Raw genomic sequence first — 57,671 nt, forward strand, 5'->3', positions numbered from 1 at the left:
CCCCCCCCCCCCCCCCGCCGGGGAGGCTCTGCCTCCCCGGACCCCTCCGAGGGTATTTGGGTCAAGATGAAGGAAAGAAAGGCGCTCGTTCCTTCATCTTGAAGAAAATACCGCGGAGGTTCGGAGGCAGAGCCTCCGACGGCGCGAGGCGTCAGCCGAGCGCCGGCCGTCTGAGCGAAGCGAAGGCGGAACCCAGTGGGACCACTCAGCCACTGATGCGGCAAAGCATGAACTTGGCGCCCTGCCCCTTCGCCGTCACGAAGCGCGTCTCGCCGTGTTCGCGGTAGCGCAAGGTGTCGCCGGGGGCCAGGTAATGTGCCTCGCCGTCTACCACTGCATGCATGTAGCCTGTCAACATGACGAGGTGGTGTTCCTGGCCCGGGACGTCCGGGGCCTCCTGCACCCAATGCGTGCCCGGCGTGATCTTGCATTCCACGACCTCGCCCGCCAGCGCCGGGGCGGCAGGTGATACGATCCGGCGGGAAAGACCGGTTTCGCCGTCGCGCCAGAGCGGCTGGTCGTCGCGTTTCACCTGTGCGGCAAAGCCGTCTTCCATCATCGACATCAAGCGTGAGAGGGTCATCTCGTGAGCGGCAGCGAGACGGTAGAGGACATCGGCCGAGGGGCTGACCTCGGCGTTTTCGAGGCGCGACAGGGCCGCGCGCGACACCCCGCTGGCCGAGGCCAGCTGGTCCAATGTCCAACCGCGGGCCGCGCGCAGGGCAGACAGCCGCGCGGCCAGGCGAACCGTCAGTTCGCTCTTCATCGTTTATCCCCCCGGGAATCTATCCCGCAAGCGAGACTAGACAGGATTCGCTGGTGAAAGCAACCGCTTCACCCGGAAGGGCGCATGGCGATTCGTCTGATATGGCTGGCGTGGCTGTTGCATCGGAAGCGGTGCGGCCTCGTTCCGGGTGGTGCGATTTTTCTTCGAAAAATCAGGACGCTCCGCAGTCCGAAAGGCGCCATCGAAATTTGCGGTTCACCTGAACGGATGAGGTATGTACCCTTTCGAATGTATAGAAGTGACCATTTTAGGTTCTTGGGGGGACACCATGAATTTCTCGCGCTTTGGCCGCCTTGGCGGGCAGTCCGATTCTGGCTGCGATTCCGACGGAAAATCCGGCGACAAATCCGGCAACAAGGACGTCGAGATCGATGTCTCGGACGCCACGCGCGGGCAGCGGATCAACACGCAGTCCGGCGATGACACGGTCACGAGCTCTGCCTTTGACGACCGCATCCGAACCGGCAAGGGCGACGACAGTGTGGATGCCGGGGACGGTGACGACCGGGTGGAGGCTGGCAAGGGCGATGACACCGTGCTGGGCGGTGCGGGCGATGACCGGATCGACGCGGACAAGGGCGATGATAGTGTCGATGGCGGTGACGGCGACGACTGCATCGACGGCGGCCAGGGCAACGATACCCTGTTGGGGGGCGCGGGCGACGATGGGATCGAGGCGGGTTCGGGCGATGACGTCGTGGACGGCGGCGCAGGCGACGACCGGATCGACGCGGACAGCGGCAACGACCTTGTGACGGGGGGCGCGGGTGACGATGAGATCGACCTTGGCTGTGGCGACGACACAGCGCAGGGGGGCGCGGGGGATGACACGATCTCGGGCGGGTCCGGTTTCGACACGGTGATCTACGCGGGATCGATCCTGGATTTCGAGATCTGCTTTACCGGCAGCTGTGCCGACAGCTGCGGGCGGGACGACGACCGGGGCCATCACCACGGCCATGCCGGAAGCAAGAAGGACAAGAAGCGTGGCCATGAGGATCCGGGCCACGAGGGCCACGGGCGCGGCCACGAAGAGCATGGGCGCGGGCATGGCTATGGCCACAACGGCGGGTATTTCCATTGCGGCTGGGGCGACCGGCTGACCGTCACTGATCTGACCGGGGCCGAAGGGACGGACAGTCTCGACGGGATCGAGCAGATCGTATTTGGCGATTACGTGCTGCTGCTCGACGGCACGAACAACATTCCCGTTGTCAGTGTCGCGGACCAGACCGTGACCGAGAGCGGCACGGTGGCCTTTGACATGGAGGTCTACGACTTCGACGGCGACGCGGTGGTCGTGGACAGCATCACAGCCTCGGCGGGGCTGGTCAGCTATACTGAGGTGACGGGCAGCGACGATGGCTGCATCCCGGCGGACCGGTACACGCTGGTGTTCGACACCAACGGTGAATTCGAGTGGCTCTCGGTCGGGGAGACGGCGGAGGTGACCGTGACCATCGTTCTGGACGATGGCGAAGGCGGTCTGGTCACGCGCGAGGTCGTGGTGACCGTCACCGGCGAGAACGACGCGCCGACGCTGATGGATGGCGCGATGCTGGCCGAGGAGGATGGCCCGGCGGTGCTGCTGGACCTGACGGCGCTGGGGGATGACATCGACAGCGAGCATGATGGCACGACGCTGGTCTACACGGTGACCGGCGCGCCCTCCGAAGGGTCGGCCAGCGTTGTGGGGACCGATCTGGTCTTTGACCCGCTGGCGGATTTCCAGGACCTCGGGGTTGGCCAGACGCGGGACGTGGTGGTCGAGGTGACGGCGACGGACGCGCAGGGCGCGACGGCGGTGGCCCATGTGACGGTCACGGTCAGCGGGACGAACGATGCGCCGACGGTCTCGGCCACGCCCGCGACCGGTTTTGTCGAGGCGCTGGACGCGCAGAACCAGACGCTGTCCGACACCGGGGTGGTGAGCTTTGACGATATCGACAGCGGCGACCTGATCGCGCTGTCGGTTGCCTCGAACGACGACATGGTCTGGAGCGGCGGGACGCTGAAGGCGTTGCTGGCGGATACGCTGGTGGCGGGATTCTCGCTGGGGGCCACGGGGCCGATGGCACCGGGCAGCGTCCCCTGGACCTATGACGCGACCGCCGTTCTGGATTTCCTGTCCGAGGGCGAGACGGTCACTTGGTCCTACACGATCACGGCGACGGACAGTGCCGGGGCGGTGGCGACGGATGTGGTGCAGTTCACCCTCACCGGCACGAATGACCGTCCGGCCATCACCTCGGCCCCGGTCGAGGTGATCCTGAACGAAGCGGTGGATCCTGCGCCGCTGTTCGCCTCGGGTCAGGTGACATGGGACGATCTGGACCTGAACGACACGCATGTGACCCCGGTCGACATGCCACAACTGACCTTCCGCGATGGCGAAGGTGGCATGGGCCCCTCGCCCTTTGACGCGGCAACCGAGGCGGTGATCATCGACGGGCTGAGCTTTGGCGCGGACGGGTCGTGGTCGCTGGACCTGCCTGCCACGTTGCTGCTGGACCAGCTGGCGCATGGCGAGTCGCTGACGCTGGCCACGCTTTTGCGGGTGGTGGACAGCAGCGGGGCGGCGAACAACACCTCCTTCGACCAGACCTTTCGGATCGTGATCGCCGGGACGAACGATGCGCCGGTGATCTTTGCCGGGGATACCTCTGGTTCCGTGGCCGAGCTGGCGGATGGCGCGGCGGGCGAGAACGCGGTGGCGCATACGGCGGCGGGGCAGTTGCTGTATGGCGATCTGGATGCTTCGGACACGCATGTGGTGAGCGTGGTGCCACAGGATGCCGGATACCTCGGCGTGCTGGAGGTGCCGGGGGGTGCGGTGGCGATGCCCTCGCCCGTAGGGACGAGCGGCACTGTGGATTGGGTCTTTACCGTCGATGACGCGGTGCTGGACGGGCTGGCGGAGGGTCAGGTGATCCGGCAGGTCTATGACGTGACGGTGACCGATCCGCATGGTGCCAGCGCCACCGAGCAGGTGGTGATCGAGATCACCGGGGCAAATGACGCGCCCGAAATCGTTAGTGGCCAGCCCGCTGTCGGCGCGGTCGTGGAAGCGTCGAGCGATGCCGATGGCGTGGTGGTGGATGCAGGCGTGCCGGTGGCCTCGGGGACCCTGGTGGCGATCGACGTGGACGCGGGCGATGCGCTGACGTGGTCGGGGAATGCCGTGGGTGCCTATGGCAGCTTTGCCATCACGGCGGGCGGATCGTGGACCTACACGCTGGACAATGTGGCGGCGGACAACCTTGGCGCGGGAGAGTTGCGGAGCGAGAGTTTCGTGGCGACGGTGACGGACGGCACAGGCGCGACGGCGACGCAGGTCGTGGTGGTGGAGATCACCGGCGCGAACGATGCGCCCGATGCGCAGCCGCTGGCCGCGACGGTCTACGAGGGGCCGCTGGCGGGCGATCCCGGCGCGGATATGGTCACCTTGGGTGCGGTCTTCACGGATGTGGATGCGCCGGACAGCCATGTTGTCTCGGTCGATACCACCGGCACGCAAGGGGCTGTGACGGATCATGGCGACGGGACCTTTACCTATGCGGCGAACGGGGCCTTTGAATGGCTGGGCGTGGGGCAGACGGCGACGGATAGCTTTGCCTACACGGTCGATGACGGTCAGGGAGGGACTGATACCGAGGTGGTGACGATCACCATCCTCGGGCTGAACGACGGGCCGACGATCGCCGCGACGGGCTCGGCCGGTTGGGTCGAGGATCTGGACGCCATGCCCCAGTCGCTGGCGGATGCGGGGGTCGTCAGCTTTGACGACATCGACGCGGGCGACGTGCTGGATGTGACCTATGTCTCGAACGGCGACGTGACGTGGAGCGGCGGCGCCCTGCCCCCGGTCTTTGCCGCGATGTTCGAAGCCGGGTTCAGCACCGGGGTCACGGGGGCTGCGGCCCCGGGCAGCGTGGCATGGACCTATGCGGCGGACCTGCCGCTGGACTTCCTGTCCGAGGGCGAGACGGTCACATGGTCCTACACCGTGACGGTGACGGACAGCGCCGGGGAAAGCGCGTCGGACGTGGTGGCATTCTCCATCACCGGGACGAATGACGCGCCGACCCTGTCAGCCACTGCGGCCTCGGGCTGGGTGGAGGCGGCGGATGCCTCGGCGCAGCAGCTGGTGGATCAGGGTGTTCTCAATTTCGAAGACCTTGATATCAACGACGCGCTGACGCTGACCCATGTGGTCGCGGCCCCGGTCTGGTCGGGCGGCACGCTGAGCGCGGCGCAGGCGGCGGCGCTGATGGCGGGCTTCTCGATCGCGGACACCTCGGTCACCGGCACGGGCATGACGTGGTGGGCTTTTGACGCGGTGCTGGATCTCGACTTCCTCGGCGCGGGCGAGACGATCAGCTTTGACGTGGCGGTGACGGCGACCGATGGCAGCGGGGCGAGCGCCTCGGACGTGATCGAATTCACCATCACCGGGACGAATGACGGTCCTGTGGCGCTGGACACGGTGAACGAGGGTCGGCTGCTGCAGGAGCGCGGCGCGACGGAGCTGGGTCACGATGTAGCCATGGGCAACGTGCTGACCGCGGCCAGCGATGCGGATGCGAACGGTACGCTGGCGGTCAGCGGGCTGGAAGGGCAATCCGGCGGATCGGGATGGGTAGCGCAGGGTGTCTATGGCACGCTTTTCATGGGCATGGACGGGATATGGTCCTACCAGCTGGACAATTACGACCTGGACACCAACGCACTGGCCTATGGCAGCGGGGGGACCGAGGTGTTCAGCTACACCGTCGTGGACGACCAGGGGGCCAGCGACACCGCGCAACTGGTGCTGGGCATCATCGGGTCGAACGATGCACCCACGGCACTGGGGGACATCAACACCGGTCCCGAGGTGGTGGAGAACGGCTCGACCATCCTTGGCAACCCGAGCGCCACGGGCAATGCGCTGGACAACGACAGCGACCCGGATACGGGCGACGTGCTGACGGTAATCGAGGTCAATGGTGCCTTGGGCAACGTCGGTGCCCCGGTGGAGGGCGTCTACGGCGCGTTGGTGCTGGGGTGGGACGGGACCTGGGTCTACACGCTGGACGATGCCAACCCGGATACCGAGGCGCTGGCGCAGGGCCAGGTCGTCTATGACAGCTTCACCTACCTGGTCACGGACGCTCATGGGCAGACCGCCACGGCGACCATCACCATCCGCATCACCGGGTCCGAGGACAACCGTGCCCCGGTGGCAGTGGACAACGCGCGGGCGGCGGTCGAGGACGTTGTGCTGTCCGCCATGGTCGAAAGCACGGACCCCGACCTTCCGGGCGACACGCTGACTCATACCGTCGAGACCGGGCCGTCGCATGGCACGCTGACGCTGAACGCAGACGGGAGCTATGACTACACGCCGGATGCGCATTTCTCGGGCACGGACAGATTTACCTTCCGCGTGACGGATGCGGCTGGTGCCTATGACATAGGCACCGAGACGATCCAGATCGAGGCGGTGGCCGATGCGCCGACGCTGGCCCTGGCCCCGCCCAGCACGCCGACCTATGCCTTTGCCGGGACGGGCATCGACACGCAGGTCAGCCTGTCGCCGCTGTCCGAGCGTTACGGCACTGTAACGGCGCTGTCCGATGGCGGCTATGTCGTGGCCTGGCAGACCGAAGGCTTTGACGGCTTCCCAAAGGCCATGGTCCGGCGCTACGACGCCGATGGCACTGCGCTGACGCCGCCGCTGCTGGTCACCAACCAGAACGAGGGCACGGCCAACGTCTTCCCCGTGGTGGTGGATGGTCCGGACGGCGGGTTTACCGTGGTGCAGACCGGGCTGGTGAATGGCGCGACCGATGTGCGCTACATCCGGTTCGACGCGAACAACGTGCAACAGAGCTGGGTGTCACTGTCCACCGGCGGTGTCTATGGCAATGCCGAACTGGCGGATGCCGTGACGCTGGCGGACGGGCGCATTGCCACGGCGTTCACCTATGGCTCGGACGCGCCGGATGGTGGCACCGGGTCGGGCGTCTACTTGCGCATCCTGAACCCGGCGAACAATGCCTTCGAGGTCGCGACCCAGATCGTGCCGACGGTGACGGCCAGCGGCCAGAGCTTTGCCGCGATCGAGCCGCTGGCGAACGGCGGCTTCGTCGTGGTCTGGAACGGTGAGGACGAGCCGGGCCAGTCGCTGGGCGTCTTTGGCCAGCGCTTTGATGCCAATGCCCAGCCCGTGGACGGCGAATTCGCGGTGAACAGCACCACGGCGTTTACCCAGGCCTATCCCGATGTGGGCAGCCTGTCCGATGGCGGTTTCGTGGTGTCGTGGTTCTCGGACGCGCAGGACGGGTCGTCGACCGCGATCATGGCGCAGCGCTATGACGCGAACGGCGTCGCGGTGGGTGGCGAGTTCCTGGTGAACACCACCGCTGCAGGTGCGCAGATCACGCCGACGGTGCAGGGCCTGCCCGATGGCGGCTTCGTCATCAGCTGGTTCTCGCAGACCGGGGATGGCGACGGGTTCGGCGTGTTCCAGCAGCTGTATGACGCCAGCGGCGCGGCCTACGGGCTGGAGACGCGGGTGAACAACCTGACGGTGGGCGATCAGGCCTCCGGCAGCTATGGCGGCGGCAACCATATGGCCGTGCTGGCCGATGGGACCATCGTCAACGTGTGGGACACCAACAATGGCGCGGGCGAGATCTATACGACGCGCAGCATTGTTCCCGACAGCAGCACGCCGGAGGACACACCCATTCCGCTGGGCCTGTCGGCGGCGCTGGTGGACATGGATGGCTCTGAAAGCCTGTCTCTGCGTCTGGAGGGTTTCCCTGCCGGGGCGGTGTTCAACCTTGGGGCGGCGGATGGCACCGGGTGGCTGATCCCGGGGGCCGAAGCGCTGGACCTGTCGGTGCTGGAGATGACGCCCCCCACCGACTGGACGGGCCTTATCGAGCTGGTGGTGACCGCGACGGCGACCGAGGCATCGAACGGCGATCAGGCCTCTGTCAGTGCGACGGCGTGGTTCGCGGTGACGCCGGTGAACGACGATCCGGAGGCTGCGGAGCTGGCGGTCACCACGGACGAGGACGCCCCGGTCACGGTGGACGTGCTGGCGGCGGTGACGGATGTGGACGGCGGCGTGCCGGCGCTGGACGGCGTGGGCGCGGCGGCGCATGGCACGGTGGTCATCGACGACAACGGCACGCCGGGGGATGCCACCGACGACAGGGTGATCTACACGCCGAAAGCGGATTTCTTCGGCATGGACAGTTTTGAATACACCGTGTCGGACGGCTTTGGCGGGACGGACACGGGCACCGTCACGGTGGAGGTCGCGCCGGTGAACGACGCGCCGCAGGTGGTCGACACCATGGCGCTGTTCTCGGGGGCGACGGGCGACCGGGCGCAGGTGTCGGGGTTGACGGGCTTCCCGACGACCGCCGTGACCATGTCGGCCAATATCCGCATCGACGCGGACAACGTGCTGGAGCACTACATCTCCTACGCGGTGCCGGGGTCGGCGAACGAGCTGCTGTTGCGCACCTTTGGCGATGCCATCGGCGTCTATGCCAACAATGGCTTTGTCGGCCAGATCGCGGCGCCTGGTGTCCGGGATGGCGCGGTGCATCAGGTCACCGTGACGCTGGGCGGGGGCACGATGGCCGTCTACCTTGACGGCGCGTTGCAGGGGACGCTGGCCACGGCATCTCTGCTACCCATGAGCAGCGGCGGCACGCTGATGCTGGGTCAGGATCAGGACAGCGTCGGCGGCGGGCTGGACCCGAACCAGAGCCTGAAGGGCGCGATGGATGACGTCGCGATCTGGAACCGGGTGCTGACGCCCTCGGAGGTGGCGCTGCTGTACCTCGACGGTGCCGACCGGAGCGATGCGGGCCTCTACGGCTACTGGAGCTTCAACGCGGCGACGGCAGCCTTCGACGACATGTCGGGCGGCGGGCGGCACATGACCACCATCGGCACGCTGGGCGTGGCCGAGGAGGCGTCGCAGGCGCTCTTCGTCGCCGAGGGCGGCACGGTGACGGTCGGCGGCTTGCAGGTGTCCGACATCGACGGGTCGCTGGTGCAGGTCTCGGTCCAGACGGAGGGCACGAGTACGGTCAGCTTTGGCAATCTAGGCGGCGCGTCCCTCGACCCGGGCGCGGCCACGCCAACGATCGTCGGCACCCTGTCCGACGTGAACGCCGCGCTGGCGACCTTGCAGTTCCAACCCGGCGCGGGCGTTGCCCGGAACGAGACGCTGACCATCACGGTGGACGACCTGGGCAACTCTGGCTCGGGCGGCCCGCTGACCGATGTCATCACCGTGCCGATCCGCATCGGCGGGCTGGAGGTCGCCCCCGTGGCGGCCAGCAGTTCCGGCGTGGTGACCGAGGACACGGTGCTGAGCACCTTCGGCACCGTCTATGCCTCGGACGCCAACGGCGATGTGCTGAGCTTTGACGTGGTGGGCAGCGGCGCTTCGGCCTATGGCACGTTCAGCATAGACGACAGCGGGGCCTGGACCTACCTGCTGAACAACGGCTCTGCCGCCGTGCAGGGGCTGAACGGCGGGTCGAGCGTCACCGACCAGTTCCAGGTCAGCGTCAGCGACGGGCGTGGCTATGCCACCCAGACCGTCGTGTCGGTTGTGGTGAACGGGGTGGACGATGGCGGGCCGAACCTGCTGGTGGATTTCGAGGACAGGCCGGCCCAGACAACCGCGATCAGCGGGGTCTACGAAGGGTTCATCTGGCAGTCCGGATCACAGTCCCTGTGGACGTTGCAGGGCACCGGGTACTCGGGCGGCTACAACGCTGCGGGAACGGGCCATGTGGCCTACACGCCGGGTGCGTCGAAACCGGTCGTGGTCACCCGCTCGAACGGCGACGATTTCGAGTTCTTCTCGGTCGAGCTGACGGCCGCCTGGGATGCCTCGGGGACGGCGACGGTGTCGGGCTACCTGGACGGCGTTCTGGTGGACAGCGGGTCCATCGGGATCACCAACAGCGGACCGACCTTGTTCGAGGCCGACTGGGGGATGATCGACGAGTTGCAACTGACCAGCACCGGGGAGCATCTGGTGTTGGACAACTTCGAGTTCCTCGTCTGAACGCAGGTTGCATGAGATGCGCGAAGGGCCGGGGTCACACCCGGCCCTTTTGCCGTTCGGGGGGTGGGGTCAGCCTGCGTAGGCCGCCGCGACGTGGTGGATGTCGTCGAGGAAGGCGCGGATGCAGGTGTCGAGGTCGCCGCAGACGTCGTCGCGCGCAAGGTCGATGGCGTCCCAATGGGTAACGAAGGGGCGGAACGCGGCTGGCGGGTCCTCGTAGGCGGCCAGCATGTAGAGGTCGCGGGCCAGCGCCGAGGCCTCTGCCGGGGACATGGTCGTGAGCGTGTCGAAGCGACGCAGGAAGACCGCCAGCGCCTGCCAGCGGTTCGCGCCTTCGGACAGGGCGCGCAGGAGGCTTGCCGCCTCGCCCGGCGTGCGGGCCAGCGCGACGTCGATCAGCAGGGCGTCGGGGACCTCGGCAGCAAGGATCTGCGCGTCGGCCCATGTGGTGGCCTCGGACAGGTCGGCATAGCCCCAGTCGAGGGCCAGCGCGAGGGCGGCGGCTTCGGTTTGAGGCCTTGCGGTCATTCGCCCTGCCCGTCCAGCCGGTCGCGCAGGCGCAGGACGCTGGGGGCCTGTGTGTAGGCGTCGAGTTGGTCGAGGGAAACCCACGCCAGCGCGTGGCTTTCGTCGGAGGCTGTGAAAGCGGTGGTCTGGGCCTGCATGAGGTAGCGGATGTCGTAGTGCAGGTGTGCGGGTTCGCGCGCGGTGGCGGGGATTTCGTGAATGTCGATGTCAAAGACGGCTTCCCGGAGCAGCGTGATGCCGGGGATGCCGCTTTCCTCCTGCGCCTCGCGGAGGGCGGTGGCGCGGGCGTCCTGCACCCCGTCGCAATGGCCGCCCAGTTGCAGCCAGCGGTTCAGTTTTCGGTGGTGGGTGAGAAGGGTCGACTGCCCGTCCGGGGACAGCACAAAGGCGCTGCCGGTGACATGGCCGCCGATATGGGGATCGCGGGAGAAGGCCTGCGCGCCGTGTTGGCGCAGGAAGGTTGCCAGCCGCGCCCACTGGGTCGCGTCGCGGGCGTCGCGCGGGGTGAAGCGGCCGATGCCGGGGAGGTGCTGCGCGGTCATGGCTGCACCAGATAGGCCAGCAGGCCGTGGTGGTCGGACCCGGCCTTGGGCATCTGGATCACCCGTTGCGGCGCGGGGTTGGTGGACAGCACGTGGTCGATCCCGAGGTGGAAGGGGATGGGCGAGAGGTCGAAGCTGTGGACCTGCGCGCCGACCCGCGTGGTGCCGCTGGCGCGGGCCATGCGTTTGAGAGTGTGCGACCATGCGACGGCGTTGAAATCGCCCGCCATGAGGATGGGGCCGTCGAGGGCTTCGAGCGTGGGGAGAATCCCGTCGACCTGCGCAGCCTGCCCCTTTGGCCAGGGCCAGTTGAGGTGCACGGAGACCACCCAGAGGGGGCCTTGCGGGGTCATCACCTGCATCCCCGTCAGCCCGTCGGGCTGCGAGCAGAAGGCGGTTCCGGGCACCATGGGGTAACGGGAGAGGACGGCCTCACCCAGCCAGCTGTTCGCGACGGTGCAGCGGTGCTGCGTCGGGTGGCTGGCTTTCAGCGCCTCCATGATGGGGAGGTTCCGGGGGGAGACCTCTTGCAGGGTGATGACATCCGGGTTGGACTGAGCGACGAGGCTCAGGAATTCCGCGTTGTCGGCGCGGTTGAACAGCAGGTTCTGCTGGTAGAGGACCAGATCATGACCCTTGGCATCCGGGTCCATGCGGGCAGAGATGTGCCAGCCCAGCACGGCGAGGGCCAGCGCCGAAAGCGGCCAGCGCACCACCCGCGACCAGTCGGTCCAGATCAACGCCAGGGCGGCGAGGATCAGGAGCGGCACGCGAAACACCGCGAGGCTGTCGCCCGCCGGGTGCAGCGCGCCGAGGTAGGACCCGACGACCGCCGCCCCGGCGAGGACTGCAACACTTTTCAACACGCTCTGCCCTGCCCTCACCATCGCGTTACGCTCCTGTCACGTGGCTTGCGCCCTGCGACGGGCGGTCCCACTCTGATGCCAAACGGGGACACGAGGACGACCATGCCCAGCGAACGCATCACCTTTCCCGGCCACGGCGGGCACGCTCTGGCCGCCCGGCTGGATCTGCCGCGCGGTCCGCACCTGGCCACGGCGCTTTTCGCCCATTGCTTTACCTGCGGCAAGGACATCCACGCGGCGCGGCGCATCGCGCAGCGGCTGGCGGCCATGGGGATCGCCGTGCTGCGGTTCGATTTCACCGGGCTGGGGCACAGCCAGGGAGAGTTCGCCAACACCACCTTCCAGTCGAACGTGGAGGACCTTGTGGAGGCCGCGCGCTACCTGGAGGGGCGCGGCATGGCCCCGACATTGCTGATCGGGCATTCGCTGGGCGGCGCGGCGGTGGTGCGCGCGGCCGAGCTTATTCCGGAGGCCAAAGCGGTCGTGACCATAGGCGCGCCCTTTGACCCGGAGCATGTGACAGGGACATTTTCCGAGGCGCTGCCGCATATCGAAGCCAAGGGCCAGGCGCAGGTCGACCTGGGCGGTCGCCCTTTTACCATCGGGAAAGACTTCGTGCAGGACCTCGCGCGGCACGACCTTGGCGCGGCGCTGGCGGGGCTGGGACGCGCGCTTCTGGTGCTGCATGCGCCCGGCGACACGGTGGTTCCGGTGGGCAATGCCTCGAAAATCTTCATGGCGGCAAAGCATCCCAAGAGCTTTGTCACGCTGGACGACGCCGACCACCTCGTGTCGCGGGCCGAGGATGCGGAATACACGGCCGGGGTGATCGCCGCATGGGCGCGGCGCTACCTCGACCTTGCGCCCCCTGCCCCGCCGCCCGGCGCGCCCGAGGGCGTGACGCGCGTGACCGAAAGCGATCCGCAGGGGTTCCTTCAGGACATCCAGGGCGGACCACATCACCATGCGCTTGCCGATGAACCGCTGGCCTATGGTGGCACCAACCGGGGCATGTCGCCCTACGGGTTTGTGGCGGCGGGCCTTGGGGCCTGCACCTCCATGACGATCCGCATGTACGCCCGTCGCAAAGGGTGGCCGCTCGAAAACGTCTCGGTGGACGTGACCCACGACAAGATGCACGCACAGGACGCAAGCGGCATGGACAATCGCATCGACCGCTTCACCCGGCGGATCACGCTGACCGGAGAACTGGACGATACGCAACGCCAGCGGCTGCTGGAGATCGCAGACCGGTGCCCCGTGCATCGGACGCTGGAAACCGGCGCACGGATCGACACGGAACTGGCGTAACCCGGACAACGCCGGACGTTGGGGGCTCTGCCCCCGCCGCGCTGCGCGCGCCTCCCCCGCGGTATTTTCGTCAAGATGAAGGGACGCGGCCTGTGCTTCATCTTGATCCAAATACCCTCGGGGTGAGGCCGCAGGCCGAGGGGCAGCGCCCCTTCCCCTAAACGTCCGGCGGCACGAAGGAGAAATAGGCCACAAGCTGCCCGTGGTCCGAGGCATCGGGCTCGCGCGGCGCTCCGGCAAACTCGCCATCGACGACATGGTCGTTGAAGGCCCGCATGTAATCCAGATCGCCGATGCGGCGACTGTTGCGGTAGTAGAACTCCTGACTCAGCAAGATATGGTCGATGGTGTTGTGGTGGCCGTTATGCACATGGGTGGTGAAGTCCGCGCGCTCCGACCGCCGCAGGTGGATCGCCGCTGCCGAATACAGCTCAACGTCCCAGAAGCCCTGCTTGATCGCCGCGTCCGGTTCGTTGCGCCACGGGCTTTCGCCGCGAATGACCTCGGTCGTGACCGCCTCGGCGCCATCGTTGAAATCACCCAGCACAAAGACCGGCCGCCCGTTTCCACGCAACAGCGAAAGGATTTCGCGGCGTGCCGCCAGCGCCTCGCCCGCACGCAGGACGAGCGACCCGACATCGCCCTTCGCCCGGTCAAGGAACATCAGGTTGGCCGGGTCATCCGCCGGGTCGTCGCGATCCAGCAGCGGGCGTTTTGATTTCAGATGCAGGTTGACGATGGAGCCGGTCAGCCCGCCGAGGTCGACCTCGATGATCGCGATGGGGCGGGAAGTTGACGTCAGGCTGTAGCTGAGACCCCTCTCGCTGCCGAGGATCACGGGGTCCTCCGTCAGATCCTGCACCTTGCGGCTGCTCAGGACGGGCCTGCGGCCCAGGTAGCCAAGACCCGGACTGGGGTCGTCGATCTTGCTGCGGTCATTGGGGAAATGCAGGATCTCGGTGTAGGCGGGCTGATGCAGCCCCCGCGTGGCGACGATCTCGGCGTGGCGTTCGGCCACCGCCTGAAGCGCCTCGACGTGAAACACTTCCTGCAGGCAGACGTGGTCGGCGTCCATGTCGGCCAGCTGCTCCGCCAGCCATGTGACCTTGCGTGCAAAGGCGGCGTCGGAATAGCGGTTCCAGCTGCCGTCCTTCTTTTGATAGTAGTTCACCCCCGGATTGACGAGGTTCTTCACGTTGAAGGTGGCGATGGAGAAACGTTGGCGGGCCATGTCGGGCTCTCCCGGGATAGCTGTCTTGCGACCATACCCTCAGGATGACACCACACGCCTCGGTTGTCCAACACCTTGACGAGACACAGCAAAAGGCCGGGCACAGGCCCGGCCTTCGGTATGTTCGTAGGGTGGGTTTGCAACCCACCGCGCCCGTACGTCAGCCGCGTGCGCGGCCGATCAGCTTCCATGCGGCGGGCAGGATCATGGCGGCCAGCGCCAGCTTCACCGCGTCGCCCACGAGGAACGGGGTCAGGCCCCACTCGAGGATCGGCTTGTCCCAGCCGTAGAGCATGCCCAGCCAGATCAGACCCGGGACGTAGATGATGACGTTGCCCAGCAGCATGGCACCGGCCATCTTCAGCGGCGAGCGGTCCCAGCCAGCGCGCGCCAGCATGCCCAGGGCGCCAACAGCGGCCACGTAGCCCACGAGGTAGCCACCGGTGCCACCCATCATGTATTCCAGACCGAACTTCTCGGCCGAGGAGCCCGCGAAGACGTCAAAGCCCAGTGCGCCCAGGATCATGTAGCCCATGATCGTCACCAGCCCGAGGCGTGCGCCGTAGGCGGCGCCCATGCCGAGCACGGCGAAGGTGCCCATGGTGATCGGCACCGGCCACATCGGCACCTTGATCTTGGCGGCAACGGCCAGAAGCGCGATGCCGAAGACAACCAGCGCCGCCTGCTTGACGCGCAGCGCGGCCCCTTCGTTCGCGCCGAAGGCTTCGGCAAGCACGTCACGGTCAAAAGTCAGGTTCATGGGTTCCCCCTATTTGTCGAAACCATTTTTGTGGTTGTGCCCGAACGCAGGGTGCCGCGCAAGTATATTGCGCGAATGCACGCGCAGAAAATATGCAAACCGTGAGTTTGCAGATGCAAATTTCACCTTGTGAAAACCACTTGCCAGAGGACGCGCCCAGCAGCGCCGCGTGCGCCGCCCAGACCTCTAGAGACGGTTTTCCAGCCAGACCTGCGCCTGCGTCAGGGCGAAATGCACCCGTGCCGCGTCCCCTGCCCCCATCCGCGAGCGCAGCAGGAACTGATACCAGCGCAGGTCCACGGTCCTGAGCGCGTCGAAGATCGCAAGAAGCCAGCGTTCATCGAAGGACCGCTCTTCGCTGCCGGGATCGTTCAGGTCCAATGCGCGGTCGAAGATGCGTTCCAGCGTGGTGTGCAGGGCGCCGAGCGGAGTCTCGGACTCCGGTTCGCGCAGGACGTAGCGCAAGAGCTCCAGCCGAGGGTCGGTGCAGCGAAGTTCCGGGAATTTCTGGGACCAATGGACCCGGGGACTGGAGGTGGACATAGGGGCGCTCCTTTATCTGACTATTTTAATCAGATAAATCTGGGCGGGGCAAGGGAGCACCGAGACCCTCAGGCGAGCTGTGTTCCCTGAGCCGGCTGTCTCAACGCGAAACCGAGACGAAATGCGGGACACAGGACATGCGCCGCGAGAGAGCTGTTTAAGCGTGCGTTTTGATTGTCAAATCAACATTTGGTTGTTATAATGGTAGCTTGGGGACTCCCCGGTGCAGGAACCAAACCCATGTTCGAATTTCACGCCGGCCTCGTTTGCAACGGCGAGATCCTGTTTACACGTCATTTCGGCCACCAGACACTGGAGCGCATCCTGTTCGAAATCCGCCGCCTGTCGGCGCTGGAACCGGGGCACTCGACATTGCCGGAAATCGTCGACCTGTCGCCGGTAGAGAGGTCGGACCTGGACTTTGCCAAGATGCAGGCGATCGTCAGGCTGACCGCCGAGACCGCACGCCCCGGACCAGACGGCAAGAAGATCGCCGTCCTCGCGCCGCTCGATGTCAGTTACGGACTGACCCGCATTCACGCCACGCTTCTGGAGATGTCCGGAAGCAACGTCACATCGGCGGTCTTCCGGACCGAAGCGGAGGTGCTGGACTGGCTCGGGCGGCCTGAACGGGCCTTTGCCGATCTGGAGGGGATCGACCGCGTGGCCCCCCTGCCCGATGCCGGGGAGTGCTGCAACCTGTAGCGCTGGCGACGGCGTAAAGTATCGGCGCAAAGGAAAAGGCCCCGCGAGCTGCACGGGGCCTTTCGATCTTTTGGGTCCGCTTACTGGATGCGGTTGAGGAGTTCACCCAGCGACTGCTTGGCGTCGCCGTAGTACATGCGGGTGTTTTCCTTGTAGAACAGCGGGTTCTCGATGCCCGAGTAGCCGGTGCCCTGACCGCGCTTGGACACGAAGACCTGCTTGGCCTTCCAGCATTCCAGAACCGGCATCCCGGCGATGGGGCTGTTCGGGTCTTCCTGCGCGGCGGGGTTCACGATGTCGTTCGAGCCGATGACGATGGCCACGTCGGTCTGCGGGAAGTCCTCGTTGATCTCGTCCATTTCGAGGACGATGTCGTAGGGGACCTTCGCTTCGGCCAGCAGCACGTTCATGTGGCCCGGCAGACGGCCCGCGACCGGGTGGATCGCGAAACGCACTTCCTTGCCCTTTGCGCGCAGGCGGCGGGTCAGTTCGGCCACGTTCTGCTGTGCCTGTGCGACGGCCATGCCGTAGCCCGGGATGATGATGATGCTGTCCGCATCTTCCAAAGCCGAGGCCACGCCATCCGCGTCGATGGCGATCTGCTCGCCCTCGACTTCCATCGCCGGACCGGTCGCGCCACCAAAGCCGCCGAGGATCACGGAGACGAACGAGCGGTTCATCGCCTTGCACATGATGTAGGACAGGATCGCACCCGAGGAACCCACCAGCGCGCCGGTGACGATCAACAGGTCGTTGCCAAGGCTGAAGCCGATGGCCGAGGCCGCCCAGCCCGAGTAGGAGTTCAGCATCGAGACCACCACCGGCATGTCGGCGCCGCCGATGCCCATGATGAGGTGATACCCGATGAAGAAGGCCAGCAGCGACATCAGGATCAGCGTCCAGCCACCGCCGGTGGACATGTAGACCAGCAGCAGGACAAAGGACAGGATCGCCGCGCCCGCGTTCAGCATGTGACCGCCCGGAAGCTTTTTCGCCGCCGAGGTGACCTTGCCCGCCAGCTTGCCGAAGGCGATGACCGACCCGGTGAAGGTGATCGCACCGATGAAGACACCGAGGAAGACCTCGACCTTCAGGATGTTGATCTCGACAGCGGTCTTGTGCGCGACCTTGGCCGCAAACCCGCCAAGCGCCTCGAGCCCAGCGGTGTTGCCCGCAGCCATCAGGTCGGCCACGCGGTTCATCTCGAGTTCCGCGTTGTAACCGATGAAGACGGCGGCCAGACCCACGAAGGAGTGCAGCGCTGCGACCAGCTGCGGCATCTCGGTCATTTCGACCTTGGCTGCCACGTACTGACCGATGCCCGCGCCGATGACGACCATCAGCAGGACGATGACATAGCCGCCCATGCCCGGGCCGAAATAGGTGGCGAGGATCGCCAGCGCCATGCCGGTGATGCCGTACCACACGGCGCGCTTTGCGCTTTCCTGCCCGGAGAGGCCCCCGAGGGACAGGATGAAGAGGACCGCCGCGGCAATGTAAGCGGCGGAAACGATACCAATGCTCATGTTCTTTTTCTCCCGCTTACGATTTCTGGAACATCGCCAACATGCGGCGCGTCACCATGAAGCCGCCGACGATGTTGATCGTGGCGATCAGGATGGAGATGGCCGAAAGTGCCATGACCAGCCAGCTGCCCGACCCCACCTGGAGCAGCGCGCCCACGATGATGATGCCGGAAATGGCGTTGGTGACCGCCATCAGCGGCGTGTGCAGCGAGTGCGAGACGTTCCAGATCACCTGGAAGCCGATGAAGCACGCCAGCGCGAACACGATGAAGTGGCTCATGAAGCTTTCGGGTGCGAACATGCCCACCAGCAGGATCAGCGCGGTGCCGACGGTCAGCAGGATCGCCTGAGACTTTGTCTGCGCCTTGAAGGCGGCCACTTCGGCGGCGCGCTTTTCCTCGGGCGTCAGTTCCTTGGTCTTTTCCTTCGGCTTGGCCGCGATGGCCTGAACCTTCGGCGGCGGCGGCGGGAAGGTGATCGCGCCCTGATGGGTCACGGTCGCGCCACGGATGACGTCGTCTTCCATGTTGTGGTTGATCTGACCGTCCTTGTTCGGGGTCAGGTCGGTCATCATGTGACGGATGTTGGTCGAGTACAGCGTCGACGCCTGCGCGGCCATGCGCGAGGGGAAGTCGGTGTAGCCGATGATCGTCACGCCGTTGTCGGTGACGACCTTCTCGTCCTTCACGGTGCCTTCGGCGTTGCCGCCCTTTTCCGCCGCGAGATCGACGATGACCGAGCCCGGCTTCATCGCGGCGACCATGTCGGCCAGCCAGAGCTTGGGCGCTTCGCGGTTGGGGATCAGCGCCGTGGTGATGACGATGTCCATGTCGGGCGCGAGTTCGCGGAACTTCTTCAGCTGTGCTTCGCGGAACTCAGGGCTGGACACGGAGGCATAACCGCCGGTGGCCGCACCGTCCTGCTGTTCCTCTTCGAAATCGAGGTAGACGAATTCCGCCCCCATCGATTCGACCTGCTCGGCCACTTCGGGGCGCACGTCAAAGGCGTAGGTGATCGCGCCGAGGCTGGTCGCCGTGCCGATCGCGGCGAGACCCGCCACACCGGCACCAACCACCAGCACCTTGGCCGGGGGCACCTTGCCCGCCGCGGTCACCTGGCCGGTGAAGAAGCGGCCGAAGTTGTTGCCCGCCTCGATCACGGCACGGTAGCCCGCGATGTTCGCCATCGACGACAGCGCGTCCATCTTCTGTGCGCGGGAAATCCGCGGCACCATTTCCATGGCAATGACGTTGGCGCCTTTTTCCTTCGCCTTTTCAAGACCCTCGGCGTTGCCGCCCGGGTTGAAGAAGGTGATCAGCGTCTTGTCGGCGGTCAGGTGGTCCAGCTCGTCCATGGTCGGAATGCGGACCTTGGCGATGATGTCGGACTCGGCCCACAGAGCGTCGGCGGTGGCCACGACGGTCACGCCCGCCTCTTCGTACAATTTGTCGGCAAAGCCCGCCTTGGAGCCTGCACCGCTCTGGATCAGGCAGTCGTAGCCCAGCTTTTGCAGTTGGCGCGCCGAGTCGGGCGTCATCGCCACCCGGTTCTCGCCGGCCTCGACCTCGCTTGGTGTCCCGATTTTCACGTGTCTCTTCCCCCTCTTCAGGAAATCCTCAACCAGAGGACGCCTATGACGCCCCGGCAATACCACGATTTGGCGATGGGTCCATACCGCTGACCTATCGCCTCTCGCCTTATGGCGCTTCTAGACCACAGGTTTGGCGGAAGTTAAAGATACCTATTCGTTTGTTGCGCAATTTGCCTCACCCCGGCAACAAACTTGCGCACAACTGCATACCGTTTTGGCTGGGCGGGCGGGTCACCCGGATGTGATCCTGCGGCGTGCATTAACATGCGGACAATTGAATGCATCTGGGTTAGGCAGGCGAAAATCCTCAGGAAAGGACATTCCATGCCCGCACAGACCGTCACCCGCCGCAATGTCCTGCTGCTTGGCGCAGGGGCCCTCCTTGCGGGCACGGCTCTGGCCTACGGCCTCTGGCTGCCGGATCAGGCCACGGCGCAAGAGGCGCAACCCGTCACACCTATCGCCGCAGACGAGGCCTACAGGCAGGCGCAAGCGGGCGAGATCATCCTCGTCGACATCCGCACGCCCGAGGAATGGCAGCAGACCGGCGTGGCCGAGGGCGCGATCGGGCTGGACATGACGCAGGACGATTTCGTCGCCTCGCTGGTCAAACTGCGCGAGGCCAACCCGGACACGCCGCTGGCGCTGATCTGCCGCACCGGCAACCGCTCCGGCTACGCCACCGAGGCGCTGGCGAAACAGGGCTTCCCCGGCCTCGCCGACGTGAAGGAAGGCATGGCGGGTGGGCGCAATGGCGAAGGCTGGCTGAATCGCGGTTTGCCTACCTATGCGGGCACCCCCGCCAACGTGCACGAACGCACCCGCGCGCGGCTCGGCCAGTAATCGGGCCAGTAATCGAGCCAGCAATCGGGCGACACTCAGCCAGTCATCGGACTTGCACCTTCAGTCCCGCCGCTCAGACCCAGCGGCGGGTTTCCTTTTCGTAGCGCATGAAATCGCGCGGGAACTTGTGGCGCAACCGCCGCTCCTCGCCTTCGATGAACCGCTTCTCGATCACCCAGACAAAGACCGGCACCAGCGGCAGTGCCAGCACGGCGTCCCAATAGAGGATCAGCCCCGCAAGGATCATCGCGTCGCCGAGGTAGATCGGGTTGCGCGACCGCTTGAAGATGCCCGAAGTCACCAGCCGATCCGCCGAGCGATGCGGGATGAAGGTCGTGCGATGCCGGCGCATCTCGAAGATCGCCAGCGCGGCAAGGATCAATCCGCCCCCCAACAGCACCCCGCCCAGCAGATTTGCCAGACCATCGCCGAAGCCGCCCATCGGCCACCATTTCGCCTGCGCCCAGGCCAACGCGAGGAACCCCGCCAGCCACACCGGTGGCCAATCCGGGAACCGATCCCACTTGCTGTCCGCATCCACCATGCCCGCCCCCTGCTTCTTTGGTTTCACAAATACCCTCGGGGGAGTCTCCCGGCACGGGAGACGGGGGCAGAGCCCCCCGCCCCCCTTCGGGACAACGCGTTCACCCCAAAAAGAATCCGCGCGCCCAAGGTGCCATCCGCATGGGTTCGAACACAAGGCTGCCATGATGCCACACCCGAACCAGCACCGTGCGGGCAGCGGCCTTCTACCAGGACCGCGATTGCCCGCCGGAATGATCGCGCTGGGACGCGATCAAGAGTTGCGCCGGGAATGGCACCGTGCGGGCGGCGGTCCTGTGCCAGGACCGCGATTGCCCGCCGGAGTGATTTTGCCGGGACAAAATCACTCCCACTCCATCTCCGAAAAGACTTGGCCCGCGTTCTTCGTCGCCAGTTCCTCGAAGGTGTCCAGATGCGTCCAGCGCGACTGGTCCACGTAATAGGCCCCGGCCAGGTCGCCGCCTTCGTCCAGATGCGCCTGTATCTTGTCACGCAGGTCATGCAGGTAGCCCACCGTCCCCTCGGTGACCGAGGCCATGTTGGTCGGGTGTCCATGCCCCGGGATCACATAGGTCGCGCCAAGGTCCATGAATGGCCCCTCGAAGGTCTCGATCCAGCAACTGGTGCAGGTGTCCGCAAAAATCGGCGGCATGCGCTCGTGAAAGGCAATGTCGCCCGCGATCACCAGCCCCATCTGCGGCAGCCAGACCTGCGTGTCGCCGGGCGAATGCGCGGGGCCAAGGTGCAGCACCTTGATCTCCACCCCACCCATCGACGCGTCGTATTCGTCGTCAAAGGACAGGTTCGGCACCGCGACCTCTGTCCCTTCGGCCTTGTCCTTGTTGTACCCCATCATGCCTTGGAGCAGGAAATCGCCCTCCTTCTCGACCACCTCGATGGTCTCGACATGCCCCAGCACGTCCACGCCCTGCGCCCGCCAGTAGGAATTGCCCAGCACTGCGTGCCCCTGCCCGTTCTCGTCGATCACCAGCTTGACCGGCTGATCGGTCACCGCCTTGATCTCGTCATGCAGGGCCTGCGCCAGCCGCGCCGAAGCGCCGCCGTTCACCACCACCACGCCATCGCCGGTGACGATGAACGACAGGTTATTGTTATGGCCGGAGTTCTCGTAGGTCGGCGGGGCCGTCGCGCCGATGGCCGTCCAGACGCCGGGGATGAATTCCACCGGCTTGTTGTACAGCTCGGACTGCGGATACTTGTCCGCGATATCCTCATGCGCCGCGGCCATGCCCGCCAGCAACGCCAATGTCACCGTTATCACGGTCTTCATGGTGAAATCTCCTCCCTTAACTCCCGCACACATTCGCATACATGAATGACACTGCCAAGCCATCACGGCCTTGCCCTGCCCCGCGACCTCTTTAAAGTCCGCAACGAAACGGGAGGGTTCATCATGCTTCAAGGCAAACACGCAATCGTCACGGGCGGCGGCACGGGCATCGGCCTTGCCATCGCCCGCGCGCTGGCCGAGTCCGGGGCCGAGGTCACCATCACCGGCCGCCGTCTCGACACGCTGCAATCAGTTGCGACGGACCACATCCACCCTTTGCAGATGGACGTGCAGGACGAAGCCTCGGTGGTCGACGGCATCGCCGCCACCGTCGCGGCCCGTGGCCCGATCCAGATCTGCGTGCCAAATGCAGGCATCGCCGAGGGCCGCGCCCTGATGAAGACCGACATGGCCTTCTGGCGCAACATGATGGCGACCAACCTCGACGGCGCCTTCCTGACGATCCGCGAATCGCTGAAGTCCATGACCACGACCGACTGGGGCCGCGTGATCGCGGTGTCGTCGATCGCGGGGCTGAAGGGACTGAAGGGCGCGCCGACATACACGGCGTCGAAACACGCGCTGATCGGGCTGATCCGGGGGCTGGCCGCCGATTATGCCGGCAAGCCCTACACGTTCAATGCCCTCTGCCCGGCCTACGTCGACACCAATATCGTCACTCAGAACATCGACAGCATCATGAAACGCACCGGCATGGACGCCGACGCGGCCCGCGACCTGATGGTCGGCGTCAACCCGCATGGCCGCCTGATCCGTCCCGAAGAAGTTTCCGAAGCCGCCCTCTTCCTTTGCGGCGAAAATTCCGGCAGCATGAATGGCCAGGCGATCCAGATCGCCGGAGGAGACATGTGATGCAATACACCTGCCGCAGGCCAGACCCGCCGACGCGCGCGACTTTGCCCCTCTGACCGCCCGTCCCTTGCGTGGGGCCGGGCCTTCCCGTCATGCGCAAAGGACACCCTCATGACCGACTTCTCGAAAACCCGCGCCCTGTTCGATCTGCCGCAGGGCATCACCTATCTCGACGGAAATTCCCTTGGGCCGCTGCCCAAGGCCACGCCCGCCCGCGTGGCGCAGTGCGTACAGCAGGAATGGGGCGGGCACCTGATTTCCGCCTGGAACGCCTGCGACTGGATGGCAAAACCGCGCCAGCTGGGCGACCGCATCGGGCGGCTGATCGGGGCCGAGCCGGGGCATACCGTCATCGGCGACACGCTGTCCATCAAGGTCTTCCAGGCGCTCGCCGCCGCGCTGAAGCTGAACCCGGAGCGCCGCGTGATCCTGTCGGACACAGGCAACTTTCCGACCGACCTGTATATGGCCGAAGGGCTGCTGAAACTGCTCCCCGAGGGGTATGAGCTGCGCACGGTCGCGCCGGAGGCCGTCGCTGAACACGTCACCGAAGAGATCGCCGTCACGCTCATCACCGAGGTCGACTACCGCACGGGCCGCCGCCACGATATGCGTGCGCTCACGGCACTGGCCCACGCCAAGGGCGCGCTGACCATCTGGGACCTTGCCCATTCGGTAGGCGCCTTCCCGGTGCATCTGGCCGACTGTCAGGCCGATTTCGCCTTGGGCTGCACCTACAAATACCTCAACGCAGGCCCCGGCGCGCCCGCCTTCATTTACGTGGCTCCGCGCCACGCGGACACGGCAGAACCGGCGCTGGCAGGCTGGCTGGGGCACAAGGCGCCCTTTGCCTTCGACCTCGGCTATACCGCCGGGAACGGCATCGACCGCATGCGCGTCGGCACGCCCCCGGTGATCCAGATGGCGGCGTTGGAGGCCGCGCTGGACATCTGGGACACCGTCGACATGGACGCGCTCCGCGCCCGCTCGCTGGAACTGGCCGACCGCTTCATCGCCGCGGTGGAGGCGCAGACCGACCTCGCGCTGGCCACCCCGCGCGACCCGAAGGACCGTGGCAGCCAGGTGTCCTTCCGCCATCCCGAGGGCTACGCCATCATGCAGGCGCTGATCGCGCGCGGGGTCATCGGAGACTTCCGCGCGCCCGACATCCTGCGCTTCGGCATCACGCCGCTTTACTTGTCCGAGAACGAAATCGACCAGGCTGCCGCGACCTTGGCGGATATCCTCGCCACCCGCAGCTGGGACGACCCGCAGTTCAAGGCGCGCAAGGCGGTCACCTGACCCCCTGCTTCTTTGGTTTCACAAATACCCTCGGGGGAGTCTGCGCACAGCGCAGACGGGGGCAGCGCCCCCTATCCCGATTTTGCCCAGGCAAAATCGGCCCCCGCCCGATACGAGAGACTTAACATGACACAACCCTACGATCCCGCCGCCGACGGCGCACAGATGACCTTTGACAAGGACATGTCCTATGGCGACTACCTGCACCTCGACGCGGTGCTGACCGCGCAGCACCCGATTTCCGACGCGCCGGACGAGTTGCTGTTCATCATCCAGCACCAGACCTCGGAACTGTGGATGAAACTGGCTCTGCACGAGCTGCGCGCCGCTCGCGCGGATCTGGCGCAGGGCCAGACCCGGCCCGCCTTCAAGCGCCTGACGCGCACGGCCCGCGTCTTCGAGCAGCTCAATTCCGCATGGGATGTCCTGCGCACCATGACGCCTTCGGATTACACGACCTTCCGCGCCAGCCTGGGACGCAGTTCAGGCTTTCAGAGCCACCAATACCGCGAGATCGAGTTCATCCTCGGCAACCGCAACCCCGCCATGATCCGCCCCCACGCACATCAGCCCGCCATCGCGGAACGGCTGGAGGCGGAGCTGGCCAAGCCCTCGCTTTACGACATGGCGGTGCGGCTGCTGGCGCAGAAGGTGGACGTCCCGGTGCGCGCACTGGACCGCGACCTGCGCGTGCCGCACCAGCCCGACGAGGCGCTGCAGGCGGCCTGGGCGCAGGTCTATGCCGATCCGGCGGCCTATTGGGACCTGTACGAACTGGCGGAAAAGCTGGTGGACCTGGAGGATTATTTCCGCCGATGGCGGTTCAACCACGTGACCACGGTCGAGCGGGTCATCGGTTTGAAGCGCGGCACCGGGGGGACGTCCGGTGCGTCCTACCTCAAGCGCATGCTGGAAGTGGAGCTGTTTCCCGACCTCTGGCACCTGCGCACCGCCTTGTGACGGGTTTCGCCTGCGCTGGGCGCAGGCGACCGGCGCGCGGCCATGCGACCGCGCGTCGCCGGGGCCCTGCCCCGGACCCCGCGGTATTTGGATCAAGATGAAGGGAAATGCGCCCGAGACAGTCCATACCCGGGACACAAGCGGCGAAGGGACGCGGGAATTGTCCCGCAGTGTTGCTTGACCTCGCCGCCCGTCGGTTCATCATTTGCACAAATCCGCAGGCATGGCTGACAATCCCGCCGCGATGCGGCATTCAACAGGCAAACCGGCCCCGCTGGCCGGATCACGCGATTCGAAGGAGTCCCCATGGCCTTCACCCTTACCGTCAACGGCACCTCGCACGAGGTGGACCTGCCGGGCGACGTGCCCCTTCTGTGGGTCCTGCGCGACCAGCTGAACCTGACCGGCACGAAATACGGCTGCGGCGTGGCCTCCTGCGGGGCCTGCACCGTGCATGTGGGCGGCGAGGCGATGCGGTCCTGCCAGTTGCGGCTGGAGGATGTGGACGGCGAGGTGCTGACCATCGAAGGACTGGGCACGCCGGACAAACTGCATGCGCTCCAACAGGCCTGGATCGAGCATCAGGTGCCGCAGTGCGGCTACTGCCAGTCGGGGCAAATCATGCAGGCGGCGGCGCTTCTGGCGGAGCAGCCCAAGCCCTCGGACGCAGAGATCGACGCGGCCATGGCGGGGAACCTCTGCCGCTGTGGCACCTACAAGCGCATCCGCGCCGCGATCAAATCCGTGGCGGAGGGCGCATAACATGGCCAGCATCGGAAAAATCGCCCGCAGGACCTTTCTCATCGGCACGGCTGCCATCGTCGGCGGCGCGGCCTTTGGCGCGTGGTACATCACAAAGCCCGCGCCGAACCCGTTGAAGCCGCAGGACGGCGAGACCGCGCTCAACCCTTTTGTCCTGATCGACGCCGAAGGGATCACGCTGGTGTCGCCCCACGCCGAAATGGGCCAGGGCACCGAAACCACCTGGGCCGCGCTGATCGCCGAGGAGCTGGATGTCACGCTCGACCAAGTGCGCATCATCCACGGCCCGCCCGCGCAGGCCTATTACAACTCGGCCATGATGGGCGCTGCGGTCGAGGGTTATGACGCCTCGTCGTTCCAGCGATCAATGGGCGAGGTGCTGGGCCTCCTGGGCAAGGTGTTTTCCATGCAGGTGACAGGCGGGTCCACCGCCATGAAGGACGGATACGAGCGGATGCGCGTCGTCGGTGCCGCCACGCGCGAGATGCTGGTGGCCGCCGCTGCGGATCGGTTGAAGGTCGATCCCTCGGAACTGGTCACCGACAAGGGGCAGGTCATCGCGCCGGATGGGACCAAGATCCCCTATACCAAGCTCGCCGCCAAGGCCGCCGAAATGGAGCCGCCGCACACCGAGCTGCGCCCGCGCGAGGAATGGAAGATCCTCGGCCACCGCATGACACGCCGCGATGTGCCGGCCAAGACCACGGGCACCGCGACCTTTGCCATCGACACCCGCCTGCCCGGCCAGAAATTCGCCGCCCTGCGCCTGTCACCCACCCGCGCAGCTATCAGGGAATACGACGCCTTCGAGGTCAGCCGGATGCCCGGTGTCGAGAAGGTCGTGGACCTTGGCGACGGTCTGGCGGTGATCGCCAACAACACATGGGTGGCGCAGAATGCCGTCAACCAGATCCCCGTGACATGGGAAGAGGCTGCTTACCTCGCCGATGACGCCGCCATCACGCAGGCGCTGGAGGCCGGGTTCGCGCAGGAACCGGATTCGATGCTGCGCGACGATGGTGACGTGTCGAAACTGCCCGAGGGCACAACGCGCATCGAGGCGGAGTACCGCGTGCCCTTCCTGTCGCACGCCCCCATGGAGCCGCAATCGGCCAACGCATGGTTCGACGGCGGCAAGCTGCGGATCTGGACCGGCTCGCAGATGCCGGTCTTTGCCCAGCGCGTGGCTGCGGACGAGGCCGGGCTGGACGTCGAGGACGTGGAATTCAACGTCACTTACCTTGGCGGCGGCTTTGGTCGTCGTGGCGAGGTGGATTTCACCCGCTATGCCACCCGCATCGCCAAGGAGATGCCCGGCAGCCCGGTGCTGCTGACCTACTCGCGCGAAGAGGACATGACGCATGACTTCTTCCGTCCTGCCGCCATTGCACGCTTTGCGGGCGCGGTGAAAGACGGTGGCGCGGTCATGCTGGATGCCCGCGTCTCCTCGCCGCCGCTTTTGGGTCCGGCCATCGAACGCGCGGCGGGCTTTGCCCCCGGCGGGCCGGATGCCTCGATCACCGAGGGCACGCACAACCAGCCCTACGCGATTGCGAACTACCGCGCGCAGGGCTTTGCCGTGCCGGGTCTGCCGCCCGTGGGGTTCTGGCGATCGGTGGGGAATTCGTTCAACGGCTTCTTCATGGAAAGCTTCATGGACGAAATGGCACATGCCGCCGGGGCTGACCCGCTGCAATTCCGCATGGACCTGACCCGCGACGAATTCCTGCCCGCATGGGAAGTGCTGAACGCCGTCAAGGAGATGTCCGGCTGGACCGGCGAAACCGCCGAGGGCGTCGGGCGCGGTGTCGCCATGTGCTACAGCTTTGGCACGCCGGTCGCCATGGTGATCGAGGTGCGCGACGTGGCGAAGCGCCCCGCCGAGGGCAGCGATCCCGCGACGCACAAGCCGCTGATCCGCATCAGCAACGCCTGGATCGCCGCCGATCCCGGAGTCGCGCTGAACCCCGACAACATCGAGGCGCAGCTGGTGGGCGGCATGGTCTATGGCCTCTCCGCCGCCATCGGGGAGGAGATCACATTCTCCCAAGGCGCGGCGCAGCAGTTGAACTTCCCCGACTACGAGCCCTTGCGCATCAGCCAGATGCCGAAGACACAGGTGCGCATCCTGGAAATCCAGGAGCACCTCGGCGGCGTCGGAGAGGTGGGCACGCCCCCCGCGGCCCCTGCCCTTGCCAACGCGCTGTTCGACCTGACGGGCGAGCGCTATCGCAGCTTGCCGCTGAAGAAGGTGCTGGACTTCTACGTCTGACGCCCCACAGGTGACGATACGGAAACGCCCGGCCTTGGAACCTCCAAGGCCGGGCGTTTCCGTTTCCGCGCCAGTTTGCGGCAGAATTGTGAACTGTTGCCGAGCGGGCTAAGGCGCGCAGAACGTCGAAACCCAGTAAAATAAGCCATATCGTGCCCTTTTCGGGCAAACCTCCGAGCCTTCCCACCGTTTCCAATTCGGACAATGCTCCGCGAATTTGCCTAAATTGTTCCGCATGACCGCCCCAGCCGCTCTGTATCCATTTCTTCAACAACAGGGAAAACCCTGGGAAATGGAGCAGGACAATGGCAACAATGGTCAGCGGGCTGGGAGGTCCGGCCGGGTATGGCGAGAACGTCTTTACCACGACGGCCAAGACCGTCGGCAACAATGACGACGGGGCCATTGCCGTCGATGTCAGCTCTGTCTTCGGCGACGGGCTGAACTTCTACGGCACCACCTACAACTCCATCTACATCAATACCAATGGCGTCATCAGCTTTGGCGCGGCGCAGACCGCCTACCAGCCGAACCTGACCGGCACCACCACGCCGCTTCTGGCGCCCTTCTGGGCTGACGTGAACCTGAACCGCGGCGGGCAGATCTACTGGGACCTCGATCCCGCCAACGGCACCGTCACGATCACATGGCTGAATGTGGCGGCCTATTCCGGCAATGGCAGCAACTCCTTTCAGGTGGTGCTGACCGATCAGGGCGGCGGCGATTTCTCGGTCGAATACATCTACCAGAACATCACCTGGACCAATGGCGGGTCGGGCAACGCACAGGCCGGGATGACCGATGGCGGCGCGAACGACACCGTGCTGGACGGTTCGGGCAATTCGACCGAGTTGCAGAACTACGAGACCAACAACTTCCTCTACGGCGATCCGAACGGCACCTTTCAGGTCAACGTCGCGAACGGAACGCCTGCTTTCCCGGACGGCGTCGTTCAGGGGACGACCGGCGGCGACCTGATCGACCCGGACTTTTCGGATGTGGCGGGCGATACGGTCGAACAGACCGGCGCGAACGGCGCCGACAGCATCCTTTCGGGCGCGGGCGACGACACCGTCATGGCTGGGCGCGGCAATGACACGGTTGCGGGCGAGGACGGCAACGACCTGATCTACGGCGACTACGGCAGCTATACGCCGACCAACATCGCCGCCGACCTGAACTGGAACCAGTTCGGCACCTCGGGCAGCAACATCGCCAATGGTGCCGTGCAAGACACCGGTGACATCGACGTGACGATGGGCTTCGTGTCGACGGGCAACAACAACCCGACCTTCCAGGTCGACACCAGCCTGCAACAATACAAGGCGGCGGGCGAAACCTATTCCAACACCTCCTCGCTGTTCCTTTACGGACAAGGCGACGGCGCGACCTCGCGGACCACGATGACCTTCTCGGCCTCGGCTGGTTCATCCGTTTCGGGCGAGGTGGAAAACGTCTCGTTCCGCATCAACGACATCGACTGGGGCGCGGGCAACCACACCGACCTGATCACGGTCACCGCCTTCGATGCCTTTGGAAACGCGGTGCCGGTGACGATCACCGTCAGCGCCAACGACACCCTGTCGGGCAACACGATCACCGCAGGGCAAGTCGCCGAGGGCACGCAGGACGCGGGTGGCTCGGCGCTGATCGAGATCGCTGGCCCGGTCAAGTCCATCGTCATCGATTACGGCAACCTGCAAGGCAACACCCAGGGCATCTGGCTGACCGACGTCCAGTTCGAAGCCATCCCGATCGCCAGCGGCAACGACAGCCTGCTCGGCGGCGCGGGCAATGACACCATCTACGGCGAAGCGGGCAACGACACGCTGGACGGCGGTGCGGACAATGACAGCCTTCTCGGCGGCGAAGGCAATGACAGCCTGCTCGGCCAGACCGGCAATGACACGCTGGATGGCGGCGCGGGCAACGATACGCTGCTGAGCGGCGACGGCGCGGATTCGCTGCTGGGTGGCGACGGGGTCGACGTGCTGGAGGGTGGCGCGGGAAATGACACCATCGACGGTGGCACCGGCAACGACACGATCCAGGGCGCGACAGGCGACGATTCCATCCGGGGCGGCGACGGCGCGGATTCGATCAATGGCGGCGACGGGCTGGACACCATCGACGGCGGTGCGGGCAATGACGTGCTGTTCGGCGACGCGGGCGCGGACCTGATCCTCGGTGGGCTGGGCAACGACACCCTGAACGGCGGCACCGGCGGTGATACACTTGAGGGCGGCGCCGGCGCGGACCGGCTCGAAGGCGGGTCGGGCATCGATTTTGCCTCCTACGCCGGGTCTGCCTCGGCGGTCACGGTCAACCTGTCCAACGGCACTTTCTCGGGTGGGGACGCGACCGGCGACACCACCGACGGCACCGTCGACGGCATCATCGGCTCGGCCTTCGACGACAGCCTGACCGGCTACGACGCGCAGGGCACCGACGCCGAGGGGTTCTGGACCAACGTCATCTACGGCGGCGCGGGCAACGACACGATCCGCGGCCTTGCGGGCAACGACAGCCTGTACGGCGACGACGGCAACGACCTCGTCGATGGCGGCGCTGATGACGACTACCTCTCGGGCGGGATCGGCAACGACACCCTGCTGGGCGGCACCGGCAATGATACGCTGGATGCGGGCACCGGGGCGGACAGCCTCGACGGTGGCGAGGGCAACGACTCGATGCTGGCCGGTGGCGGCAACGATACCGTGCTGGGGGGCCTGGGCAACGATACGGTCTTTGGCGGCAATGGCGCGGACCTGATCGACGGCGGCGATGGCGCGGACGTCCTGAACGGCGACGCGGGCGATGATACCATTCTTGGGGGTCTGGGCGCGGACAGCATCCTCGGTGGCACGGGCGATGACCTCATCTATGCCGCACTGGGCGACACCATCGACGCGGGCGACGGCGACGACACCATCACGCTGGTGGACCTGGCCGAGGCCGGTCCCGGCACCATCACCATCGAAGGCGGTACGCTGGGCCAGACCGGCGGCGACACGCTGGACCTCGCGGGTCTGGCCGACCGTGGCACGATGGTCATCACCTCGGACATCGGCGGCGAACTCACCGGCACCGTGCAGATGTACGACGGTACGCTGGTCAGCTTCTCGAACATCGACAGCGTGATCTGCTTTACCCCCGGCACGCGCATCCTGACCCCCACCGGCTACCGCGTGATCGACGACCTTCTCCCCGGCGATCTGGTCCTGACCCGCGACGACGGCCCGCAGCCGCTGCGCTGGGTCGGACAGTCGCGTCGCCTTGCGAAGGGCAAGACCGCCCCGGTGCGCATCGCGCCCCGCACCTTCCCCACCGATCCGGCGCTGAAGGATCCGCGCCCGCTGCTGGTCTCGCCGCAGCACCGCATGTTGATCGAAGGCTACGAGACCGAGCTGCTGTTCGGTGCCGAAGAGGTCTTTGTCGCCGCGACCCATCTCGAAGGCTTCCCCGGCATCACCCGGCAGGAAGGCCGCGAAGTGACCTACATTCACCTCGCGTTCGACCGCCATCAGGTCATCACCGCCGAGGGCGTGGCCACCGAAAGCTTCTTTGTCGGCCCGCAGGCACTGCGCAACCTCGACGCCGACCAGCGCACCGGGCTGTTTGCCGCCTTCCCGCATCTGGAAGCGGATGACACGCTGTACGGCGACACCGCCCGCATCTGCCTGAAGAAACCCGAGGCGCAGATGCTGATGTCCGAGATCCTCGCCGCCGAGGCGCAGGCCGCCTGACCCCGCCCCCTGTCCGTATGCTGGACAGTTGACAGCGCTAACAGGCCCCATGCAACCTGCCCGCGAAAGAGCCGGGGAACACCCGGCCCAGCGGGAGGACTCCATGTATATCTATCACGAGCTCGCGGCGCGCGCGGCCGCAGGCAACCCCGTGCGCGTCGGGCTGATCGGCGCGGGCAAGTTCGGCTCGATGTTCCTCAGCCAAGTGCCGACAACACCGGGTCTGACCGTCTCCGTGATCGCCGACCTGAACCCCGACCGCGCCCGCGCCGCCTGCGCCGCCGTCGGCTGGGACGAGGCGCGCATCGCTGCCACGCGGTATACCGACGACGCCGAAGCGATGATCGCCTCCGGTGCGGTGGACGTGGTGGTCGAGGCGACCGGCAATCCGGTGGTGGGCCTGACCCATGCCCGCGCCGCGATCCGCAACGGTGTCCACATCGTCATGGTCAACGTCGAGGCAGACGTGCTCGCCGGTCCCCTGTTGGCGCGCGAGGCGCAGGCCGCAGGGGTGGTCTATTCCATGGCCTACGGCGACCAGCCCGCGCTGACCTGCGAGATGGTGGAATGGGCGCGCGCCACGGGTTTTGAGGTGGTCGCGGCGGGCAAAGGCACGAAGTACCTGCCCGCCTATCATGCCTCCACCCCCGACACGATCTGGGACCACTACGGGCTGACCGCCGAGGAAGCGGCGAAGGCGGGCATGAACCCGCAGATGTTCAACAGTTTCCTGGACGGCACGAAATCCGCGTTGGAAATGGCCGCGATTGCCAATGCGACGGGGCTGACACCGCCTTCGGACGGGCTGCTCTTTCCGCCTGCCGGGATGGACGACCTCGCCCATGTGCTGCGCCCCCGCGCGGTCGGCGGCCAGCTGGAACGCAAGGGCCAGGTCGAGGTGGTCACCTCGGTGGAACGCGACGGGCGGCCGGTGCACAAGGACCTGCGCTGGGGCGTCTACGTGGTGATCGAGGCCCCAAACGATTACGCCGCCGCCTGCTTTCGCCAATACGGCATGAACACGGACAGCACGGGGCGCTATTCGGCGATGTACAAACCTTTCCACCTGATCGGGCTGGAGTTGAACATCTCCATCCTCTCCGCCGCCCTGCTGAACAAACCCACGGGCGCGACGCAGGGCTTCACCGGAGACGTGGTCGCCACGGCAAAACGCGATCTGAAGGCAGGCGAGGTGCTGGATGGCGAAGGCGGCTATACGGTCTGGGGCAAACTCCTGCCCGCCGCCAACTCGCTGGACATCGGCGGTCTGCCCATCGGGCTGGCCCATGGAGTCAAGATGAAAACCAACGTGGCCAAAGGCCAGAGCCTGCGCTGGACGGACGTGGAGATCGACGAGACCACCCCCGCCGCCCGCATCCGCCGCGAGATGGAGTCAGCGTTCAAGCCCTGAAAGATAAGCCTTTGCCATGGTTCGCAGGGGGCTCTGCCCCCGCCGCTCCTGCGGAGCGCCTCCCCCGAGGGTATTTTTGAAACCAAAGAACAGGGGGCCGGAGCCCCCCCGGCGTGTTGGCCGCACGACTGCCGAGTAGCGGATTACGCTTCTTTGGTTTCCTAAATACCCTCGGGGGTGAGGCCGAAGGCCGAGGGGGCGGCGCCCCCGTGCAAGCCCGAAACTGGGTACGACGCAGGTCAGGCAGTCTTCAGCAAGCCACCCGACTTCTTCGCGCAGGACCAGCCGCGCACAGCCTCGCCAAAGGCCTCAAACAGCGGACGCGAAACCGGGTCGTTGGCGGCATCCCATTCCGGATGCCATTGCACCGAAAGAGTAAAGCCTTTCGCCCCATCCACATAGATGGCCTCGGGCGTCCCGTCCGGGGCGTGGCCTTCGATCACGATGCGCTTGCCGGGCGCCTTGATCCCCTGCCCGTGCAGCGTGTTGGTCATGACCTCGGCAGCCCCGAAAAGCTTGTGGAACACGCCGCCCTCGGTCAGCTTGACCGCATGGCGCAGGGCGAATTTCTCTTCCAGCGTGCCGTCCGGAGGCATCCGGTGGTTCATCCGGCCCGGCAGGTCGCGGATTTCGGGGTACAGGGTCCCGCCCATGGCGACATTGACCTCCTGGAAACCACGGCAGATCCCCATGAAAGGCTGGCCCCGGTCCACGCAGGCCCGCACCAGCGGCAAGGTGATCGAATCGCGGCAGCGGTCCATGGCGCCATGCGCCTCGGTGTACTGCTCGCCGTATTCCTCGGGATGCACGTTCGGTCGACCGCCCGTCAGCAGGAAGCCATCACAGACCTCAAGCAGTTCTTCGACCGTGACCAGCCGGGGGTCCGCCGGGATCAGCAGTGGCAGACAATGCGACACCTGCGCCACGGCCTCGGAATTCATCGCCCCGCCCGCATGCGCAAGGTACTGGTCGTTGATCAGATGAGAATTGCCGATGATACCGACGACGGGGCGCGTCATGGGGGAGTGCTCCTTCTTTGTCAGGGAACATAATCCACTATTTCCCCGAGAAAAAGGTGAACGCCGCACGGCAGGGTCTGCAAACGCGCGCAGACCGGCGTTTCGCCGCGCAAACCGGCGGCCCTTCCGGTTGCCCTCGACCGCCACTCGGGACATTCTCCCCCGCGTACCAGTACGGAGCCAGTATGACCGCCACCCCCATCGACCTTTCAACCTGGGACAGGACCGAGACGTTCCGCTGGTTCCGCGCCTACGCGCAGCCGCATTACGGCACAACCTGCCGCGTCGATGTCACGCGGCTGATGACCGTGAACAAACCGCAAGGCGTGTCGCCCTACATCGGCTGCCTTTACGCCATTGGCCACGGCCTACTGGCGGTGCCGCAACTGCGAACGCGGTTTCGCGGCGACACCGTTGTGCAGCACGACACCATCGCACTTTCCTTCACCGTGCCGCGGGACAGCGGTGGCTTTGCCTATAGCCTGCAGCCCTTCGACCCGGATTTTGCCACCTTCGACCGCGCCACGCGCAACACCATCGCCACGGTCCGCGCCAAGACCGGGCTGAACGCCACACCCGATGCGGGCGACGGCGTGGCCTACCTGTCTTGTGTGCCCTGGCTGGATTTCACCGCGCTGGATCACCCGCTGCCCGGCCCCGAGGACTGCATCCCCCGTGTCTCCTGGGGCAAGATCGTGCCCAAGGCCGACGGCTTCGACATGGCGGTGAACATCTACGTGCATCACGCCCTGACGGATGGTGAACACCTTGGCCAGTTCTACGCCGCGCTGCAGGACAGGCTGAACACGCTCTGACCCGGCCACTGCGCAAGACTTCTCGACGAGAAGTCTTGCCCCCAAGGACTTTCAACGAAAGTCCTTGGGTCTCACGCCGCCTCGGCGTCCTCCGCCTGCTGGCGCTGCCAGAGCGCCGCGTAGCGCCCGCCCTTCTCCAAAAGCACGTCATGCGTGCCTTCTTCGACCACCAGCCCGTTTTCCAGAACCACGATCCTGTCCGCATCGGCGATGGTCGACAGGCGGTGCGCGATGGTCAGCACCGTTCGTCCTTCGCCGGCACGCTTCAGCGCCGTCTGAATGCTGGCCTCGGTCTCGGTGTCCAGCGCCGAGGTTGCCTCGTCCAGCAGCAGGATCGGCGGGTTCTTCAGCAGGGTCCGGGCGATGCCCACACGCTGCTTCTCACCGCCCGACAGTTTCAGACCGCGTTCCCCCACCGGCGTGTCATAGCCCTCGGGCAGGGACAGCACGAAATCGTGGATCTGCGCCGCCTGGGCCGCCGCGACGATCTCCTCTTCGGTTGCGCCGTCGCGCCCGTAGGCAATGTTGTAGCGGATGGTGTCATTGAACAGCACCGTGTCCTGCGGCACCACGCCGATGGACTGATGCAAGGAGACCTGCGTCACGTCGCGCACGTCCTGCCCGTCGATCTTCACCGCGCCACCGTTGACATCGTAGAAGCGGAACAACAGCCGCCCGATGGTGGACTTGCCCGACCCGGACGGGCCCACCAGGGCCACGCTCTCGCCCGCCGCGACATTGACCGTCACGCCTTTCAGGATCGGCCGCGCCGGGTCATAGCCGAAGGTGACATTCTCCAGCCGGATCGCCCCGCCCGAGACCGCCAAAGCAGGTGCGCCCGGCTTGTCGCTGACCTCCTGCGGCTGTTCCAGCAGGTCGAACATCTCGCCCATGTCCACCAGCGCCTGCCGGATCTCGCGGTAAACCGTGCCGAGGAAGTTCAGCGGCATGGTGATCTGGATCATGTAGGCATTGACCATGACGAAGTCCCCCACGGTCAGCGCGCCCTTCTGCACGCCCACAGCCGCCATGACCATGACGATGATGAGCCCCGCGTTGATGATCGCCGCCTGACCGAAGTTCAGCCAGGCCAGCGAGGTCGCCGTCTTGATCGCCGCTGTCTGGTAGCCTTCCATGGCGCGGTCGTAGCGTGCGGCCTCACGCGCTTCGGCGCCGAAATACTTCACCGTCTCGAAGTTCAGCAGCGAGTCGATGGCCTTCTGGTTGGCGTCGGTATCCTGCTCGTTCATCTGGCGGCGCAGCTTCACGCGCCATTCCGTGACCTTGAAGGTGAACCAGACATAGAGCGTCACCACCACGGCAACGACCACCAGATACCAGATGTCGAACAGGTAGGCGAGGATGCCCCCCACCAGCAGCAATTCCAGCGCCAGCGGCCCGATCGAGAACAGCAGGAAGCGCAGCAGGAACTCGACCCCCTTCACCCCGCGCTCGATGATCCGGCTCAGGCCGCCGGTCTTGCGGGTGATGTGGTAGCGCATCGACAGCCGGTGGATGTGCTCGAAGGTCTCCAGCGCCAGCGCCCGCAGCGCCCGCTGCGCCACCTTGGCAAAGATGCCGTCGCGCAACTGGTTGAAGGCAATCGCCGCGATGCGCGTCCCGCCATAGGCCAGCGTCAGCCCGATGGCCCCCAACGCCACGTCCGGCACCTCGCCTGACAGCGCATCGACCGCGCGCTTGTAATAGATCGGCGTCATCACCGCGATCAGCTTGCCCGCCAGCAGCAGCACCATGGCAATCACCACGCGCTGCTTTACCCAGGCAAAACCCTCGCCTGCCGGCCAGATATAAGGCCAGACGCGTTTGATCGTGCGCAGGCCCGAGCGGCGTTCTTCGCGGGCGATCTCGCGGGCTGTGTCGTTACGGGCCATGGATTGCCTCCCCGGCGGCGGTCACGCCACGCGCCAAACATCTGGATTTCTGCAAGTGCGAAACCCGTCCTACCCCGGACGGGTTCCAAGGACCAGCCCCCGAGGCCGGCCAGGCGCAACGCGGGCGCGCGAGAGCTACGGCCCGTTACTCCGCCACCACCTCGTCGGGCAGGTCAAAGATCTGCCCGGGGTAGATCAGGTCGGGGTTCCGGATGCGGTCCGCATTGGCCCGAAAGATCTTCAGATACTGCACGCCGTCGCCATACCGATCCTTGGAAATCGCCCAAAGGGTATGCCCCGGCTGCACCGTGATCTCGCGGAACGGCCCGGTGCCCTGGCTCATCCCGGCCAGCAGCGCCGGATCTTCGCGCAGGAAGGGGCTTTCGACCCGCGCCAACACCTGCCCCGAGGCATCCACCTGATCGACCCGCAGCATATAGGTGCCGCTGTCGACCTCCGGCAGTTGCACCTTCCAGCGACCATCCTCACGGATGCGCGACGTGGTGACCGGCGTATTGTCGAGGTACACGCGGACAAAGGCCGTATCCTCGCCACGCCCGGCGATATGCACCTCGCCGTCGTTGTCATAGCTGATCGAATCGAGCGCCACGTCACCGGGAAGCAGCGGCGTGGCGGGCATCGCTTCGATGCCATCCGGGCCGGCCATCAGCACCGTGGGCGAGGCGGTTGTCTCGGTTCCTGCGCTCGGCACGGCATCCGCCGCGCCAGCGATCCCGGCAACCGCCCCCGCGGAAAGCGCCGCGACACCGGGTGCGCCGAACCCGTCACGCCCTGCGGGCGCGGCCTCTCCTTTCGGCGCGGCCAGACTTTCCGGCGCGCCCCCTGCACTAGGCATCGGCACGGCACTGGCCGTCGCATCCGGCCCGGTCTCGGATGTCGGACCGCCGGGGACAGACCCCGTCTGCGGTGCAGCATCCATCGCCGCAAGGCCCGAAAGCGCCGGTGCGGTCGGGGCCTCGGGTGCTTGCAACGCCTCGGGCGCACCACCCGCCTGCGGCGATGCCAAAGCCACCGTTTGCGTCACGCTTGCCGGGATCACGATCACTTCGCGCTCGGACATGACCGCCGATCCGGTCCCTGCGCGCATCCGCAACGTCAGGACAGATGCCGCGCCTTCGGACGGCAGATCGACGAAGGCCACGAAGTTTCCGTCGTTGCCGATCTTCGTCGACGTCGCAGGCTCGCCGCCCACCAGGACCTCGACTTCGGCGCCGGGTTCACCAGCGCCCGCAATCAACGTGCTGCCACCCGGCGCTGCGCGCACCGTGTCGAACCGCGGCGGCTGCGGCGCGGACTCAATTGCAGGAGCCACGACCCGCTCGTCTGTCGCCGTGGTCTCCGCCTGCTCCGCGTCAGCAACATCGGCGGTGGCCTCCGCCTCCGGCTCCACACTGGTCGTGTCGGCCTGCGGCGCAACGGTGTCCACCGACGCCTTGTCCCCGGCCTCCGCCGCAGACACAGGCCCGGAATCAGAACCCGAATCCGAACCCGGCGTTGCCTCGGGCCCCGCTTCCGACCCCATTTCCGGCCCCGTATCTGGCCCCGCCTCTGGCGCGACCGACGCCATCTGCCCACTCGGGTCCGCCGGGGCTTTCGCAGCCTCGTCCGCTCCCGTGTCCTTGCCGAGATCAATCAACCCCGTGGCCACGGCCACCACCACCGCTCCCGCGATCACGGCCCCGCCGATGGCGCTGTTCATCAATGCTTTGCTCATGGCAGTCTTCCGTCCCGATCCTTCCCCCCGACAGGCCCCCCAGCCTGCCCGAAGGGAACAGTTGAGCGTGTATATCCCACGGGGTAACAACGGTCAAAAGCCGTTTTCTGCACCCGAAGTGCCCAACCGACCGGAGCCCGCCATGACCCTGAAATCCATCTGCGTCTACTGCGGCTCCCGCACCGGCGACCGCCCCGAATACGCCGAAGAGGCCGCCCGCCTTGGCGCAGCCATCGCCGGTGAAGGCTGGCGCCTGGTCTATGGCGCGGGCGACGTGGGGCTGATGGGCACCGTGGCGCGGGCGGCGCAGGACGCTGGCGGCGATACCTTCGGCGTCATCCCCACCCACCTCGTCAACATGGAAGTCGGCAAGAAGGACCTGACCCGCTACGTCGTCACCGAGACCATGCACGAGCGCAAGAAGGTCATGCTGATGAACGCCGACGCAGTGGTCGTCCTGCCCGGAGGCCCCGGCTCACTGGACGAATTCTTCGAAGTGCTGACATGGCGGCAACTGGGCCTGCACGACAAGCCGATCCTCCTGATGGACGTCTCGGGCTACTGGGGACCTCTGAAGGCGCTGCTGGACAGCATCGTCACCCATGGCTTTGCCAGCGAGTCCCTGCTCGACTTCGTCCAAAGTGGGGCCGACACGGCGGAGGTCATGTCGCTCCTGCGGCGCGCTCTGTCCTGAGCGACCCCAATTAAGAACGCATAGGCGAAAGTCATTCGCCAAAGCCAACATTTCAAGCGTAATCTCATCGGTCTATCTGTCTTCTCGAAGCAACACCGCACCCTGCGGCCCCGACAAGGACACGACAGATGATCGACCTTTCCAACAACCTCCTCGGCGCGTTCGGTGCCGGTTCCACCACCGCCATCGCCCTCGCCGCCCTGCTGCTGCGGGTCTCGCTTGGCGGGCTCTTCCTCGCCCACGCCTACCTGAAATTCTTCGTCTTCACGCCCAAGGGCGCGGCGGGCTACTTTGCCTCTCTCGGCCTGCCGGGCTGGTTCGCCTACCTGACCATCGCCGCCGAAACGCTGGGCGGCGCGGCGCTGATCCTCGGTTTCCAGACCAGCCTCGTGGCCCTGCTGCTGATCCCGACGCTGCTGGGGGCCTCCATCCTCGCCCATGGCAAGAACGGCTTCTGGTTCACCAGTGAAAACGGCGGCTGGGAATATCCCGCCTTCTGGACCGTGACCCTGCTGGTGCAGGTCCTGCTGGGCGGCGGCGCGCTGGCGCTGACCGCCTGACCCGCCAGAACGAACCACAGGAACGACCCACGCAAAACAAAAGGGGCGCAGCCATGGCCGCGCCCCTTTCGCTTTATCCTGCCAGGGAAATCAGAGGCGCGAGGCCACGTTTTCCCAGTTCACCAGGTTGTCGAGGAAGTTGGTCAGGTAAGCCGGACGCTTGTTGCGGAAGTCGATGTAGTAGGAATGCTCCCACACGTCGCAACCCAGCAGCGCGGTCTGGCCAAAGCACAGCGGGTTCACGCCGTTCTCGGTCTTGGTGACCTTCAGGCCGCCGTCGGCGTCCTTGACCAGCCAGCACCAGCCCGAACCGAACTGGCCCGCACCTGCGGCGCTGAACTCTTCCTTGAACTTGTCGACGGAGCCAAAGCTCTCCTTGATCGCGGCTTCCAGTTCAGAGGGCATGGCGTGGCCGTTCGGGCCCATCATTTCCCAGAACTGCATGTGGTTCCAGTGCTGCGAGGCATTGTTGAAGATGCCATTCTGCGCCACGGCACCCGCCTGGTACGTGCCCTTGACGATCTCTTCGAGGGATTTGCCCTCCCACTCGGTGCCGGCGATCAGCTTGTTGCCGTTGTCGACATAGGCCTTGTGGTGGATGTCGTGGTGATACTCGAGCGTCTCCTGGCTCATGCCGCTGGAGGCCAGCGCGTCGTGTGCGTAGGGAAGATCGGGAAGTTCGAAAGCCATTGGGGTCACCCTCCATCAAGTTGGCAAATATCTCGCCTACTTACCTGTTCCGACGCAGGGCGAAGGTCAAGCCGTCGTGACAAAAATACTCGGATTACGGGCACGTCAATCGCCCAGGCGATCAACCTGACAGACCCCGCCACGGGTCATGGTCTCACCCGGGATCGAGCCCAGCACCGAGAATTCGCCGCTGCCCTTGATGTAGGTGCCGCGATAGCTCAGCGTCACCGGGCTGGCCTGCAGGATCACCTTGACTTTCCACGTAAAAGTGGTGCGCCGAGCGTTGTCCACGTCCAGCCGCCCTTCGACGGGCTGACCGTCGTTGAAGGCCAGGATCATGGCGTCAGACACCACGACGCGCCCGCTGAGGCGGTCATGGGCAATAAAGATCAAAGGTTGAATCCAGTCGTATTCCCCGGCCCCGCGCACGTTGCACTTGTAGGCGACGGTTTCGGCGCTGGCCCGCAAGGGCGCTGCCAGCAGGACGGCCAGCACTGCGGCGACCGTCAGGAAAACGCGAAACATCTGATACCCCGTCGTCGTGCTCGTCCGGCCACTATCACGGGGCCGGACGGCAAAGACAACGCCCGAAGCGATCACTTCCTTGCGGTCACTTCTTGAAGTAGGCCAATTCGCTGTGATCGTCGGCAGCCACCATCAGCAGGCCCGCCATGTAGTCGCGCACCGAGCGGAAGCAGAAGATCCGCGCCGTGCGCTCGTCTCCCATCCAGAAGCCCGCCGCGATCTGGCCGAAACGGGTGCGGCGCAGCTCTCCGGGGCCGAAGCTGTCGGGGTGCATATCGACCGGCGCCAGCTTTGCGATGGTCTCGCGCACCACGCGGCCCTCGATCTCGAAATGCACGCGGGCGTCGGACACATCGACCACCAGCGCATGTTCCCCAGCCAGTTGCCCGGCCAGCTTCTCCGCCGCCCCGGCCGCCTCGGCGCGCGGCAGCAGCACCGCGAGTTCATCGGGTGACATCCACAGCAGGCCGCGATTGCCCTGGACGTTCGCGCCGCGCTGGCCCGGAAAATCCACCCCGGCCAGCCCCGTCACCGCAGAGCGCAGCACCATGGACGAGAAATCGCCCCGCACCGTCAGCATGCCCTGCCCTTCGATCTCGCGCACGGCCACCAGACCCTGGAAGTTGCTCAGGTCAGACATTCTGCTTTTCTCCTTCCGGGTCAAAGAACACGGGGCTGACGATCTTTGCCTGCACCACGGTCTCGCCATCGTCCTTCACGAAGGGGATGACCTCGCCCATGCGCTCCGGCCCCTTGTGGACCAGACCCATGGCGATGCCCTTGTCCAGCGTCGGCGAATAGTAGGTCGAGGTCACGCGCCCTTGCGTGTTGCGCTGGCCGTTGGCGTTCTTGCCCGGCGCGACGGCGTAGATGCCATCCGGCAGGACCGAGCCATCGACGGTTTCCAGACCCACCAGCTGCCAGCGATCGGGGTTGGCCATATAGGTCCGCTCCTGCGCGCGCTTGCCGAGGAAGTCCTCTTTCTTCTTTGAAATCGCCCAATGCAGGCCAAGGTCCTGCGGGATCACCGTCCCGTCGGTCTCGTCCCCGATCATGATAAAGCCCTTTTCGGCCCGCATGACGTGCAGACCTTCGGTGCCATAGGGGGTGATGCCGAATTCCTTGCCTTCTTCCAGCAGCCTGTCCCACAGCGCGCGGCCTTGGCTCGCCGGAACCGCGATTTCATAGGACAGCTCGCCCGAGAAGGAGATGCGGTAGACCCGCACCGGGAAGCCGCCCAGCGTGCCGTCCTTCCACTCCATGAAGGGCAGCGTCTCCTTGGACACATCCATGCCGCCGAGTTTCTCCAGCAGCTTGCGGCCATTGGGGCCGACCACGGCGATCTGGGCGTATTGCTCGGTGACGTTGGCGGTGTAGACCTTCCAGTCCCACCATTCGCATTGCAGCCAGTCTTCCATATGGGCGTGGATACGGTCCGCGCCGCCGGTGGTGGTGTGGCAGAGGAAGGTATCCTCGTCGATCCGCGCCACCACGCCGTCATCGGTGAGGAAGCCGTTTTCCGTGCACATCAACCCGTAACGGCATTTCCCCGGCTTCAGCGTGCTCATCATGTTGGTGTAGAGCATGTCGAGGAACTTGCCCGCGTCCGGCCCCTTGACGATGATCTTGCCCAGCGTCGAAGCGTCAAGGATCCCAAGGCTTTGGCGGGTGGCGTTGATCTCGCGCTTTACCGCGTCATGCTTGGATTCCCCGCCCCGTACATAGGTGTACGGACGGCGCCATGCGCCCACGGGTTCGAAGACCGCGCCATTGGCTTCGTGCCAGCCGTGGATCGGCGTCTTGCGCAGCGGCTGGAACAGGTCGCCCCGGGCATCGCCGCCAATCGCCCCCATCGAGATGGTCGTATAGGGCGGGCGGAAGGTGGTGGTGCCGACCTGCGGGATATGCTCGCCCAACGCGCCCGACAGGATCGCCAGACCGTTGATGTTGCTCAGCTTGCCCTGATCCGTCGCCATGCCCAGCGTCGTGTAGCGCTTGGTGTGCTCGACGCTCTCGTACCCTTCGTGCGCCGCAAGCTGCACGTCGGAGACCTTCACGTCGTTCTGGTAGTCCAGCCAGGCCTTCAGACGCAGCCCGTAATGCGCGCCCGCCGGCATCAGCCAGACCGCTTCCAGCGGGGCCTCCTCCGCGTCCACACCCGTGGGCGCAGCGGGGAATCCTTCCAGTCCGGCTGCGACTTTCCCAGCGGAATCCGCATCTTGCAGGATGTCGTTCAACCGAAGATGGCCCGAGGCCGCGCCCGCCGTGATGACGAAGGGCTTGCCGTCGTGGTTGGTCGGCGCCTTTGCCGGATCGGGCCGGAAGAACGCCTTGGCGTCATCCCAGACCAGCTTGCCGCCGTTGTGCGACCACAGGTGGACCACCGGCGACCAGCCGCCCGACATGGCGACCGCATCACAGTTGATGTCCTCCAGCACGGCCCCCTCGCCGTTCTGCGGGCAGATGGCGACGCCGGTCACACGCTTGCCGCCGTGGACCTTGGCAATGCCACGGCCCTTCTCGACCCGGATGCCCAAGGCCTGTGCCTCTGCCATCAGGGCACCACCGCCGTCCTTGCGGGCGTCGACGATGCAGGGCACGGACAGGCCCGCCTTTTTCAGCGCAATCGCGGTACGATAGGCGTCGTCGTTGTTGGTCACGACCACCGTGCGATCGCCCGGCGTCACGCCGTGGTTCACCAGATAATCGCGCACCGCCGAGGCCAGCATGACCCCCGGAATGTCGTTGCCGGCAAAGGACAGCGGACGCTCCAGCGCGCCGGTCGCGGTCACGATCTGCTTGGCGCGGATGCGCCACAGACGGTGACGCGGGCCCTTGATCTCGGGCGCGTGGTCGTTCACCCGCTCGTAGCCCAGCACGTAGCCGTGGTCATAGACCCCTGCCCCCATGCAGCGGGTGCGAATGCGGACATTCTCCATTCCTTCAAGGGCTTGCAGCGTTTCGCTCACCCACGCCTCGGGCGACTTTCCGTCGATCTCGCCACCGTCCACCACGGCACGACCACCCCAGAAAGCGGTCTGTTCCAGCAGCAGCACGCGCTTGCCCGCCTCGCCTGCGGCCTTGGCCGCCTGCAGACCGGCCACACCGCCGCCGACCACCAGAACGTCCACGAAGGCATAGAAATGCTCGTAATGGTCAGGGTCGCGCGTCTCGGGGTCCGGCGCCTTGCCCAGGCCCGCCGACTGGCGGATGAACGGTTCGTACAGCTTGTGCCAGGCCACGCGCGGGAACATGAAGGTCTTGTAGTAGAACCCGGCGGTCAGGAAGCGGCTCACCAGCCCGTTCACCGCGCCGATGTCGTACTCCAGCGAGGGCCAGTGGTTCTGCGAGGTCGCCGTCAGCCCGTGAAACAACTCGGTCGTGGTGGCCCGCTGGTTTGGCTCGTGCTTCACGCCCTCGCCCAGGTTCACCAACGCGTTCGGCTCCTCGACGCCCGAGGCGACGATGCCGCGCGGGCGGTGGTACTTGAACGACCGCCCCACCAGCATCTGGTCCGCGCCCAAGAGCGCCGAGGCCAGCGTGTCACCGGGATAGCCCTGGAACCGCTTGCCGTTGAAGGTGAAGTCGATCTTCTTCGAGCGGTCGACATGACGGCCGCCCTGTGCGAGACGGGTGCTCATGCGTCAGCCCTCCCCATGCCGGAATGTTCGTATACAGCAAGAATGTGGATCATTTCGCCTCACGCCTCGCCGGAAAAGTTGCGCCAGGACCAGCCGGGACGTTTCGCGGAAATCGCATCCGCGATGTGTTTCGGCGGTTCGGTGGTCTGCGCCGGGTAGGTGCCGAAGACCTCCAGCGTCACGGTATCGCGCGCCGCAAGGAACCACTTGCCGCAGCCGTTCACATGCCGCCAGCGCTCGAAATGCACGCCCTTCGGGTTTTCGCGCGTGAAGAGGTAGCCCTCCAGCTCGGCATCGGACGAGCCCGGTCCAAAGCGCTTCAGATGCGCCTCGCCGCCTGCGGCCAGCTCGGTTTCCTCGGCGGCCACGCCGCAGTATGGACAGGTAAAGATCAGCATGGAAGGGCCTCCTTGCGCAGGATGCGGGGCACGACCAACGAGAAAAGGCCGGATTGCATGCGCAATCCGACCTTCTCCGGTTCGTGCCGTGAACCTGAGGTAGCGGTATCAGTTGCCGTCGGCAGGCGCCGAGGCAGCATCGTCAGCCGGAGCGGCAGCTTCCGGAGCCGGAGCGGCTTCGGGTGCGGGCGCGGTGACGGTTGCATTGCTGTCAGCAGCGGGAGCGGGCTCCTGAACGGTGATGTTGACGTCCGACGCAGCGGGCGCTTCGACGCGCGAGGTTTCGACGCCGCCGAAGAACATCCACAGCAGGAAGGCGACCACGACGACAAGGATGCCGACGATGAAGGCCATGCCCGACGACGACTTGGTTTCGCGCGTGTCGCGCAGGGTCGTGGTCGTGGTGGTGTGGTTGTGCGGCTGCGCCGTGTTGTGCGGGTAGTTGGTCGTATCGGCCATTGGGAAATCCCCTCCAGATCCTGTTCTGGAGAGTGAACACCCAAGACCCCAAACCGGTTCCCGGCAGCGCCTGACATATGCAGCGAAACTTCGCGCATCAGTGCGCCACCCCCGCGGCCACGCTTTCGTCGATGAAGCGGCCTTCGGCAAAGCGGTTCATGCCGAATTCGGCGCACAGCGGCGACTTGCCCGTGGCCATCAGCTCCGCGAACCCCCAGCCCGAGCCCGGGATCGCCTTGAAGCCCCCGGTGCCCCAGCCGCAGTTGATGAAGATGCCGTCCACCGGCGTCTTCGACAGGATGGGCGAGCGGTCGCCGGTCATGTCCACGATGCCGCCCCACTGGCGCAGCATCTTCAGGCGCGAGACCATGGGGAAGGTCTCGATCAGCGCGGCGACGGTGTGTTCGATGTGATGGAAGGACCCGCGCTGGGTAAACGCGTTATACGAATCCGTGCCGCCGCCGATGACCATCTCGCCCTTGTCGGACTGGCTCATGTAGCCGTGCACGGTGTTCGCCATGACGACGCAATCCATGATCGGCTTGATCGGCTCGGACACAAGCGCCTGCAACGGCGCCGATTCCACCGGCAAACGGAAGCCCGCCATGCGCGCCAGTTCACCGGAATGCCCGGCGACGACGATGCCCAGCTTGTCACAGCCGATATGACCTTTCGAGGTCTCGACCCCGGTGACGCGGCCGTTCTCGCGCGTGACGCCAGTCACCTCGCATTTCTGGATGATATCCATGCCCATGGCCGAACACGCCCGCGCATAGCCCCAGGCCACCGCATCGTGACGCGCCGTCCCGGCCCGTTCCTGCCAGAGCGCGCCCAGCACCGGGTAGCGCGGCCCGTCGAGGTTGATGATCGGCACGATCTCCTTCACCTCTTTCGGGCTGATGAACCGGGTTTCGACCCCCTGCAGCGCATTGGCATGCGCCGTGCGCTGGTAGCCGCGCACCTCGTGTTCGGTCTGCGCCAGCATCATGACGCCCCGGGGGCTGAACATGACGTTGTAGTTCAGGTCCTGCGACATGGTCTCGTACAGCGAGCGTGCCTTTTCGTAGATCGCCGCCGAGGGGTCCTGCAGGTAGTTCGACCGGATGATGGTGGTGTTGCGGCCGGTGTTGCCGCCGCCCAGCCAGCCCTTTTCGATCACCGCGACATTGGTGATGCCGAAATTCTTGCCAAGGTAATAGGCGGTCGCAAGGCCATGGCCCCCGGCCCCCACGATCACCACGTCGTAACGTTTCTTGGGCTGGGCGGCGCGCCAGGCACGTTCCCACCCCTTGTGATCGGAGAAAAGGGCTTCGCGGACGATGGCAAAGGCAGAGTAGCGTTTCATGTCTCGATTCCCGGGTCGTTTGGGCGTTTCTTGCACCCAAACCCGACAGGACGCGACATGCAACCGTCATAATATCACGCAGTTGCGACATGCCGCTTGTCGCCCCAGCGACGGGCCGCTTGTCGCCCCAGCGACGGGCCGCTTGTCGCCCCAGCGACGGGCCGCCACTGGCCACCCCATGCCTGAAAATCGACCAGCCGCCACGTCTGAGCCCCCTGGCGGCAAACGCCGCATTTCCGCGCCAAAACCGCCCGATCACGCTTTCGCCAGGACCAAGCGCCGCAGCCTTTTTCCCTTTCATGCCGACGCCCGAATACATAGATGTAAGACCGACGAATAGGGAGGAAACATGCTGTTCTGGATCCTGACAGGCGCAATGGCGCTGGTGGTGGCCCTCGGGCTGGCGTGGTCGGTCGTGATGGGCCGCCGCGAGACTGGCCCCGCCGAGGCTTTCGACCTTCAGGTCTACCGTGACCAGCTGACCGAGATCGACAGCGACGCCGCACGGGGCAAGATCGACCCCGAGGAGGCCGAGCGCCTGCGCGTCGAGATCAGTCGCCGACTGCTGGCCGCCGACGCAAAGGCCACGTCCGAGACAGCCGCCACAAACCAGCCCAAGGGCATCAGCGGCGCGGTTGCCGCCGTGGTGGCCGTTCTGATGCTGGGTGGCGGCTTTGGCATGTACAGCCTGCTTGGCGCGCCCGGCTATCCCGACCAGCCGCTGAAGATGCGCATGCTCACCGCGCAACAGAACCTGCGTGATCGCGGCAGCCAGGCCGAGGCTGAAGCCGCCGTTCCGCAGATGCCCGCCCCCGAAGGCGCCACCGAGGACTACCTCGCGCTGGTCGAAAAACTCCGCGCCGCCGTGGCGAACCGCCCCGATGACCTGCAGGGCCAGACCCTCCTCGCCCGCTCCGAGGCCGCCATCGGCAACTACAAGGCCTCCTACGCGGCGCAACAGGCCATCATCCGCATCAAGGGCGACAGCGCGACTGCCAAGGACTACGCCGACCTCGCCGACATGATGGTGCTCGCGGCCGGCGGCTACGTCTCGCCCGAGGCGCAGAAAGCCCTCGAACAGGCCCTCCAGATGGACCCGAAGAACGGCGTGGCCCGGTTTTACGGCGGTCTGATGATGGCCCAGACCGGGCGCCCCGACATCGGCTTCCGCATGTGGAACGCCTTGATGGAGGAAAGCCAGCCGGACGATCCCTGGATGTCCCCGATCCGCGCCCAGATCGAGGAAATGGCCATGCGCGCCGGTCAGCACAAGTTCCAGCTGCCGCCCGAACCGGGCCTCAAAGGCCCCTCCGCCGCCGACGTGGCCGCAGCACAGGACATGACCGACGAGGACCGTCAAAACATGATCCGGGGCATGGTGGGACAACTGTCCGAACGCCTCGCGACCGAGGGCGGCACCCCGGACGAATGGGCGCGCCTGATCTCCTCGCTTGGGGTCTTGGGCGACACCGAACAGGCCGGCAGGATCTGGACCGAGGCGCAGGCCGTCTTCGAAGGCAAGGACGACGCGCTGGCCACCATCCGCGCCGCCGCCGAACGCGTCGGGGTGGCGCAGTGATCCACGACGACATCGCCGATTTCGCCGCCGCCCTGCCGCCCATGACCGCGCTCATGGGCCTCGACCTCGGCACCAAGACCATCGGCGTCGCGGTCTCGGACGGACTGCGCTCGGTCGCGACGCCGCTGGAAACGGTCAAGCGCAAGAAATTCACCACCGATGCCGAGCGCCTGCTGGAGATCATCAAGGACCGCCGCATCGGTGGCCTCATCCTCGGCCTGCCCCGCAACATGGACGGCACCGAGGGCCCGCGCTGCCAGTCCACCCGCGCCTTCGCCCGCAACTTTGCGCAACTTTGGCAGGGTCCGATCAGTTACTGGGACGAACGCCTGTCCACCGTCGCCGCCGAAAAGGCGCTTCTGGAGGCGGATACGTCCCGAAAACGTCGCGCCGAGGTCATAGATCACGTCGCCGCCTCCTATATCCTGCAAGGGGCACTGGACAGGCTCCGATTCCTGGCGGCATGAAGGACAAGACAGCGAAATGAAGGACGAAGTCTGGGTGCGCGACGAAATCCAAAGCCCCTGCGTCAAAATCTGCGTCATCCACCCGGCAGCCCGCATCTGCACCGGCTGCCTGCGCACGCTGGATGAAATCGCAGGCTGGTCACGCATGACCAACGACGAACGCCGCGCGATCATGGACACCCTCCCGTCGCGCGAAACCCAGATCAAGACTCGTCGCGGCGGCCGTGCCGCCCGCCTCAAGGCGCGCGACTGACGCGCGGCCTGCCACCGCCGCCCGCCGCGTCTTTCCGACAAACCCCGGACACGAAAAGACCCACGTCCATCCATGACGCTGGCCTGTCCTTCATCTTGATAAAAATACCCTCGGAGGGGGCCCGGGGGAGGCAGAGCCTCCCCCGCTCTACTTTCCAGCGGGAGGCAGCGCCTCCCGCATGTCAGTCCATCAAGCCGCAGCCGCAGCCGTCGACGGCATCATCTGCACCGCCACATCCGCCGGGTTCACCCGCGTGGCCGACAGGATCGACGCCACGACCGTGTCCCCCACCGACGCTTCAACCAGGAAGGTGCCGTCTGCCTGCTCGGTGATCTCGGTCGTGACAGCAGGCGCCGTCTCGCCCTCGGCCACCGCAGGGATCAGGTCCTCGGACAACTGGAACAGGATCATGTCCTGACCGGAGTTGAAGTCCATCACCTGACCCGTGGTGGTGTCATCCGCCACGAAGGTGTCATTCCCGGCCTCGCCATAGAACACGCCGTTGCCGCCAAAGAGATCGTCGCCGGTGCCACCGTGCAGCTCGCCGTCACCAACAAGCGTATCAGCCCCCGCGCCGCCATCAACGGTCGAGGCATCGCCCACCCCGGCAAACACGTCGTCCCCGTTGCCCAGCGCCACCGTGTAGTTCGCCAGCTCGGTCGCACCCTCCGCCGCGCCAGTGCCGTCCATGGTCACCGAGTCATCGCCTTCGCCCGTGTCGAGGGTGCCCGACCCCAGCGTCGCAACCACGGCGTCATTTCCCGCTCCGGTGGTCACGGTGTTGGTGCCGTCGAACAGGAACACGACGTCATTGCCGTCACCCGCGATCACCGTATCGTCGCCCGCACCATCGGAAATCGAGTCATTCCCCGCGCCACCGTCGATCGAGTCATTGCCGTTCAGGCCGTAGATCAGGTCGTTGCCGCCCTGCCCCATCAGCGTATCGTCGCCGTCGTCGCCCACCAGCTTGTCGTTGTTCGGGCCACCATCGAGGTAATCGTCGCCGTCACCACCGACCAGCTTGTCCTCGCCAAGGTTGCCGCCGAGGGTGTCGTTGCCCGGCCCGCCACGCAGCGTGTCGTCGCCGTAGTTGCCCGAAGCGGAATCGTCGCCTTCGCTGAGGTAGATCAGGTCGTCACCCGCGCCGCCAAGGATCGTGTCGTCCCCTTCGCCGCCATCCGCCGTGTCATCCCCACTGCCCAGCCGGATCATGTCATTGCCAGCCAACCCGTAGAACAGGTCGTCCGTGTCCCCAAGCGTCACGTCGTCATCGCCGGTGGTGCCCATCAGCAGGTCGGGCGTCTCGCCCGACGTGGGCGTATCCGGAATAGTATCCTCGCCGGTCGTGCTACCGGGGTTGGTGGACGCAGGAAACTCGTCTTCGTCGCTGGACCCACTGTCCCAAAGACCGCCAATCGCGGCAAACAACAACATCGGCAGCAACGTAAGCAAAAGCATAACAATCCCCCAAGATCATTTCGGGCGGCAAACAGACCCCCGTTATTCCTTATCAAAGTTTTAACGGTTGTTCGCGATATTTCCGATTATCCTGGTTAATTGAGGCGTCACTGTTTCCGTTGATGAAACGAAGGGTCAAATCCCCAACCATTGACGCAGATCGGGCGACACCACAGGTCGGAAATAGGCCGTCATCCGTCCCTCGGGCGCGGCCGAGGCGCCGTTCTCCCATGGGGTGATTCCGTGCAGCGTCAAACGGTGTAGCAGCACCGCCTCCCCCGGCTGCAGGGCGACCGCGATCCTTGGGCAGGTTTCGAAAACCCTCCGTCTTCCAGCCACATAGGCCTCGGTCACATCCGCCTGCCCCGCCTCGATCGGGCCACGTAGCGCCTCGCGCATCACGCGATGACTGCCCTCCCAGACCGTCAGCGGCGCGGCCTGCGGGTCTGCCTCGCTCAACCCTATCCCAAGGATGAAGCCATGCGGCTCCGTCACCTGCCGCCGCCGCTCCGCGCCCTCGGCGGTGATCCCGTCCACATGCGCCGCCGCCCGGTCGCGCCGGTAGCGAAAGGCCGCCTCGCTCTCGCCCGCACGCGGTCGGGGATAGCCGGGGAAAACAACCGAAAGCTGCGCCCGATGCAGCGGCGGCAACGGCCCCAGCGCATCCACGGCCAGCCCGCCCAGAGGCACGCCGCCGATCGCACCATCGACCGCATTCGCCAGCGCATCGACGCCCACGAACCAGGTGCCCTCGCATTGCAGCCACTGCGCCCGCATCGCCGGGTCCGCCAACACCCGCAGGCCCTCTGCCCGCGCGGCCCCGGCCCAAGCGCGGCTCCGCGCATCCGCCGGAAACCGCTGCCAGCCAAGGGTCTTCAGCGGTGTCATGCCGCCTCGGCCAGAACGGCTTCCAGCGCCGCCTCGACCACCTCCGGCCCGGCACCGGGCTTGTGCGCCTCGGTCGACAAAACCTGCCGCCACTTCCGCGCCCCGGGTCGCCCGGCATAAAGCCCCAGCATGTGCCGCGTCACCTGCGACAGCTTCCCGCCCGACGCCAGATGCGCCTCGATATAGGGCAGCATCAGCGCCACGACGTCCTCACGCGTCCGCACCGGGTCCATCCCCCACAGCGCATCCGCCTGCCCCAGCACGTCCCACGGCTGATGATAGGCCGCACGCCCAATCATCACCCCGTCCAAGCCCTGCGCCAGAAACGCCCGCGCTTCGTCCAACGAGGTGATGCCACCGTTCACCGACAGGTGCATGTCCGGAAACTGTTTCCGCATCCGCAACACCAGATCGTAATCCAGCGGCGGAATATCCCTGTTCTCCTTGGGCGACAGCCCTTGCAGCCACGCCTTGCGTGCGTGGATTGTCACCCGCCGACACCCCGCCCGCTGGAGACGGTCAAGGAAATCTGGCAACACGGCCTCCGGGTCCTGATCGTCCACGCCGATGCGGCATTTCGCCGTGACCTCGACACTCACCGCGTCCTGCATCGCCTTCACGCAATCGACCACAGTGCCCGGATGTCGCATCAGCACCGCCCCGAAGGTCCCCGACTGGACGCGATCCGACGGACAGCCGCAGTTGAGGTTGATCTCGTCATACCCCGCCTGCGCCCCCAGCTTCGCCGCCTGCGCCAGCTCCACCGGGTCGGATCCGCCCAGCTGCAAGGCCACGGGATGCTCCTCGGGGCTGTACTCCAGCAAATACAACGCATTCCCCCGCACCAAGGCCGGAGACGTCACCATCTCGGTATACAACAACGCCTCGCGGCTGATGAGCCTATGGAAATACCGACAATGGCGGTCCGTCCAATCCATCATCGGGGCCACCGAAAGCTTTGCGGCCGTCGAAGCTGTTGGATTTGCTGAACTACTCAAGGCGACAGCTCCATTCTTCCGCAGCGGATCTTGCCGGTGTCAGGGCACGAAACCGCGTTTCTTCCGGTTTGTCGTCCCCCAGGTGATACGCAACAACGTCCGTTGGCGACGCCACCGCAGGCGCGCTGACGCAATCCGACCAGCGGGTTCGAACCCGAATTCCGTCCCCTTTACCCACCACGTTCGGGCATTTCAACATGGCGGCGCGGCGCGACACCTCGCCTTCGTGCCGCGCATCCCCTCATGTGAAGTGTCCTTCACGCTCCGGCTCTCCCGCCATGTCCCGCAGCACCGCCTCGTTACGCAGGATCAATCGCGTCGGTGCCGGCAAACGCACGGCCCCCGCGCGCTCCAGCCGCTTCATCTGCCGTGACACGGTTTCCACCGACAGGCCGGTCAACTGCCCCAACCCGCTGCGGCTCAGATGCAGGGGCACCTCCACCGCCCGCCCCTGGCGCTCCCACAGCCACAGCACCAGCGTCGCCACCTTCTCCGTCGCTGTCTTGCGCCCCAGCACCACCTGCCAGGTCCGGGCATCCGCCAATTGCGTCTGCACCATGTTCAGCAGGTTCACACGCACCTGCGGCACCTCCTCCAGCAAGACGTCAAAACGATCGGCGGTGCTGACCAGCACCTCGGTCTCGGCCACCGCCTGCAACTGACGCTGTGCCATGCGCCGCCCCGTGGGGATCACCATCTCGCCCGGCAGCACCAGTCCCAGCACATGCATCCCACCGTCTCGGTCTGGCAGGAATTCGACCAGGGCGCCGCGCTGCACCAGGACGACAGGCGGATGTTCCGAGTGCCAGCCGTCGGCCAGACACGCCTCGGCCTGCAACACCCGGCGGTCAAAGGCCGCCCCCAACAACACCTGTTCCGGTATCGACAGCCCCACCCGGAAGGGCTGGCACGCCGTCCATGCGCGGCCTTCAGCCTCGCACATGCAATTCATCTTGCCCATACGTTCGCTCCCCTGCTCATCCCAAAGCATTGGCCGACCCACCGCACCGCCAAGCGCCCGGCCGCGACCGCGACGCCCCATGCGAAGTCATTGTTATTCTGAAATTTTATCGTCCAGACGCCACCAAGGCGGCCAAGTCTCAGCCGATGGGTGGCCCGCGCGCACAACGGGTGTCACATGGCACCAGGGAAGCCCGCCGATCATGACGCGGCACAACCGCTTCGGCATCGAGGCCCAGCTCCAAGACGATCAGGTTTACCGCAGGCATTGCCAGCGCAAAGGCGGAGGCCAAACGACAGGCCGGACAGCCCTCCTCAGCGTTGCCGTCGCCGTCCCCGCAGATGTCAGCCTGCAGGACAACCGCAGCCTGAAGCACCTGCTCCGTGCCGGGAACCCGATGGGCAAAGCCGAAGAGCGCCAGGGAAACGATCAACGCCCAAGCCACGAGAAGATATGACACTCTCTTTTTCATGAGGTAATGTTATCACACATCAAGGCGCGAAATAACAAGATGTTTCGTCGCACACACAGAAGCGTGACAAAAATTTCAGAGTTATTTCATGTCATTAAGGAGTATTCATAACTTATGTTTAAGCATCATGTCCGATACCTGACCACCAAAATGAATGTCAGAAGATAAAAAACCATCATTAACGTCAGAGGCGTATGACAAAAAACACCGCCAACCTTGCAGTTGGCGGTGCCATGCTGTCTGAAATGTCCGTTACGTCAGGCCTTGGCCTCGGCCACCGTTGCCTGCGCTCCCTTCTCGACCAACGAGACATAGGCCGCCGTCACCGCTGCCCGGAACCGCGCGTCCGCCGCCAGCGTGGCATCAAAGACCTCGCGCAGGTCCAGCAGTGCCGCAACCTTTGCCTCCGGCGTGTCGCCCCGGTCCGACGCAGCCTTCAGCCGCTCGGCCAGCGGGTCGCGCACGTCGATCGCCTTGCCTTGCTCATCGACCCCGCCGACGTAACGCATCCATGCGGCTACGGCGAGGCACAGCCCCTCCGGCACGACGCCCGCCTCCAGCCGGTCGCGGATCGTACCCAACAGGCGCTGCGGCAGTTTCTGGCTGCCGTCCATGGCGATCTGCCACGTGCGGTGCCGGATCGCCGGATTGCGGTATCGTGCCAAAAGTGCCTTGGAATAGGCCTGAAGGTCTTCGCCCTCCGGCTGCGGCAGGGTCGGAATGATCTCATCTGCCCAAAGCCGTTCACAAAGCGCCGCATAGGCGGGGTCCGCCACGGTCTCGGAAATCGTTTCGTAGCCGCCCAGGTAGCCCAGGTAGGCCAGCGTCGAATGGGTCCCGTTGAGGCAACGCAGCTTCATCAGCTCATGCGCCTCCACATTGGCGACCATCTGCGCGCCCACCTTGTCCCAGGCCGGACGGCCCGACACGAAATGCTCCTCGATCACCCACTGGCGGAACGGTTCATGCACCACCATTGCCGGATCGTAGTACTCTTCAGCACGCGCCAGAGCCGTTACGTCGGCCTCGGTCGTCGCAGGCGTGATCCGGTCCACCATGGTCGAGGGGAACGCGCCCTCTGCCGCGATCCAGTCTGCCAGTTCCGGCATCAGCAGCCGGGCATATTCCAGCACGACGCCCCGCGTCACGGCACCGTTCGATGGCAGGTTGTCACAGCTCATGACGGTAAACGGCGGATCGCCCGCACCGCGCCGTACCTCCAGCGCCGCACAGATCAGGCCCAGCGCAGACCGTGGCGCGCCCGGGTTGGCAAGATCGTGCACGATATCGGGATGTTCCCGGTTTAACTTTCCCGTCGCCGGATCGTGGCAATAGCCCTTCTCGGTGATCGTGAGCGACACGATCTTCACATCCGGGTCGGCCATGCGGTCGACCACCGCCTCCGGGTCCTCGGGGGCCACCAGCACCTCGGTCACCGCACCGATCACGCGCCGCGTTTCGCCCTCGGGCCCCAGTTCCACCGCCGTGTAGCAGCCGCCCTGCGGCATCATCTGGTCCCGCGCGGTCGGAGAGCGCAGCGACACCGCGCAGATCCCCCAATCGCCGCCCTCGGCCGCCATCGCCTCCTCGGTCCAGACCGCATTGAAGGCGCGAAAGAACGCCCCCGGCCCCAGATGCACGATCCCCGTGAGGGGCGCGTGCCCCGTCCGCATCAGCCTCGGCTGATCCTCTGCCTTACCGAGCAAGCCACCCTCCATCGACATTCAACACCGCTCCGGTGACATATTTCGCCGCCGGGGTACACAGGAACACCACCGCCCCGGCAATATCCTCCGGATCGCCCCAGCGCCCGGCGGGGATACGGTCCAGAATGGCCTGATTTCGTGCACTATCTGCCCTCAGCGCCTCGGTGTTGTTCGTCGCGATATAACCCGGAGCCACCGCATTCACGTTGATCCCCTGCGCTGCCCATTCGTTGGCAAAGATCTTCGTCAGACCGGCCACCCCGTGTTTCGACGCGGTATAGGACGGCACCCGGATGCCGCCCTGAAAACTCAGCAACGACGCGATGTTGACGATCCGCCCCCCGCGCCCCGCCGCCAGCGCGTTCTTGGCAAAGCGCTGGCACAGCAGGAATACGGCCTTCAGGTTGACGTCCATCACGTCGTCCCAATCCTTCTCGGAAAACGCGACCGAGTCCTCCCGCCGAATAATCCCGGCATTGTTGACCAGGATATCCAGATCGTCCGGAAAAGCCGCCAAAGCATCCTCGATCTTCCCCAGATCGAACAGCAACTCCTCTGCCGTCCCAACCTTCGTGCACAAAGCGACCGTTTCCACGCAGGATCTCCGCCCCGCGCAGATCACATGCGCACCCGCCTCGGCCAGCCCCACGGCAATGGCCTGCCCGATACCGGTGTTGGCCCCCGTCACCAGCGCCCGCTTGCCCTCGATGCGAAAGCTCACCGCAAATCCTCCATGGCGATCATGTCCATATCGGTGAAATCGACGTTATCCCCCGCCATGGCCCAGCAGAAGGTATAGGCCGCAGTTCCCGCGCCTGCGTGGATCGACCAGGGCGGAGAGATGATCGCCTCTTCGTTGGCGATCACCATGTGACGCGTCTCCGACGGCTCGCCCATGAAATGAAACACCCGCTGCCCCTCCGGCACGTCGAAGTACAGATAGGCCTCCATCCGACGATCATGGGTGTGACAAGGCATCGTGTTCCAGATCGACCCCGGCTTGAACTGCGTGTAGCCCATGACAAGCTGGCAGGAATCCACAACCTCTGGGTGAATGAACTGGTGGATTGTGCGCTCGTTGCAGGTCTCTTGCGCGCCCAGCTCGACATGCCGCGCCATACCGAAAGTGACCAGTTTCGTCGCGCAAACGCGGTGTGCTGGCGCCGACAGCACATAGAACCGCCCCGGCGCGTGGAAGGTCACCGGACCGGACCCCATGCCGACATACAGCACCTCGCCACGGCCCACGTCATGGGACACTCCGCCCACCTCGACCACCCCAGCCTCGCCGATGTTCAGCACGCCCATCTCGCGGCGCTCGAGGATCGTCGCCGTCCCCGTCTCGGGCACATGGTCCAGCACCAGCGGACCCTCCACCGGCACCGCCGACCCAAGGATCAGCCGGTCGTAATACGAATAGACCAGCCGGATCTCGCCCGCCGCGAACAGATCACCCACGTGAAAATGCGCGCGCAGCCCCTCGGTATCCAGCTCTTTTGCTGTCGCCGGATCAATGGCATAGCGGGTTTCAGCATGTACGGTCATCTCATGTCCTTTCGGCGTCATTCATAGAAAATCATCGCGGCGCGGCGTGAAGGTATCGATCAGCTCGCCCGGATCGAGGCAGACACA

General features: G+C 65.6%; 47 protein-coding genes (1 of these 47 running past the window's edge). 17 read left to right on the top strand and 30 right to left on the bottom strand.

Annotated elements, in window-relative coordinates:
* Positions 1-205: 205 nt before the first annotated feature.
* Positions 206-766 (bottom strand): helix-turn-helix domain-containing protein, encoded by a 561-nt coding sequence (locus ACP16H_RS22475; RefSeq protein ID WP_425070765.1) that lies wholly within the window; start codon positions 764-766, stop codon positions 206-208.
* Between the two features lie 289 nt (positions 767-1,055).
* On the opposite strand from ACP16H_RS22475, the gene ACP16H_RS22480 reads away from it, so the two are divergent.
* A complete protein-coding gene (locus ACP16H_RS22480; RefSeq protein ID WP_425074470.1) occupies positions 1,056-9,878 on the top strand; it encodes a VCBS domain-containing protein in 8,823 nt (2,940 codons plus the stop codon).
* Between the two features lie 69 nt (positions 9,879-9,947).
* On the opposite strand, the gene ACP16H_RS22485 is transcribed toward ACP16H_RS22480, so the two are convergent.
* The 3 genes from ACP16H_RS22485 to ACP16H_RS22495 are packed head-to-tail and all read right to left on the bottom strand — an operon-like array spanning position 9,948 to position 11,811.
* Positions 9,948-10,406 (bottom strand): hypothetical protein, encoded by a 459-nt coding sequence (locus ACP16H_RS22485; protein ID WP_425074471.1) that lies wholly within the window; start codon positions 10,404-10,406, stop codon positions 9,948-9,950.
* Positions 10,403-10,948, bottom strand: coding sequence for an NUDIX hydrolase (locus tag ACP16H_RS22490; RefSeq protein ID WP_425074472.1), 546 nt, complete (start codon positions 10,946-10,948; stop codon positions 10,403-10,405). Before ACP16H_RS22490 ends, ACP16H_RS22485 begins: the two co-directional genes overlap by 4 nt.
* Positions 10,945-11,811 (bottom strand): endonuclease/exonuclease/phosphatase family protein, encoded by an 867-nt coding sequence (locus tag ACP16H_RS22495; RefSeq protein WP_425074473.1) that lies wholly within the window; start codon positions 11,809-11,811, stop codon positions 10,945-10,947. Before ACP16H_RS22495 ends, ACP16H_RS22490 begins: the two co-directional genes overlap by 4 nt.
* Before the next feature lie 105 nt (positions 11,812-11,916).
* Here ACP16H_RS22495 and ACP16H_RS22500 point away from each other — a divergent pair, with 105 nt between their 5' ends.
* On the top strand, positions 11,917-13,125 hold the full coding sequence (locus ACP16H_RS22500; protein ID WP_425074474.1) for an alpha/beta fold hydrolase: 1,209 nt from the start codon (positions 11,917-11,919) through the stop codon (positions 13,123-13,125).
* Positions 13,126-13,282: 157 nt separating this feature from the next.
* Here the strand turns inward: ACP16H_RS22500 and ACP16H_RS22505 are convergent, their stop codons facing one another.
* The 3 genes from ACP16H_RS22505 to ACP16H_RS22515 form a co-directional block, all read right to left on the bottom strand.
* Positions 13,283-14,356 (bottom strand): endonuclease/exonuclease/phosphatase family protein, encoded by a 1,074-nt coding sequence (locus ACP16H_RS22505; RefSeq protein ID WP_425074475.1) that lies wholly within the window; start codon positions 14,354-14,356, stop codon positions 13,283-13,285.
* A 160-nt stretch (positions 14,357-14,516) separates the two neighbouring features.
* Positions 14,517-15,116: a biotin transporter BioY gene (locus tag ACP16H_RS22510; RefSeq protein ID WP_425074476.1), complete on the bottom strand. Its 600-nt coding sequence runs from the start codon at positions 15,114-15,116 to the stop codon at positions 14,517-14,519.
* 186 nt (positions 15,117-15,302) lie between these two features.
* Positions 15,303-15,659 carry a hypothetical protein gene (locus ACP16H_RS22515; RefSeq protein WP_425074477.1) on the bottom strand — a complete coding sequence of 119 codons (357 nt, stop codon included), beginning with the start codon at positions 15,657-15,659 and terminating at the stop codon, positions 15,303-15,305.
* Between the two features lie 240 nt (positions 15,660-15,899).
* Between ACP16H_RS22515 and ACP16H_RS22520 the strand changes: the two genes are divergently transcribed.
* The gene (locus ACP16H_RS22520; protein WP_425074478.1) at positions 15,900-16,364 is read left to right on the top strand and encodes a hypothetical protein; all 465 of its coding nucleotides are present in this window, start codon (positions 15,900-15,902) and stop codon (positions 16,362-16,364) included.
* An 80-nt stretch (positions 16,365-16,444) separates the two neighbouring features.
* Here the strand turns inward: ACP16H_RS22520 and ACP16H_RS22525 are convergent, their stop codons facing one another.
* Complete coding sequence (locus tag ACP16H_RS22525; protein WP_425074479.1) at positions 16,445-17,890, bottom strand: NAD(P)(+) transhydrogenase (Re/Si-specific) subunit beta; 1,446 nt, start codon at positions 17,888-17,890, stop codon at positions 16,445-16,447.
* 16 nt (positions 17,891-17,906) lie between these two features.
* Positions 17,907-19,478 carry a Re/Si-specific NAD(P)(+) transhydrogenase subunit alpha gene (locus ACP16H_RS22530; protein ID WP_425074480.1) on the bottom strand — a complete coding sequence of 524 codons (1,572 nt, stop codon included), beginning with the start codon at positions 19,476-19,478 and terminating at the stop codon, positions 17,907-17,909.
* A 327-nt stretch (positions 19,479-19,805) separates the two neighbouring features.
* On the opposite strand from ACP16H_RS22530, the gene ACP16H_RS22535 reads away from it, so the two are divergent.
* Positions 19,806-20,324: a rhodanese-like domain-containing protein gene (locus ACP16H_RS22535; RefSeq protein ID WP_425074481.1), complete on the top strand. Its 519-nt coding sequence runs from the start codon at positions 19,806-19,808 to the stop codon at positions 20,322-20,324.
* Positions 20,325-20,397: 73 nt separating this feature from the next.
* Here ACP16H_RS22535 and ACP16H_RS22540 read toward each other — a convergent pair whose 3' ends face one another.
* On the bottom strand, positions 20,398-20,868 hold the full coding sequence (locus ACP16H_RS22540; RefSeq protein WP_425074528.1) for a methyltransferase family protein: 471 nt from the start codon (positions 20,866-20,868) through the stop codon (positions 20,398-20,400).
* A gap of 342 nt (positions 20,869-21,210) precedes the next feature.
* On the bottom strand, positions 21,211-22,158 hold the full coding sequence (locus ACP16H_RS22545; protein ID WP_425074482.1) for an MBL fold metallo-hydrolase: 948 nt from the start codon (positions 22,156-22,158) through the stop codon (positions 21,211-21,213).
* Positions 22,159-22,278: 120 nt separating this feature from the next.
* Here ACP16H_RS22545 and ACP16H_RS22550 point away from each other — a divergent pair, with 120 nt between their 5' ends.
* From ACP16H_RS22550 to ACP16H_RS22580, 7 genes are all read left to right on the top strand, one after another.
* Complete coding sequence (locus tag ACP16H_RS22550; RefSeq protein WP_425074529.1) at positions 22,279-23,031, top strand: SDR family NAD(P)-dependent oxidoreductase; 753 nt, start codon at positions 22,279-22,281, stop codon at positions 23,029-23,031.
* Positions 23,032-23,142: 111 nt separating this feature from the next.
* Positions 23,143-24,333: a kynureninase gene (gene kynU / locus ACP16H_RS22555; protein WP_425074483.1), complete on the top strand. Its 1,191-nt coding sequence runs from the start codon at positions 23,143-23,145 to the stop codon at positions 24,331-24,333.
* Positions 24,334-24,459: 126 nt separating this feature from the next.
* Entirely contained in the window at positions 24,460-25,293 is an 834-nt protein-coding gene (gene kynA, locus ACP16H_RS22560) for a tryptophan 2,3-dioxygenase (protein ID WP_425074484.1), read from the top strand.
* A gap of 306 nt (positions 25,294-25,599) precedes the next feature.
* On the top strand, positions 25,600-26,055 hold the full coding sequence (locus tag ACP16H_RS22565; RefSeq protein ID WP_425074485.1) for a (2Fe-2S)-binding protein: 456 nt from the start codon (positions 25,600-25,602) through the stop codon (positions 26,053-26,055).
* A 1-nt stretch (position 26,056) separates the two neighbouring features.
* Positions 26,057-28,327 carry a molybdopterin cofactor-binding domain-containing protein gene (locus ACP16H_RS22570; protein ID WP_425074486.1) on the top strand — a complete coding sequence of 757 codons (2,271 nt, stop codon included), beginning with the start codon at positions 26,057-26,059 and terminating at the stop codon, positions 28,325-28,327.
* 305 nt (positions 28,328-28,632) lie between these two features.
* Positions 28,633-32,073, top strand: coding sequence for a Hint domain-containing protein (locus ACP16H_RS22575; RefSeq protein ID WP_425074487.1), 3,441 nt, complete (start codon positions 28,633-28,635; stop codon positions 32,071-32,073).
* Between the two features lie 103 nt (positions 32,074-32,176).
* Positions 32,177-33,484, top strand: coding sequence for an NAD(P)H-dependent oxidoreductase (locus ACP16H_RS22580; protein ID WP_425074488.1), 1,308 nt, complete (start codon positions 32,177-32,179; stop codon positions 33,482-33,484).
* 239 nt (positions 33,485-33,723) lie between these two features.
* Here the strand turns inward: ACP16H_RS22580 and ACP16H_RS22585 are convergent, their stop codons facing one another.
* Positions 33,724-34,503: a gamma-glutamyl-gamma-aminobutyrate hydrolase family protein gene (locus tag ACP16H_RS22585; protein ID WP_425074489.1), complete on the bottom strand. Its 780-nt coding sequence runs from the start codon at positions 34,501-34,503 to the stop codon at positions 33,724-33,726.
* Between the two features lie 185 nt (positions 34,504-34,688).
* Here ACP16H_RS22585 and ACP16H_RS22590 point away from each other — a divergent pair, with 185 nt between their 5' ends.
* Positions 34,689-35,318: a CatA-like O-acetyltransferase gene (locus tag ACP16H_RS22590; protein WP_425074490.1), complete on the top strand. Its 630-nt coding sequence runs from the start codon at positions 34,689-34,691 to the stop codon at positions 35,316-35,318.
* Positions 35,319-35,389: 71 nt separating this feature from the next.
* Here ACP16H_RS22590 and ACP16H_RS22595 read toward each other — a convergent pair whose 3' ends face one another.
* Both ACP16H_RS22595 and ACP16H_RS22600 read right to left on the bottom strand, forming a co-directional pair.
* On the bottom strand, positions 35,390-37,210 hold the full coding sequence (locus ACP16H_RS22595; protein ID WP_425074491.1) for an ABCB family ABC transporter ATP-binding protein/permease: 1,821 nt from the start codon (positions 37,208-37,210) through the stop codon (positions 35,390-35,392).
* Between the two features lie 145 nt (positions 37,211-37,355).
* Entirely contained in the window at positions 37,356-38,945 is a 1,590-nt protein-coding gene (locus ACP16H_RS22600; RefSeq protein ID WP_425074492.1) for a LysM peptidoglycan-binding domain-containing protein, read from the bottom strand.
* Positions 38,946-39,087: 142 nt separating this feature from the next.
* On the opposite strand from ACP16H_RS22600, the gene ACP16H_RS22605 reads away from it, so the two are divergent.
* Positions 39,088-39,639, top strand: coding sequence for a TIGR00730 family Rossman fold protein (locus tag ACP16H_RS22605; protein WP_425074493.1), 552 nt, complete (start codon positions 39,088-39,090; stop codon positions 39,637-39,639).
* A gap of 128 nt (positions 39,640-39,767) precedes the next feature.
* The gene (locus tag ACP16H_RS22610) at positions 39,768-40,199 is read left to right on the top strand and encodes a DoxX family protein (protein ID WP_425074494.1); all 432 of its coding nucleotides are present in this window, start codon (positions 39,768-39,770) and stop codon (positions 40,197-40,199) included.
* 90 nt (positions 40,200-40,289) lie between these two features.
* Here the strand turns inward: ACP16H_RS22610 and ACP16H_RS22615 are convergent, their stop codons facing one another.
* From ACP16H_RS22615 to ACP16H_RS22645, 7 genes are all read right to left on the bottom strand, one after another.
* A complete protein-coding gene (locus tag ACP16H_RS22615; protein ID WP_425074495.1) occupies positions 40,290-40,889 on the bottom strand; it encodes a superoxide dismutase in 600 nt (199 codons plus the stop codon).
* A gap of 105 nt (positions 40,890-40,994) precedes the next feature.
* Complete coding sequence (locus ACP16H_RS22620) at positions 40,995-41,414, bottom strand: hypothetical protein (RefSeq protein WP_425074496.1); 420 nt, start codon at positions 41,412-41,414, stop codon at positions 40,995-40,997.
* A gap of 85 nt (positions 41,415-41,499) precedes the next feature.
* The gene (locus tag ACP16H_RS22625) at positions 41,500-42,054 is read right to left on the bottom strand and encodes a sarcosine oxidase subunit gamma (RefSeq protein ID WP_425074497.1); all 555 of its coding nucleotides are present in this window, start codon (positions 42,052-42,054) and stop codon (positions 41,500-41,502) included.
* Positions 42,047-45,055 carry a sarcosine oxidase subunit alpha family protein gene (locus ACP16H_RS22630; RefSeq protein WP_425074498.1) on the bottom strand — a complete coding sequence of 1,003 codons (3,009 nt, stop codon included), beginning with the start codon at positions 45,053-45,055 and terminating at the stop codon, positions 42,047-42,049. The genes ACP16H_RS22625 and ACP16H_RS22630 overlap by 8 nt, the downstream gene beginning before the upstream one ends.
* A gap of 59 nt (positions 45,056-45,114) precedes the next feature.
* A complete protein-coding gene (locus ACP16H_RS22635; RefSeq protein WP_425074499.1) occupies positions 45,115-45,453 on the bottom strand; it encodes a sarcosine oxidase subunit delta in 339 nt (112 codons plus the stop codon).
* 108 nt (positions 45,454-45,561) lie between these two features.
* Complete coding sequence (locus ACP16H_RS22640; RefSeq protein ID WP_425074500.1) at positions 45,562-45,912, bottom strand: hypothetical protein; 351 nt, start codon at positions 45,910-45,912, stop codon at positions 45,562-45,564.
* 97 nt (positions 45,913-46,009) lie between these two features.
* On the bottom strand, positions 46,010-47,257 hold the full coding sequence (locus ACP16H_RS22645; RefSeq protein ID WP_425074501.1) for a sarcosine oxidase subunit beta family protein: 1,248 nt from the start codon (positions 47,255-47,257) through the stop codon (positions 46,010-46,012).
* Between the two features lie 349 nt (positions 47,258-47,606).
* On the opposite strand from ACP16H_RS22645, the gene ccmI reads away from it, so the two are divergent.
* The 3 genes from ccmI to ACP16H_RS22660 are packed head-to-tail and all read left to right on the top strand — an operon-like array spanning position 47,607 to position 49,556.
* Positions 47,607-48,836 carry a c-type cytochrome biogenesis protein CcmI gene (gene ccmI / locus ACP16H_RS22650; RefSeq protein ID WP_425074502.1) on the top strand — a complete coding sequence of 410 codons (1,230 nt, stop codon included), beginning with the start codon at positions 47,607-47,609 and terminating at the stop codon, positions 48,834-48,836.
* Entirely contained in the window at positions 48,833-49,303 is a 471-nt protein-coding gene (gene ruvX / locus ACP16H_RS22655) for a Holliday junction resolvase RuvX (protein ID WP_425074503.1), read from the top strand. Before ccmI ends, ruvX begins: the two co-directional genes overlap by 4 nt.
* A gap of 16 nt (positions 49,304-49,319) precedes the next feature.
* Positions 49,320-49,556 carry a DUF1289 domain-containing protein gene (locus tag ACP16H_RS22660; protein ID WP_425074504.1) on the top strand — a complete coding sequence of 79 codons (237 nt, stop codon included), beginning with the start codon at positions 49,320-49,322 and terminating at the stop codon, positions 49,554-49,556.
* A gap of 189 nt (positions 49,557-49,745) precedes the next feature.
* Here the strand turns inward: ACP16H_RS22660 and ACP16H_RS22665 are convergent, their stop codons facing one another.
* The 9 genes from ACP16H_RS22665 to ACP16H_RS22705 form a co-directional block, all read right to left on the bottom strand.
* Entirely contained in the window at positions 49,746-51,014 is a 1,269-nt protein-coding gene (locus ACP16H_RS22665; protein WP_425074505.1) for a calcium-binding protein, read from the bottom strand.
* 135 nt (positions 51,015-51,149) lie between these two features.
* The gene (locus ACP16H_RS22670) at positions 51,150-51,902 is read right to left on the bottom strand and encodes a hypothetical protein (RefSeq protein WP_425074506.1); all 753 of its coding nucleotides are present in this window, start codon (positions 51,900-51,902) and stop codon (positions 51,150-51,152) included.
* The gene (gene dusA, locus ACP16H_RS22675) at positions 51,899-52,900 is read right to left on the bottom strand and encodes a tRNA dihydrouridine(20/20a) synthase DusA (protein WP_425074507.1); all 1,002 of its coding nucleotides are present in this window, start codon (positions 52,898-52,900) and stop codon (positions 51,899-51,901) included. The genes ACP16H_RS22670 and dusA overlap by 4 nt, the downstream gene beginning before the upstream one ends.
* A 241-nt stretch (positions 52,901-53,141) precedes the next feature.
* Positions 53,142-53,861 (bottom strand): Crp/Fnr family transcriptional regulator, encoded by a 720-nt coding sequence (locus ACP16H_RS22680; RefSeq protein WP_425074508.1) that lies wholly within the window; start codon positions 53,859-53,861, stop codon positions 53,142-53,144.
* A 139-nt stretch (positions 53,862-54,000) separates the two neighbouring features.
* Positions 54,001-54,321, bottom strand: coding sequence for a hypothetical protein (locus ACP16H_RS22685; RefSeq protein ID WP_425074509.1), 321 nt, complete (start codon positions 54,319-54,321; stop codon positions 54,001-54,003).
* A 269-nt stretch (positions 54,322-54,590) separates the two neighbouring features.
* Positions 54,591-56,006: a mannitol dehydrogenase family protein gene (locus ACP16H_RS22690; RefSeq protein ID WP_425074530.1), complete on the bottom strand. Its 1,416-nt coding sequence runs from the start codon at positions 56,004-56,006 to the stop codon at positions 54,591-54,593.
* Between the two features lie 22 nt (positions 56,007-56,028).
* Positions 56,029-56,760, bottom strand: a complete 732-nt coding sequence (kduD, locus tag ACP16H_RS22695; protein WP_425074510.1) for a 2-dehydro-3-deoxy-D-gluconate 5-dehydrogenase KduD — start codon at positions 56,758-56,760, stop codon at positions 56,029-56,031.
* Positions 56,757-57,584: a 5-dehydro-4-deoxy-D-glucuronate isomerase gene (gene kduI / locus ACP16H_RS22700; protein WP_425074511.1), complete on the bottom strand. Its 828-nt coding sequence runs from the start codon at positions 57,582-57,584 to the stop codon at positions 56,757-56,759. The genes kduD and kduI overlap by 4 nt, the downstream gene beginning before the upstream one ends.
* Before the next feature lie 21 nt (positions 57,585-57,605).
* Positions 57,606-57,671, bottom strand: partial view of a cupin domain-containing protein gene (locus tag ACP16H_RS22705; protein ID WP_425074512.1) — the end only. The gene runs 255 nt beyond the window's last position; 66 of the gene's 321 nt are visible here — the last part of the coding sequence; its start codon lies off the right edge, out of view; the stop codon is at positions 57,606-57,608.

It is taken from the genome of Sagittula sp. S175 (assembly GCF_049800975.1).
GTDB lineage: Bacteria > Pseudomonadota > Alphaproteobacteria > Rhodobacterales > Rhodobacteraceae > Sagittula.

Bases quoted from the DNA above. Each gene is read 5' to 3' on its own strand.
- ACP16H_RS22510 (WP_425074476.1), bottom strand. From the start codon at position 15,116: ATGAACCTGACTTTTGACCGTGACGTGCTTGCCGAAGCCTTCGGCGCG.
- ACP16H_RS22605 (WP_425074493.1), top strand. From the start codon at position 39,088: ATGACCCTGAAATCCATCTGCGTCTACTGCGGCTCCCGCACCGGCGAC.
- ACP16H_RS22600 (WP_425074492.1), bottom strand. From the start codon at position 38,945: ATGAGCAAAGCATTGATGAACAGCGCCATCGGCGGGGCCGTGATCGCG.
- ACP16H_RS22490 (WP_425074472.1), bottom strand. From the start codon at position 10,948: ATGACCGCGCAGCACCTCCCCGGCATCGGCCGCTTCACCCCGCGCGAC.
- ACP16H_RS22610 (WP_425074494.1), top strand. From the start codon at position 39,768: ATGATCGACCTTTCCAACAACCTCCTCGGCGCGTTCGGTGCCGGTTCC.
- ACP16H_RS22625 (WP_425074497.1), bottom strand. From the start codon at position 42,054: ATGTCTGACCTGAGCAACTTCCAGGGTCTGGTGGCCGTGCGCGAGATC.
- ACP16H_RS22660 (WP_425074504.1), top strand. From the start codon at position 49,320: ATGAAGGACGAAGTCTGGGTGCGCGACGAAATCCAAAGCCCCTGCGTC.
- kynU (WP_425074483.1), top strand. From the start codon at position 23,143: ATGACCGACTTCTCGAAAACCCGCGCCCTGTTCGATCTGCCGCAGGGC.
- ACP16H_RS22485 (WP_425074471.1), bottom strand. From the start codon at position 10,406: ATGACCGCAAGGCCTCAAACCGAAGCCGCCGCCCTCGCGCTGGCCCTC.
- ACP16H_RS22670 (WP_425074506.1), bottom strand. From the start codon at position 51,902: ATGACACCGCTGAAGACCCTTGGCTGGCAGCGGTTTCCGGCGGATGCG.
- ACP16H_RS22525 (WP_425074479.1), bottom strand. From the start codon at position 17,890: ATGAGCATTGGTATCGTTTCCGCCGCTTACATTGCCGCGGCGGTCCTC.
- ACP16H_RS22545 (WP_425074482.1), bottom strand. From the start codon at position 22,158: ATGAAGACCGTGATAACGGTGACATTGGCGTTGCTGGCGGGCATGGCC.
- ACP16H_RS22580 (WP_425074488.1), top strand. From the start codon at position 32,177: ATGTATATCTATCACGAGCTCGCGGCGCGCGCGGCCGCAGGCAACCCC.
- ACP16H_RS22645 (WP_425074501.1), bottom strand. From the start codon at position 47,257: ATGAAACGCTACTCTGCCTTTGCCATCGTCCGCGAAGCCCTTTTCTCC.
- ACP16H_RS22500 (WP_425074474.1), top strand. From the start codon at position 11,917: ATGCCCAGCGAACGCATCACCTTTCCCGGCCACGGCGGGCACGCTCTG.
- ACP16H_RS22565 (WP_425074485.1), top strand. From the start codon at position 25,600: ATGGCCTTCACCCTTACCGTCAACGGCACCTCGCACGAGGTGGACCTG.
- ACP16H_RS22615 (WP_425074495.1), bottom strand. From the start codon at position 40,889: ATGGCTTTCGAACTTCCCGATCTTCCCTACGCACACGACGCGCTGGCC.
- ACP16H_RS22690 (WP_425074530.1), bottom strand. From the start codon at position 56,006: ATGCGGACGGGGCACGCGCCCCTCACGGGGATCGTGCATCTGGGGCCG.
- kynA (WP_425074484.1), top strand. From the start codon at position 24,460: ATGACACAACCCTACGATCCCGCCGCCGACGGCGCACAGATGACCTTT.
- ACP16H_RS22515 (WP_425074477.1), bottom strand. From the start codon at position 15,659: ATGTCCACCTCCAGTCCCCGGGTCCATTGGTCCCAGAAATTCCCGGAA.
- ACP16H_RS22570 (WP_425074486.1), top strand. From the start codon at position 26,057: ATGGCCAGCATCGGAAAAATCGCCCGCAGGACCTTTCTCATCGGCACG.
- ACP16H_RS22635 (WP_425074499.1), bottom strand. From the start codon at position 45,453: ATGCTGATCTTTACCTGTCCATACTGCGGCGTGGCCGCCGAGGAAACC.
- ACP16H_RS22665 (WP_425074505.1), bottom strand. From the start codon at position 51,014: ATGCTTTTGCTTACGTTGCTGCCGATGTTGTTGTTTGCCGCGATTGGC.
- ACP16H_RS22480 (WP_425074470.1), top strand. From the start codon at position 1,056: ATGAATTTCTCGCGCTTTGGCCGCCTTGGCGGGCAGTCCGATTCTGGC.
- ACP16H_RS22505 (WP_425074475.1), bottom strand. From the start codon at position 14,356: ATGGCCCGCCAACGTTTCTCCATCGCCACCTTCAACGTGAAGAACCTC.
- ACP16H_RS22680 (WP_425074508.1), bottom strand. From the start codon at position 53,861: ATGGGCAAGATGAATTGCATGTGCGAGGCTGAAGGCCGCGCATGGACG.
- ACP16H_RS22585 (WP_425074489.1), bottom strand. From the start codon at position 34,503: ATGACGCGCCCCGTCGTCGGTATCATCGGCAATTCTCATCTGATCAAC.
- ccmI (WP_425074502.1), top strand. From the start codon at position 47,607: ATGCTGTTCTGGATCCTGACAGGCGCAATGGCGCTGGTGGTGGCCCTC.
- ACP16H_RS22620 (WP_425074496.1), bottom strand. From the start codon at position 41,414: ATGTTTCGCGTTTTCCTGACGGTCGCCGCAGTGCTGGCCGTCCTGCTG.
- ACP16H_RS22575 (WP_425074487.1), top strand. From the start codon at position 28,633: ATGGCAACAATGGTCAGCGGGCTGGGAGGTCCGGCCGGGTATGGCGAG.
- ACP16H_RS22630 (WP_425074498.1), bottom strand. From the start codon at position 45,055: ATGAGCACCCGTCTCGCACAGGGCGGCCGTCATGTCGACCGCTCGAAG.
- ACP16H_RS22540 (WP_425074528.1), bottom strand. From the start codon at position 20,868: ATGGTGGATGCGGACAGCAAGTGGGATCGGTTCCCGGATTGGCCACCG.
- ACP16H_RS22520 (WP_425074478.1), top strand. From the start codon at position 15,900: ATGTTCGAATTTCACGCCGGCCTCGTTTGCAACGGCGAGATCCTGTTT.
- ACP16H_RS22640 (WP_425074500.1), bottom strand. From the start codon at position 45,912: ATGGCCGATACGACCAACTACCCGCACAACACGGCGCAGCCGCACAAC.
- kduI (WP_425074511.1), bottom strand. From the start codon at position 57,584: ATGACCGTACATGCTGAAACCCGCTATGCCATTGATCCGGCGACAGCA.
- ACP16H_RS22475 (WP_425070765.1), bottom strand. From the start codon at position 766: ATGAAGAGCGAACTGACGGTTCGCCTGGCCGCGCGGCTGTCTGCCCTG.
- ACP16H_RS22595 (WP_425074491.1), bottom strand. From the start codon at position 37,210: ATGGCCCGTAACGACACAGCCCGCGAGATCGCCCGCGAAGAACGCCGC.
- ACP16H_RS22535 (WP_425074481.1), top strand. From the start codon at position 19,806: ATGCCCGCACAGACCGTCACCCGCCGCAATGTCCTGCTGCTTGGCGCA.
- ACP16H_RS22590 (WP_425074490.1), top strand. From the start codon at position 34,689: ATGACCGCCACCCCCATCGACCTTTCAACCTGGGACAGGACCGAGACG.